This window comes from Moritella sp. PE36 (assembly GCF_000170855.1).
GTDB lineage: Bacteria > Pseudomonadota > Gammaproteobacteria > Enterobacterales > Moritellaceae > Moritella.
On the sequence record NZ_ABCQ01000026.1, the window covers coordinates 1 to 57,012 of the forward strand.

General features: G+C 41.0%; 42 protein-coding genes. 21 read left to right on the top strand and 21 right to left on the bottom strand.

Translation table 11 applies throughout. From position 1 onward, the window contains the following. From PE36_RS14300 to PE36_RS14310, 3 genes are all read left to right on the top strand, one after another. Nucleotides 1-508 (top strand): DUF2333 family protein (locus tag PE36_RS14300; RefSeq protein WP_006032748.1); only part of this gene is annotated, 508 nt, incomplete at its 5' end. 143 nt (nt 509-651) lie between these two features. Beyond that, on the top strand, nt 652-1,476 hold the full coding sequence (locus PE36_RS14305) for an SDR family oxidoreductase (protein ID WP_006032749.1): 825 nt from the start codon (nt 652-654) through the stop codon (nt 1,474-1,476). A gap of 36 nt (nt 1,477-1,512) precedes the next feature. After that, entirely contained in the window at nt 1,513-3,003 is a 1,491-nt protein-coding gene (locus tag PE36_RS14310) for a carboxypeptidase M32 (RefSeq protein WP_006032750.1), read from the top strand. 155 nt (nt 3,004-3,158) lie between these two features. Here the strand turns inward: PE36_RS14310 and PE36_RS24900 are convergent, their stop codons facing one another. The 3 genes from PE36_RS24900 to norV all read right to left on the bottom strand — a co-directional run bounded on the left by PE36_RS24900 (nt 3,159) and on the right by norV (nt 7,152). Then, nucleotides 3,159-4,349, bottom strand: a complete 1,191-nt coding sequence (locus PE36_RS24900) for a methyl-accepting chemotaxis protein (protein WP_043994556.1) — start codon at nt 4,347-4,349, stop codon at nt 3,159-3,161. Between the two features lie 122 nt (nt 4,350-4,471). Beyond that, nucleotides 4,472-5,635, bottom strand: coding sequence for an NADH:flavorubredoxin reductase NorW (gene norW / locus PE36_RS14320; protein WP_006032752.1), 1,164 nt, complete (start codon nt 5,633-5,635; stop codon nt 4,472-4,474). Then, entirely contained in the window at nt 5,632-7,152 is a 1,521-nt protein-coding gene (norV, locus tag PE36_RS14325; RefSeq protein ID WP_006032753.1) for an anaerobic nitric oxide reductase flavorubredoxin, read from the bottom strand. The genes norW and norV overlap by 4 nt, the downstream gene beginning before the upstream one ends. Nucleotides 7,153-7,333: 181 nt before the next feature. Here norV and norR point away from each other — a divergent pair, with 181 nt between their 5' ends. After that, nucleotides 7,334-8,875: a nitric oxide reductase transcriptional regulator NorR gene (norR, locus tag PE36_RS14330; RefSeq protein WP_006032754.1), complete on the top strand. Its 1,542-nt coding sequence runs from the start codon at nt 7,334-7,336 to the stop codon at nt 8,873-8,875. 72 nt (nt 8,876-8,947) lie between these two features. Here the strand turns inward: norR and PE36_RS14335 are convergent, their stop codons facing one another. From PE36_RS14335 to PE36_RS14345, 3 genes are all read right to left on the bottom strand, one after another. Beyond that, nucleotides 8,948-12,031: an Ig-like domain-containing protein gene (locus PE36_RS14335; RefSeq protein WP_006032755.1), complete on the bottom strand. Its 3,084-nt coding sequence runs from the start codon at nt 12,029-12,031 to the stop codon at nt 8,948-8,950. A gap of 9 nt (nt 12,032-12,040) precedes the next feature. After that, nucleotides 12,041-13,345 carry an OmpP1/FadL family transporter gene (locus PE36_RS14340; protein WP_043994557.1) on the bottom strand — a complete coding sequence of 435 codons (1,305 nt, stop codon included), beginning with the start codon at nt 13,343-13,345 and terminating at the stop codon, nt 12,041-12,043. A 301-nt stretch (nt 13,346-13,646) separates the two neighbouring features. Next, nucleotides 13,647-14,732 carry an MBL fold metallo-hydrolase gene (locus tag PE36_RS14345; RefSeq protein WP_006032757.1) on the bottom strand — a complete coding sequence of 362 codons (1,086 nt, stop codon included), beginning with the start codon at nt 14,730-14,732 and terminating at the stop codon, nt 13,647-13,649. A 349-nt stretch (nt 14,733-15,081) separates the two neighbouring features. Between PE36_RS14345 and PE36_RS14350 the strand changes: the two genes are divergently transcribed. Next, nucleotides 15,082-15,846 (top strand): OmpA family protein, encoded by a 765-nt coding sequence (locus PE36_RS14350; protein ID WP_006032758.1) that lies wholly within the window; start codon nt 15,082-15,084, stop codon nt 15,844-15,846. Between the two features lie 261 nt (nt 15,847-16,107). Further along, nucleotides 16,108-16,539 carry a universal stress protein gene (locus PE36_RS14355; RefSeq protein WP_006032759.1) on the top strand — a complete coding sequence of 144 codons (432 nt, stop codon included), beginning with the start codon at nt 16,108-16,110 and terminating at the stop codon, nt 16,537-16,539. 123 nt (nt 16,540-16,662) lie between these two features. On the opposite strand, the gene PE36_RS14360 is transcribed toward PE36_RS14355, so the two are convergent. Continuing rightward, nucleotides 16,663-18,114: a cytochrome P450 gene (locus PE36_RS14360; RefSeq protein ID WP_006032760.1), complete on the bottom strand. Its 1,452-nt coding sequence runs from the start codon at nt 18,112-18,114 to the stop codon at nt 16,663-16,665. Between the two features lie 80 nt (nt 18,115-18,194). After that, nucleotides 18,195-19,190: a hydrolase gene (locus tag PE36_RS14365; protein WP_006032761.1), complete on the bottom strand. Its 996-nt coding sequence runs from the start codon at nt 19,188-19,190 to the stop codon at nt 18,195-18,197. Nucleotides 19,191-19,385: 195 nt separating this feature from the next. Here PE36_RS14365 and PE36_RS14370 point away from each other — a divergent pair, with 195 nt between their 5' ends. The 5 genes from PE36_RS14370 (at nt 19,386) to PE36_RS14390 (ending at nt 22,750) form a co-directional block, all read left to right on the top strand. After that, nucleotides 19,386-19,880, top strand: coding sequence for a DUF2947 domain-containing protein (locus PE36_RS14370; RefSeq protein WP_006032762.1), 495 nt, complete (start codon nt 19,386-19,388; stop codon nt 19,878-19,880). Nucleotides 19,881-19,889: 9 nt separating this feature from the next. Beyond that, nucleotides 19,890-20,357: a YchJ family protein gene (locus PE36_RS14375; RefSeq protein ID WP_006032763.1), complete on the top strand. Its 468-nt coding sequence runs from the start codon at nt 19,890-19,892 to the stop codon at nt 20,355-20,357. Between the two features lie 100 nt (nt 20,358-20,457). Next, a complete protein-coding gene (gene purU / locus PE36_RS14380) occupies nt 20,458-21,291 on the top strand; it encodes a formyltetrahydrofolate deformylase (RefSeq protein ID WP_006032764.1) in 834 nt (277 codons plus the stop codon). 136 nt (nt 21,292-21,427) lie between these two features. Continuing rightward, nucleotides 21,428-21,868, top strand: a complete 441-nt coding sequence (locus PE36_RS14385) for a hypothetical protein (protein ID WP_006032765.1) — start codon at nt 21,428-21,430, stop codon at nt 21,866-21,868. A 165-nt stretch (nt 21,869-22,033) separates the two neighbouring features. Beyond that, nucleotides 22,034-22,750: a DUF3581 family protein gene (locus tag PE36_RS14390; RefSeq protein WP_006032766.1), complete on the top strand. Its 717-nt coding sequence runs from the start codon at nt 22,034-22,036 to the stop codon at nt 22,748-22,750. A 39-nt stretch (nt 22,751-22,789) separates the two neighbouring features. Here the strand turns inward: PE36_RS14390 and PE36_RS14395 are convergent, their stop codons facing one another. Next, nucleotides 22,790-23,263, bottom strand: coding sequence for an Lrp/AsnC family transcriptional regulator (locus PE36_RS14395; RefSeq protein WP_043994560.1), 474 nt, complete (start codon nt 23,261-23,263; stop codon nt 22,790-22,792). 578 nt (nt 23,264-23,841) lie between these two features. Here PE36_RS14395 and PE36_RS14400 point away from each other — a divergent pair. Then, nucleotides 23,842-24,942 (top strand): ketoacyl-ACP synthase III, encoded by a 1,101-nt coding sequence (locus tag PE36_RS14400; protein ID WP_006032768.1) that lies wholly within the window; start codon nt 23,842-23,844, stop codon nt 24,940-24,942. A gap of 104 nt (nt 24,943-25,046) precedes the next feature. On the opposite strand, the gene PE36_RS14405 is transcribed toward PE36_RS14400, so the two are convergent. From PE36_RS14405 to PE36_RS14420, 4 genes are all read right to left on the bottom strand, one after another. Then, nucleotides 25,047-25,313, bottom strand: a complete 267-nt coding sequence (locus PE36_RS14405) for a lipoprotein (protein WP_006032769.1) — start codon at nt 25,311-25,313, stop codon at nt 25,047-25,049. 123 nt (nt 25,314-25,436) lie between these two features. Beyond that, entirely contained in the window at nt 25,437-26,909 is a 1,473-nt protein-coding gene (cls, locus tag PE36_RS14410) for a cardiolipin synthase (protein WP_006032770.1), read from the bottom strand. Next, nucleotides 26,902-29,250, bottom strand: a complete 2,349-nt coding sequence (arcB, locus tag PE36_RS14415; protein ID WP_006032771.1) for an aerobic respiration two-component sensor histidine kinase ArcB — start codon at nt 29,248-29,250, stop codon at nt 26,902-26,904. Before arcB ends, cls begins: the two co-directional genes overlap by 8 nt. A gap of 90 nt (nt 29,251-29,340) precedes the next feature. Next, a complete protein-coding gene (locus PE36_RS14420) occupies nt 29,341-31,203 on the bottom strand; it encodes a diguanylate cyclase domain-containing protein (RefSeq protein WP_006032772.1) in 1,863 nt (620 codons plus the stop codon). Between the two features lie 522 nt (nt 31,204-31,725). Here PE36_RS14420 and gltB point away from each other — a divergent pair. The 7 genes from gltB (at nt 31,726) to PE36_RS14455 (ending at nt 43,332) form a co-directional block, all read left to right on the top strand. Continuing rightward, nucleotides 31,726-36,189 carry a glutamate synthase large subunit gene (gene gltB, locus PE36_RS14425; protein WP_006032773.1) on the top strand — a complete coding sequence of 1,488 codons (4,464 nt, stop codon included), beginning with the start codon at nt 31,726-31,728 and terminating at the stop codon, nt 36,187-36,189. Nucleotides 36,190-36,197: 8 nt separating this feature from the next. Next, the gene (locus PE36_RS14430; RefSeq protein WP_006032774.1) at nt 36,198-37,610 is read left to right on the top strand and encodes an FAD-dependent oxidoreductase; all 1,413 of its coding nucleotides are present in this window, start codon (nt 36,198-36,200) and stop codon (nt 37,608-37,610) included. A gap of 208 nt (nt 37,611-37,818) precedes the next feature. Beyond that, entirely contained in the window at nt 37,819-39,054 is a 1,236-nt protein-coding gene (locus PE36_RS14435; RefSeq protein ID WP_006032775.1) for a DUF481 domain-containing protein, read from the top strand. Nucleotides 39,055-39,128: 74 nt separating this feature from the next. Continuing rightward, nucleotides 39,129-39,824 carry a 5'-methylthioadenosine/S-adenosylhomocysteine nucleosidase gene (mtnN, locus tag PE36_RS14440; RefSeq protein ID WP_006032776.1) on the top strand — a complete coding sequence of 232 codons (696 nt, stop codon included), beginning with the start codon at nt 39,129-39,131 and terminating at the stop codon, nt 39,822-39,824. Nucleotides 39,825-39,852: 28 nt separating this feature from the next. Further along, a complete protein-coding gene (locus PE36_RS14445) occupies nt 39,853-40,764 on the top strand; it encodes a cobalamin biosynthesis protein (RefSeq protein ID WP_232286591.1) in 912 nt (303 codons plus the stop codon). A gap of 10 nt (nt 40,765-40,774) precedes the next feature. Beyond that, nucleotides 40,775-41,659: a cobalamin-binding protein gene (locus PE36_RS14450; RefSeq protein WP_006032778.1), complete on the top strand. Its 885-nt coding sequence runs from the start codon at nt 40,775-40,777 to the stop codon at nt 41,657-41,659. A 233-nt stretch (nt 41,660-41,892) separates the two neighbouring features. Beyond that, the gene (locus PE36_RS14455) at nt 41,893-43,332 is read left to right on the top strand and encodes a hypothetical protein (protein WP_006032779.1); all 1,440 of its coding nucleotides are present in this window, start codon (nt 41,893-41,895) and stop codon (nt 43,330-43,332) included. On the opposite strand, the gene PE36_RS14460 is transcribed toward PE36_RS14455, so the two are convergent. The 7 genes from PE36_RS14460 to PE36_RS14490 form a co-directional block, all read right to left on the bottom strand. Further along, a complete protein-coding gene (locus PE36_RS14460; protein ID WP_006032780.1) occupies nt 43,269-44,258 on the bottom strand; it encodes a hypothetical protein in 990 nt (329 codons plus the stop codon). The genes PE36_RS14455 and PE36_RS14460 overlap by 64 nt on opposite strands. 570 nt (nt 44,259-44,828) lie before the next feature. Continuing rightward, nucleotides 44,829-46,274, bottom strand: coding sequence for a methyl-accepting chemotaxis protein (locus tag PE36_RS14465; protein ID WP_006032781.1), 1,446 nt, complete (start codon nt 46,272-46,274; stop codon nt 44,829-44,831). A 110-nt stretch (nt 46,275-46,384) separates the two neighbouring features. Next, on the bottom strand, nt 46,385-48,013 hold the full coding sequence (locus PE36_RS14470) for an ABC transporter ATP-binding protein (RefSeq protein ID WP_006032782.1): 1,629 nt from the start codon (nt 48,011-48,013) through the stop codon (nt 46,385-46,387). After that, a complete protein-coding gene (locus PE36_RS14475) occupies nt 48,013-49,035 on the bottom strand; it encodes an ABC transporter permease (RefSeq protein ID WP_043994561.1) in 1,023 nt (340 codons plus the stop codon). The genes PE36_RS14470 and PE36_RS14475 overlap by 1 nt, the downstream gene beginning before the upstream one ends. 26 nt (nt 49,036-49,061) lie before the next feature. Further along, nucleotides 49,062-50,153, bottom strand: coding sequence for a microcin C ABC transporter permease YejB (locus tag PE36_RS14480; protein ID WP_006032784.1), 1,092 nt, complete (start codon nt 50,151-50,153; stop codon nt 49,062-49,064). A gap of 4 nt (nt 50,154-50,157) precedes the next feature. Then, nucleotides 50,158-51,978, bottom strand: a complete 1,821-nt coding sequence (locus tag PE36_RS14485) for an extracellular solute-binding protein (protein WP_006032785.1) — start codon at nt 51,976-51,978, stop codon at nt 50,158-50,160. 168 nt (nt 51,979-52,146) lie between these two features. Beyond that, a complete protein-coding gene (locus tag PE36_RS14490; RefSeq protein WP_043994563.1) occupies nt 52,147-54,009 on the bottom strand; it encodes a bifunctional diguanylate cyclase/phosphodiesterase in 1,863 nt (620 codons plus the stop codon). Between the two features lie 232 nt (nt 54,010-54,241). Here PE36_RS14490 and hpf point away from each other — a divergent pair, with 232 nt between their 5' ends. Further along, nucleotides 54,242-54,628: a ribosome hibernation-promoting factor, HPF/YfiA family gene (gene hpf / locus PE36_RS14495; RefSeq protein WP_006032787.1), complete on the top strand. Its 387-nt coding sequence runs from the start codon at nt 54,242-54,244 to the stop codon at nt 54,626-54,628. A 228-nt stretch (nt 54,629-54,856) separates the two neighbouring features. Further along, entirely contained in the window at nt 54,857-56,023 is a 1,167-nt protein-coding gene (locus PE36_RS14500) for a chorismate mutase (RefSeq protein WP_006032788.1), read from the top strand. Nucleotides 56,024-56,155: 132 nt separating this feature from the next. Here PE36_RS14500 and tyrA read toward each other — a convergent pair. After that, nucleotides 56,156-57,012, bottom strand: an 857-nt coding sequence (gene tyrA, locus PE36_RS14505; protein WP_006032789.1) for a bifunctional chorismate mutase/prephenate dehydrogenase, incomplete at its 5' end; no start/stop codon positions are given.

The following is a 57,012-nucleotide window of genomic DNA, read 5'->3' on the forward strand; positions in this document are numbered from 1 at the left end:
ATTAAACGACCCTCAATTACAAGGCGCACAATTTTATGCCCGTGCCGATAACCTTGCAGAATGGTTCAAACAAGTTGAAAAACGTCTTGGTTCATTATCTCAACGTTTAAGTGCTTCTGTAGGTCAATACCGTATCAACACTGATTTATCGGGTGATCAGGGTGCTGAGCAATCGACATTCACAGAGTCTGGTTCTATGGTTAAAACACCATGGTTAGAAATCGATAATGTATTCTGGGAAGCGCGTGGTTCTTCTTGGGCACTATACCATTACCTAAAAGCTGCACGTGTTGATTTTAAAGGTGTATTAGAGAAGAAAAATGCCCTAGCAAGTGTTGACCAAATCATCCTTGAATTAGAAGCATCACTACAGCCAGTAGGTAGCCCGATGATTCTTAACGGTGCTGGTTTTGGCTTTTTTGCTAACCATTCTCTCGTCATGGCAAACTACTTGTCGCGCGCAAACGCGGCTGTTATTGACCTACGTAGATTACTAGAACAAGGTTAATCACCACATACGATAGCCTGTAAGGCTATCACTAAGCCCGTAACTCCGCTTTTAATTAAGCTGTAAAAATAGTGACGGGCTTTTTTGTGTCTGAAATTCATGACAAACTGGTTAATTAAAATAGTGAGCAAGGAAACTACCGAATGGATACTGTATTAATAACGGGGGCATCAACCGGGATCGGTTATCACGCAGCCGTTACCCTGAAAGCGGCAGGTTACCGTGTATTTGCTACCGCAAGAAAGATGCAGGACGTGACAAGATTAATTGAACACGGTTTTGAAAGTGTACAACTCGATTTAAGCTCAACAGCCTCTATCACAGCCGCTGTCACGCATATCATCCAGCTTACCGATGGCAAGATAGATGTATTATTTAATAACGGCGCTTATGGTCAGCCCGGGGCTGTCGAAGATCTTCCGACAGACGTATTACGCGCCCAATTTGAAGCCAATGTCTTTGGTTGGCACGAGCTGACCACTCAAATTATCCCGCTGATGCGCGCTAATGGCCGTGGTCGCATAATCCAAAACAGTTCGGTACTTGGCCTGGTGACAATGAAATATCGCGGCGCCTACAATGCCAGTAAATTCGCGCTAGAAGGATTAACAGATACGCTAAGACTGGAGTTACTCGATTCTCCAATCAAGGTATCGCTCATTGAACCGGGTCCGATAGTGAGCCAGTTTCGCGCCAACGCATTGTCAGCATTTCAAGCCAACATTGACATAGAGAATAGTATCCACAGTGACGATTACCAACAACAAATTAGTCGCTTAGATAAGAAGGACGTCAGTAATCGGTTTACCCTTGGCCCTGAAGCTGTAACCAAAGCACTCATCCATGCGATAGAAAGTAAAAATCCGAAAGTGCGTTATTACGTCACCTTTCCAACCCATTTATTTGCCTTGTTAAAACGTATTTTACCCTTTAGAGTATTGGATAAAATTTTAGCCAAATCAGGTTAATATTAGCCCTTATCTCATTCCCGTTTCGGAGTTAACATGACGACTAATTCAGCTTATGAACAGTTATCTAAGCATTTTAAAAAGATCCATAATTTACACCACCTTTCTTCAATTTGTGGTTGGGACCAAGCGGCAATGATGCCTGCAGGCGGTAATGAAGCACGCTCTGAAGCCATGGCCGAACTCGCTGTCATGATCCACCAGCAAAGTACCGCACCACAACTTGCTGGTTTAATTAACCAAGCGCAAGCTGAAAACCTATCGACTGAGCAACAAGCAAGCTTAGCCGAGATCGATCGTAGCTGGCAGCAAGCCAATGTGGTACCAGAAGATCTCGTTTCAGCTCAATCGTTAGCAGGTTCTAAATGTGAACATGCTTGGCGTACCCAGCGTAAAGAAAACGATTGGGCAGGCTTTGCTAAAAATTTAAAAACAGTGGTTGAGCTATCACGTGAAGAAGCCAGTATTCGCGGCCAAGCAAACAACTGCAGTAATTATGATGCTTTGATGGACTTGTACGAACCAGGCATGAGCAGCGCCCAACTGGACCCTATTTTTGATGACGTTAAATCATGGTTACCGGAATTGACGCTTGCCGCACAAGAAAAACAACGCAGTGACAATGTCATCATGCCGACGGGCCATTTCCCAATTGCTGCACAACAGCAACTGGGTTTAAAGACCATGCAGATCTTAGGTTTTGATTTTAACCATGGTCGCCTTGACGTATCGACTCATCCATTCTGTGGTGGTGTTGCTTCAGATGTGCGCATTACAACAAGATACGAAGAAGATGATTTCACTCAAAGTTTAATGGGTGTAGTGCATGAAACCGGCCACGCACGTTATGAACAAGGTCTACCAAAAGCATTGAACCACCTACCAGTAGGTCAAGCGCGTTCTATGGGTATTCATGAAAGCCAAAGCCTGTTATTTGAAATGCAATTAGGCCGTAGTAAAGAGTTCTTAACTCTGCTAACACCAGAGATACAGCAAGCATTTTTAGGCACAGATAAAGCAATTTATAACCCGCTGAATTTAAGCCAGTGTTATACCCGTGTAAAACCTGATTTCATCCGGGTTGATGCCGATGAAGTGACGTATCCTGCCCATGTAATGTTACGTTATGAAATCGAACAAGCATTAATGAATGGTGATATCGAAGTGAATGATATTCCGGAATTGTGGGCAGTTAAAATGCAGCAATACCTTGGTGTAGACACTAAAGGTAATTACCGTAATGGTTGTATGCAAGATGTGCATTGGACTGATGGTAGCTTTGGTTACTTCCCGTCTTATACACTAGGTGCTATGTATGCCGCGCAGTTTATGACGACAATCAAGCAAGAAATGGATGTACCAGCAATCATTACTAGCGGTGATTTATCGCCGATCTTTACTTGGCTTAAAACCAATATTTGGCAAAATGCGTCATTACTGAGTACCAATGACTTAGTCAAACAAGCAACTGGGGAAACATTAAACCCAGCGCACTTTAAAGCCCATTTACAGGCGCGTTATTTGTAATATCGATTGCCGATTGTTTATTATTTATTTGCTCTGTTCCATAACATGGTGATACCAGTACATAGCCCTAACGATTGGCGCGCAACAGCGCCTCTCTAAGGGTTATTATTACGCTATGGCTGTCGCATTTTCAAGTTGAGCTCGTTACCTGCAATTCACGATTTATCTTTTTGGGTCTTAAACGCTGCCAGTTGATTCACAATATTATCAGATACTTCATTAAGGCGCTTACCTTGATTTTGAAGCTCGCTACAATCATCAGCATTTGAATTAGACAACATTTTTAATGCTTGTATTTCATGAGAAACATCAACAACAAGTTTGTGGATATAACGAATATCAACATTATCTGAGACCTGACCTTGCTTCTCTTTTTGTCCAATTAAATTCAATATACCGTCAATATTATCACATGCTGTATTGATCTCTGTTTGACTGTTTTTTGAATGTGATGAAAGATCACTCAGATTTTTTGACTGTAACTCTATCTGCTCGCCAGCTTGATGCACTGCTGTAGAAATACCGTCAATAATCTGATTGATTTGATTTAAGCTGTTTTGAGTTGACATAGCAAGCTGCCTGACTTCATCTGCAACGACCGCAAACCCTCTACCGTGCTCTCCAGCTCGAGCCGCTTCAATAGCAGCATTTAATGCCAGTAAATTTGTCTGATCTGCCAGATTGTTTATCACTGATACAACACCACCAATAGAGTTCACTTGCTCTGATAGTAATTCAAACTTATTGCTCAGATTTTCACTGCTGCTGACATATGTTTCTATCATATAGGCCATATTACTCATCGCTTCATTTGACAGCTGCAATCCATCTCTGGTATTCCTAACCTGTTCTTGAGTTTGTTCAGCTTTGATTTGTAATGCTAAAGAATGTTCATCTAATATTTTAAACTGCAGGGCAATATTATCAACTCGTTGATCTTGAGTTTGAATACGCTGAGCAATATCGTTTGTTTTTGAAGTCAGCGTATTTGCAATTTCATCTGATGCAATTGCTTGAATTTGAATATCAATTAATGCTCCTTTAACATTTAGTCTAAATGAATTAATAACACTTAATACTTTGCTCATCTCACTGTTGTAGTCACTATTGACCTGACATTCAACCGAAAGATCTTTTTGTTCAAATGTACGCATGTAATCAGTAATTTTATTTAGGGAATCTACCCCCCAAAACTTTTCATCAAGATCATGGATAATCAGCAAAAGAATAACAATATATTGTAATATCTGTGAATGAAACTGCTCAGTAAAAAATAAAGCATTAAAAAATAGTGAAATAGCACTTAGCCAATGGATAAGTCTCATTCGTAGAAAAAGTGAATGCATAATAAATTCCGTTATAAGTTCTTTGCAGGGTACAGTGGTAATAATTGAACCGAATAATGACAACAACAGGCTCGTTCAATTAACCTGTTGTTGCCAATTTTAAATTATTTTAGCTACTAGTATTAAGCTACTTTAAGTACTGTCGATACATTAGGTAACAGGCGTAGCAACTTAAAAGCTTCTGGCATATTGGCTTGCGTCACCACAAAACCAATTAATTGCGCATCACTATCATAGGCCTTCGCCGTCATTCCCGAATCGGTGATATCCACCTGCCAATTAGCATCACTCGCGGTGGTATTTCCGCTTAATTGGATCGGATATAATGGCGTTTTCACTTTGACCAACATCGCCGGAAAAGTCACATCAGTCGCAGTATTCGTCAACGTTTTCGCGAGTGCATTCGCACTGAGTATGATCGGTTGTAAAAAAGCCAAATGTTTACCGTCAATCTCAGCACAATCGCCAATGGCAAAAATATGCGGATCCTGAGTTCTTAATTGCTTATCAACCACAATACCGCGGTTCACCGCTAAACCAACCTCGCTCGCTAACGCAGTATTGGGTTTCAACCCCGCCGCGCACAGCACACTATCAACATGGGTTGTATAACCGTTATTAAAGCTGACATCGATACCTGTAGCCGTTTTTGTCATCTTGCTGAGTTCATTACCCAGTTGCAGCTCAATCCCCTGCCTTCTCATTGTTTGATAAAGCTGAGATGAAATAAACTCGGGTAATAAACTCGGCAGTAATGCATCTGCTCGGTCGGTTAAGATGACATCATAGTTAGCGATGGCTAAATCCATTGCAATTTCAGACCCCACTAACCCCGCGCCAACCACCAACACCGATTTCGCATTAACCAATTGCGCCTGTGACCGCTGGTATTCATCTAAACTATTCAACGTAATAATGTCTTTAGCTGCATCGCCATCAACAAATGGCACAAACGATTGCGCCCCTGTTGCCAGCACCAAATTATCGTAGGCTATCTCGATACCCTGACAACTCACTGTTTTTTCGATGCGGTTAATCTCATCAACATGCGTATTCGTCATCAGGGTAATATTGTGTTCACTCGCAAAGTCAGCCCCACTTTGTTTAACCATGTCTTGCGCGGTTAGTTTTTTGCTAAATACATGGCTCAATTCTGGTTTGACATAATCATCACCACTGCCAGCGGTGATGACGATGATCGCTTGTTCCTGACTGGCACGACGAATTGACTTAACTAATTGATACGCAGCAAAACCACTGCCTATAATGACAACAGGTGAACTCATGCTACCTCCTTATTTTTAATCTCTTCAAACACATCTTTACCTAACCCACATTCAGGGCAGAGGAAATAATCCGGTACCTCAGACCATGCGGTACCCGATGCGACATCTTGATTTGGTTCACCTTGGGCAGGATCGTAAACCCACTGACAGACAGTACATAACATCGAACTATCCGCACTAAACTGCGTCACAGCACTTTTCTGCGTCGGTTTTGCTACTTCAACGACTGGCGGTACTTTTTCTACTACTTGTTCCGCTACTGCTTGCTCTGATACAGTTTGGTTTGCAGCGGGGGCTGCTACATCGGCAAGCGTATTACTTGTTAGCGCCCACTCTTTCGCTAACGTGCGACCATATTCACGACACGCTAATATCGCTTTACCATCTGGTTTCCATTTTGTTTTCAGACTTGGATAAGGTGCAAATCCCGCTTCCTCTAGTCTAGTTTCAATGCGATCAATCGCGCCACCAGTCCAACCATAACTACCAAATGCTGCGGCTTTTTTGTTTTTAAAACGCAGACCCGTGATCTCTTCCAGCATGGCGGCAACTTTAGGCATCATCACATTATTCATCGTTGATGAACCCACTAAGATACCCTTGGAAATAAAGGCATTGGATAAAATTTCATTTTTATCATGACGTGCCACATTGAATACTTTCACCGCAACTTGGCTATCAACCTCATGGATACCCTGGGCAATCGCATCCGCCATCGTGCGGGTATTATTCGACATCGAGTCATAAAAAATAGTAATGCGATCTTCTTGATATTTATCTGCCCACGTCAGATATTGTTCAATGATCTGAATTGGATTATCACGCCACACCACACCGTGCGCGGTAGCTATCATATCGACGGGTAAATTAAAGCTTAATATTTCATTAATTTTAGCGGTAACGAGCGGGCTAAATGGAGTTAGAATATTGGCATAATAACGCAAGCACTGATCCATTAACTCTTTGGTATCAACCTCATCATTGAATAAACGTTCATCACAATAATGCTGACCGAATGCATCATTACTAAACAGCACTGCATCTCCCGTCATGTACGTCATCATACTGTCAGGCCAATGCAACATAGGCGTTTCAATGAAGACCAACTGCTTACCGTTCCCCAAATCTAAAGTATCGCCCGTCTTAACCACATTAAAATTCCACTCTGGGTGGTGGTGATGCCCAGTAATTGAATCAATTGCATTTTCGGTACAATAAATCGGTGTATTGGGTATTTTATTTAATAACGCTGCTAATGCACCAGCATGATCTTCTTCAGCATGGTTAATCACTATGTAATCAATTTTGTTAAGATCAATTTCTAATTCTAATTGCTGAATAAATTCGTAGCAGAACTTGTGATCAACCGTGTCGATCAGTACCGTTTTTTCTTCTTGGATAAGATAGCTATTATAACTCGTGCCTTTTTCAGTTTTAAATTCAGTACCGTGAAAATCACGCACTTCCCAATCACGTTGTCCAACCCAAGAGATATTATTTTTTACATGAATAGCCATATTATATTCCAATTAATTAGTTAACGATTTTATATCCTTTCTAATTGCAGGTACCGTGCCAAAAGTTAACATGTTGATTTATATGAAAACAACACACACACACTGTCATAATGACTACCTTTACTTATTGTCATTATGACTATACACTGTCGATAAGACAGTGTTTTATACGGCTAACATTATGCAGACTGATACTAAAGACCTTATCCATATCGCCTTGGATCTCACCACCAATATTTCCAATCAAGATCGTTTCGAACGTCTACTCACCACCATGCGCAGATTATTTAGCTGTGATGCATCCGCACTATTAGAATTTAAGGGCCAGCATTTCAAACCCTTAGCAATTAATGGCCTGAATGCTGACGTCTTGGGCAGACAATTTAATATCAGTGAACACCCAAGATTAGAAGCCATTGCCAGAGCGGGTGATGTAGTCAGGTTCCCTGCAGACAGCTCGCTGCCCGATCCCTATGACGCCCTTATTACCTCACACGAAGGTAATTTGCATGTACATGCCTGTGTTGGTTTACCCTTGATGGCAAATCAACGCCTGATTGGTGCACTGACGCTCGATAGCTTTGATCCCCACCAGTTTGATAACTTCAGCAATGATGAACTACGTACAGTGAGTGCACTTGCAGCCGCGACGCTTAACATTGCGCTATTGATGGATAAACTGGAAAAAGCAGCTGGCGATGTGACAGAGACAGATCCCGCCAAACATCAACCACAAAGTAACACTGAAATTATTGGTCAGTCCGCACAGATCCAAGCCTTAAAAAAAGAGATCAGCGTCGTTGCCAGTACCGATATGACCGCATTAATCTTGGGGGAAACGGGGGTTGGGAAGGAATTAGTCGCCACTGCAATCCACCAGCAATCTTCCCGCGCCGACAAACCACTGATATACCTTAACTGCGCAGCATTACCAGAATCTATTGCAGAAAGTGAACTATTTGGACATGTGAAAGGCGCATTTACCGGGGCGATCAGTAACCGCAGTGGTAAATTTGAATTAGCAGATAAAGGCACCCTGTTTCTTGATGAAATTGGCGAGTTAACCCTGACTTTACAATCGAAATTATTGCGGGTATTGCAATATGGTGACTTGCAACGTATTGGTGATGATCGCAACTTAAAAGTCGATACGCGCATTATCGCGGCAACCAATAAAGATTTAAAAGAAGAAGTACTTGCAGGTCGCTTTAGGGCTGACCTTTATCATCGCCTTAGCGTATTTCCCATCACAGTGTCACCGCTGCGCGAGCGTGGCGAAGACATTCTATTATTGGCTGGTTTTTTTATCGAGCGTTGTCGCAGTAAACTACAATTAAGCCACCTGAGTTTAAGTTCCACTTGCCAAGCTATACTGATGAATTATCCATGGCCAGGTAATATTAGAGAATTGGAGCACAGTATTAATCGCGCCGCGATCCTTGCCAGAGCAGAAGCTAAAGATGAATACGTGAGACTTCAGCCCTCGCATTTTAAGCTTGAGAATTTTTCAGTTGAAGTGACCGATGTGATTGAGGAAACAACGATGTCCGTCACCAACATACCCGTGGACAATTTACGTGACGCCACCGAACAATTTCAACGACAGTTAATCAGTAAAGCGCTTAAAGAAAATGATAATAACTGGGCCGCAACAGCACGCCAGCTTTCAGTCGATGTGGGTAATTTGCATAGATTAGCCAAACGGATTGAATTGAAAAGATAAACGTTGGAAAATAACAAAGGCCGCGAATGCGACCTTTGTTTTGTTAACTGTAATAAATAACTATGCAGTCAATTATTTCATCGGTAACGATATCTGTCTTAGTGACACCCCGCCAGGTACTATTTCCAATGTCATTCCTGCAGCGCCTCCTTCACCGTCACCGTTACCGTCTGCAATAAGAACATCAATCTCAATGCTGTTTTTATTTTTTAAACTAATTTGCATACGACCATCATCTAAGAATTCAATCGGCCCTTGAAGATCCATAGTGATTGGATAACTGTGTAAATTATGTGATAAATTTAAGGTTACATGCATATTTGGTGAATCCATGTATACATCAAGCTCGATAATAAAATTAAGCTGCTGGGTTTCCTCATTCCAAATGATATAACCCGTTGGTACAACTGTTTTACCATCTACAACAGGGTAACGCGGGCGCATGATCATAGTTCCCGTAGGCACATCACTATCACCTAGTAAGAACAAATTGGCCTGAACATAGACTTCAGAGGAAATCATCTGCTGAGCATGAATTTTTACCGGAATACGATTATTAACCGCATCATACTCACCTATCTCAGTTGGCATAAATGCACTAATGAAAGTCTTTGAATATTCATCAGCACAGCTGGTGTCAATCGCACAACCTGTTTGCGCATCTTGCATCAAGCCATTAAAGCTGCCGTCTTTAACTCTTAATAACGCATAGTTACTGGTCAGGGTTTCCTGTCCTTCATTCCAACGATAATCACGATTACTATCCGTCGTTGGCATCATCAGTGGATTAAATACAAACTTATCAGCTGGTGCCGCCCGGAATGGCATTTTAATATCCGGACCACCTTGATCTTCAGCGTAACTATCTTTCAACAATGTCGTTTGTAATGGATAGCCAGCTTTACTACAGATAGCTGAGCCATTAGTGCAATCAACTTGTCCTTTCGTCGCACCTTCCTGTGAGATCAACGAGTATTGATAAACATTCGCGCCTTGGTCTTGCCAGTTTTCGGTTGGCGAGAAAGTTAAGATCTTATTATCATATTGCATCACACCAGGAACGATTGACTGACAAACACCCGCACTATTGACAACTTCAACGCGGAATGAACCACTATTACAAGCATCACCCAGTACTAAACTTGCTTTGTCAATTGGCTGACTAAAGGCAATAAAGATATCCCTATCTGCCTGTAAACTAAAGATGTTGAACTTATCATCCTCGACTAAATTGTTACTGCCATCAGAACCGCCAGCACAACGACCGGCAATATCATTAGCATAATCTGACTCGACCAGTGCACAAGTGTAACCAGGAACCGTACCTTCAACCATAGGCGAGGTTTTTCTTAATTCCTGCGCTTTATAAAGTGTTGTAAATGTTTGGTCTAAATATGTAGGATTACCGGATAAATCTTTAATGTTTCCGGTGATCGTATAGTTAGTTGCTGAAGCTAAACTAACAACCGGATCAATAATAATAGAAGAACCGTCCTGCGAAATAAATGTTTCTTTAGCAACACCATTCGCATCTTTAAGAACAAGGTTCTGTAGCGATGCTAATTCTAACGGTTCATTGTAAGTAATCGTGACATTATCACCCAAGCTGAAGTGAGTAATATTTTCGCCTGGATAAGCAGATTGGAATACGGGTGACTTAACATCAACAGCAAGTTCTGGTGTTTCGTCTGCGGTATACGCTTCCATATGGAATGATATTTGCGCATGGGCATTATCCACGCCCAAGATCTTCAAATCAATCTCACTCACCGCGTCGATGATCATTGTAGGACCATCGGTCCTAACCGTGCCAATCAACTCAAGATGCATAATATTCTGACTTAAACCACCATTGGCTTTACCATTCAGTTTGCCGTCTTCTTCGTAACCATCCGTGGTCATCGCCACATCCATAAACAGATGCAATTGCTTCGGTGCATACTTATGATCAGAGTTAGTGTTATTAATTAAATAACCTGTCGCATCAGAAATGTTGGTCATACGAATATTACCGGTATTGAAACCCGTTGGGAATTCACCACCTACTTTCACTGTTAAGCTCGAGCTATTTAAAATAGAACCTTTACGGATCACCATTGGCGCCGCACTTTTAAATTTACCGAGATTGGCTAATTCAGTGATCAGGTCTGAATCAACATAAGTGGTATCATTCGCGCCAATAAGCACAGATTTAATGGTCACTGCATTCATTAATTCACCTGAGTAAGGTGATTCCTGACTGCCATTATTCAAGGTTATGTTCATTGGCTTAAATGCGCGTTCACCCGGATCTAATACCGTAAATACTTTTTCTAAACCCGCAAAACTATTCCCCTGGTTATCCTTCACGCCATTACTGACGATAAGTTCATAACTTGCATCAACATCAAGATCGACCGCTGGATCAAAGGTGATGTAACGACCTTTAGCAATTAAATCACCTGCTACTTGCTCTGTAGTACCGACTTTTTGGAATTTAAATGTGTCACCGGCAACTAATGTTCTTGTATCAACTTCATTGGTCAAGCGTAAACGTAATGTCGTGAACGTGGTAAATGGCAGGTCATCAGTCGGAAAAAAACCATTGTTATCCAGTGTAAAACTTTCTACATCGTTGGCTAAACGCGTGGTAAATGTCATTGGGTCTTGCGCGGTTCTGGTCACCGTTAACTCTTTATTCCCATCGGCTTCATTAATCAAACCGATTGCATAAGTCACCGTATATTGTTCACCCGCTTTAAGTGGTGATGCAGGCTTAAATGCCAAACCATTAGCTTGTGGATTGTTCGGATCAGTTGCAAAGCTATCTTCCGTCACTTCCGTCGCTGTTCCTTCGACCACATTGCCGTCACTGTCGGTTAAGGTAAGCGCTTGCGTCGAAAAACTATCTAGCGGATGCGAGAATGACAACAATACCGAGGTATTCACCGCTACATCAGCTTGGCCATCAAATGGAAACGCATAAAACGTGTGGGCAGCAAACAAGCTTTGTGCTCGACGCTCAGCTAATGCCGCACGATTTTCTTCTGCGGTTAACAGCGGCGCGTCCACTTTTTCATTATCTTGTAGTTCAACGCCACAACCAGCAAGCGCAACTGCCGAAGCAACCAGGCTGTACTTAAAGAAAGAATTAAAACGAGAATTAATTGTCTTCATAAGACCTCCTTAAAACTTAGTCGTGAACGAAAGTGAAATAGTTGATACCGTGCCTTCTAGTTCAACTGAGGAGTTATTCGCGCTGTCTTGATGAGAAATAATGTGGTCAGTTGGATCAAGTACTTGTAACTGATACGCTAAATCAATCTGCCAAGGATATGCCGATAAGCCAGTGCCTTTATGGAAATAGGAGAAACCAGCACCGACAACTAATTTATCAGCACTTAAATAATTCACATCCAGCGTCGCTTTATCTGGGTCTAATGGTGATACTTCATAGCTAGCACCCGCCATTAATTTAATGGTATCGTTAAAATTAAGCTCGATACCGGCACGTGGAATAATGATATCTTCGAAACCGACACTGGCTTGATCTTTCACTGTGTCGTTTAACATTAAGTCATTTAAATCTGACCATCTTTGTTGCTCTGCACTGATCGCAAAACTCACCATTCCGGCTTTAATACGAATACCCGCAGAGATAATATCTGGTTGGTATGCATCATACGTTAACAAGTTAATGGGTAAGTCGGATACCGTTTGAGTGATCGTTGCTCCCGCCTTAATGTTGGCTTGACCATAACTTTCACCACGGAAAGCCGCAGCAAAGGTAATACCATTACCCGCACAACTCTTATCATTGCCGCATAACATACGGCCAAAGTCCAAAGTAATACCCGCAATAGGGGTGATCACAGGCTCAGCAGCAACACCAACACTTTCATTACCTGACGCAGTGCCATCCAATTCACTTTCTAAACTCATCGTCGCATCAGCATGCAACGATACTTGCGCACCGCCACCGATAGTAAAGCCCGGTATAATTTGAATTGAACCCGATGCAGCAACAAATAATGGCTTCTCACCATAATTAGCTAATTGACCAGTCTCTGATGTTGACGAACTAAACGCCATCATTTCGGTACCGTAATTTTCGATACCCGCAATCAGACCAAAATAAATTGGGTACGAAAAGTTAAACAGATTGGTCACATTAACGTTCATGCCTGCAAGTATTGGCTGCGTTGCTTCGTCAAACGTTTGCTCACCAGCGGTAATATCAGGAGTAGCAGACAATAAACCCACATACATCTCGCCTTGATCCGCCGTGGCTAGTGCAGATGGATTATAATAAGCGGCAGAGGATTGCGAATTAAATAAAGAAAAAGACTGCGCAGAAGCGATATCAACTGGGGATAAACCGAATGTGGTGCCGAGATTACCTAAACTTGCTTGCGCGGTACCCGCGGTCAGCGCTAATGCCACAGATGCAGAAAGTAGAGATATATTGTTAGATAGTGTCTTCTTAGTCATTGTTGCTAACTCCATTTAGCGAAACTAAAATAAGTATTCTCTAGTGGCTCCAGCCACAACAACGGAATACCGTCAAATTGTTGAACATCCCCTGAGTGGACATGTTGTCATTTTTCTAACGGCGAATATACCTTGATTGATATACTCAGTGTCGTGCCTATATCGAGTTATTTCCTCATTCAGAAACTAATGAGCTAGAAGCATTAGACTCTAGCTCATTAGTTGTTTTAATTGCACTGACGCCGACTTAGTTATCTCAATGTTGTTAGTGTTATTACTCTGATTGCGCTAACACCCATAATTAGTATGCCTGTATCCATGAAAAAGGAGCTGGTAACACGGTCGTCGCATCATCCGTTTTTACCACTTCAACCCGCTGGATAAAATCATCGATATTGGTCATCCGTACACCTTTAACTGGTTTGTTTTGATTATCGACACTGTTGTTGTCAAAACTATTATTATCAAAAAAGTCCTCCCAGTGCCCTAACACAATTGTTCTCGGCTGCGTCTGTTGCAAGATAGCCTCGGGGTAATCATCAACCTGATGAAATGCCGCAACACATAAAATGGCCATATCGACCGCCTTACTATTCACCTTACTATCCGCCATCACTGGCATTAACCCGTCTGGAGAGTTACTTGCTGCATCTTGATAATGAATACGGTAAATAGGTTGCTGCTGGATATCTAAAAAGTCGATAACATACGCATATGTTTGTCCTTCTTTCCAACCATATGCTGTACTTGGCAGCTCGGTTAATGCATCTTCATATTTTCCTGACATCACTTTAATCCCCATAAAGTGCGGTGCATGATCGGATTTAATCGGCATAAAACGAATGGTGTTATTACGATTATATATCCACCTGCCCGGCTGTTGGCCATCAGCCGCATGCTCCGTTATATCAAGTAAACGTGCGTCATCAATAACCGCAGTGACAATATTGGTCATGGTCGTTGAGCCCACAGCCGTTGCTTCTGGCATGTGTTGCTGCATGATATAAGGCACATCCATCAAGTGATCATAATGTGCATGACCAACTAAAATGAATTCTGCCTGCTTGGCATGGGCCGGTAATAATTTATCAACCAAATCAGTATCCGGTTCAATTGACAGTGGCAAGGTAACATTGATCAAGCCCGGGTTAGTAAACGAGGGCGCGGTCATAATACTGTCTTCACCATATTGAAATAAGTAACCACCAACACCGAGATATTGAATATTTAACTTTTTGTCTCCGCTAAGCAACGACTGTTCATTCACTTGTTGCGCTACAAGATCGGCATGATAGTTTATCGCTAAATTATCCACAGACGTAGCACAGCCCGCTAATAGCCCAGCAATAACGCTGCAACAAAACACGTTTAATCTAACTCTTTTCATTAACTTCCCCCAAAAAAGTGGTAAACACTACCCTCTGATACAAGCTAATTAAAATAACAAAAAACACGTTATCGACACTCGCTAATGCGCGTTTCATCTCACACAGATATAAAAATAGTACTTTGTATTGACGTCGATTTAATGCATTTCGCCACATGTATACCTAAACGACTTCAAGATGCACAATCAGCATCATGGCTTAACTTGGGTGTAGCCCTTTTTGAACCCTGTCATTTTTCGTCATTATTGATACTTAACTTGTCATTTTGTTGGCCGCAAAAAGCCTTTATTGGTTGCTTTAATAGAGTCATAGCTTGTTAAGCAGTCTTAATCCATAAGGAAACTGACCATGAAAAAATCTATCTTCGCAAAAACATTACTGATTACGTCAATAGCATGCACTAGCCTCTCTGCCAATGCAGCAGAGCAAGAACCGCTAACAACATGGGAGAAAGCCGGGGTATTTTCATCAACGATTATCGTCGGTACCATTGCGGGTGGTCCGATTGGTCTTGTTCTCGGTATTGCTGCCGGAGATTGGATCAATAATACTTGGGATAAATCCATTGAGTCTGAGCAGTTAACAGCAGAGAACCAGCAGGCAACAGAAAATTTACTGGCGAGTGAATTACAAAATAATCAGTTGCTACACGACGTATTAATTTTGGACCAACAGCTACAACAAGTATCAGAAACGGAAGAACTTAACCAACAACTGATCCTTGACTCCTTACAACTGGATCTACTGTTTGCCGTTAATCAAAGTGCAATTGATACAAAAAATCAAGCACGATTAACACAGCTATCAGATTACTTAATAGATAATCCAACCATGAACATCGTATTATCCGGTCACGCGGACCCGAGTGGACAAGAAGAGCTAAACATGAATTTAGCACAGCAAAGAGCGGTAGCAGTACAAGATCAACTTATTGCGTTAGGTGTTAACGAAAATAATATCCAAGTACAATCTTTTGGTGCTGAATACGCAAGCTCAGCGTTGGGGGAGCTTGTTCAATACCCAAGAGATCGTAAAGTAACTATCGAATTTATCGATGACCAAGACCACAATATGGAAGATAGCACCGCAGATGAAATAGCGATGCAATTCTAATTGCATGACGATTAAGGCTAACGATAATTCGTTAGCCTTTTTAATGTCTCATATTTACCTACAGAACCTTGATTATCTAGCCTATAACTCTTTTCAAAACATAAATATATCTGTTCTATACTGAAGTGATAACGAAAAAATATTAAAATTATATTTTATGATCTAAGTAACAGTTTACTGACCCTAAGTGAGTATATTTAATAGTGTAAGTACATTATTTCACGACTAACGATTAGTCTTATCTTGAACAGGAGTTCCATCATGACCATTAACAACATCCTTTGCCCAACCGACTTTTCAGATATGGCGAATAGAGCGATAAGCTATGCAGCAGAAATGGCGTTGAAATATGATGCAACATTACATTTAGTAAGTGTAATTAATGAGATACATGGCTTTGATAGTTTCCAGGTACTTGCTATCACCCCACGTGATATTCACGAACATATGTTAAAGATCACACAAGAAAAACTGGACGAATTAACCTCAGATATTAGACCGAGTATTCCATTACATACCGCGGTACTAGAGGGACATCCATCAACAGAGATCACGCGTGCGGCGGCAGAATTTGATTGCGATATGATCGTCATCGCAAGTCATGGCCGTACTGGGTTGGAGCATATCCTCATTGGCAGTGTCGCCGAATCAGTGACTCGCCATTCACACTGCCCTGTCTTGATTGTGAAGTAATATTTAATGCAATTGGTATAAACCAATAATGCCCCCATTAATTAATTGATTTAATGGGCTTCATTATGACTTCAGATAAATATTATTGATTTGAGTAAAATGCCATTAGTCTAATGGCAAATATCATTTACGTGGCGTTAATGTCAGCGCTAAATTGGTAGGCCTCATAGTAAACGCAAACTCTTCGCCAACTTCAGGAGCCTGTTCTGGCTGACTAATCACGTAATACCAACATAAACGGGCAATCACAGCCTTGCCCTCCATCATTGCTAAACGCTCACCTGGACAATGCCTTGCCCCCGCACCAAACGGAATATGGCTACTTTGTAGATGCGGACAAACCGGCTTTTCTGGGGTCGATAACCAACGCTCCGGATTAAACTTTTCAGGGCACGCCACCACCTTTTCATCTAACCCTCCGGGGCGAGTTAATATAAAAATAGCCGTACCTTTTGGCAATTTAATACCATTACTCAATACTGTATCTTCTGTTGGCTCTGCGGAAATAAGTGGTGCAGTGCCTTTAAGCCGCAAACCTTCACGCAAGATCGCGTCAATAAATTCAAACTGCTCTAACGCCGTCAGATCTACGTTTTCAATATCACCATCGCAAACACGTGAGACTTCATCAATCACTTGCTGCTGTAAACTGGGATTTTGGGCTAAATAAAACAAAGTCCACGCCAACATATTAGAAGTAGTGTCTTCACCGGCCAGTAACAAGGTTAAAATGTTGGCAACTAATTCATCATCCGTTAATTTGTTCTCTTCGCTGTCACTGGCAACAATCATGGCTTGTAAAATCGTTTCAGGCTCTTCGGCTAACGCACTATTTTCGGCTAAAACCACCTTGGCTTTAGTGATCATACTGACGGCTAATTGATAGACTTCTTCGCGGGCTTTATCAATTCTGCGCGTTTCAGGGGTACGAATATAACGCCACCACGGAAAAGGGTATTTACTGCGTTTATTTAATGCGCGGAATAAGCGGTCTATATTGTCTCTTAAATGGGTATCGCTACTGCCTGATAACATATTTGTTTGATAACCAAAAACCAAACTAGTGGTGATATCAATGGTAAAATGTTGCAATAACTTATGTACATTAAACGCTTCTCCTGTGGCTATTTTTTTATCTATAGCCACCTGCAGATTAATGGATAATGATTTTAGCTGGGGAACAAAATTAGCCAATGTATTGTAAGAAAATGCAGGCATGATGAGTCGTCGCTGCCGCTTCCATTTATCGCCATTGCTGGAAAATACCCCGTGAATGCCTAAGTCTTCAAATAACCACTCTAAGCGTTCGGTACGATTAAACAGTTTCGGTCTTTGTTTGATAATTTCTAAGCCGATTTTAGGATCAGAGATCACCAGATACGGCTTATTCAATAATCTCATTTGATAAGCAGAACCGTACTCTTTCGCCCATTGCTCTAAGTGTGTATGAAATGATTCTGCCGAAATCTGCGTGAAATTGCCGAGGATAGCTTGTTGTTTTGGACCTGGTAGTTCATCGAAAGAAATTGTTGGTAATACTGGCGAGTTAACACCCTTAACCATTTTAGCATTCATTTAACTTTCCCTGTTCAATATGAAATAGTGCGATATTAAAATCGTTACCATTAACCATAGAACAGTTTTTTAAGATGGCATTACCGTTTTTTATCTTTAGTAAATTCATTAAACCAAGTTGGGATCCGCTCTTCTAACCAATATTTTGGCTTTAAAATAGAGCCATACACAAAACCAACATGACCGCCATAACGACTTAATTCAAATAAAATATTTGCCGACATATCTTTAGCGTTTGGGATCACTTTTTTAGTTAAAAAAGGATCATCTTCGGCATGAATAAATAATGTTGGCGTTTCGATCTTATGCAAAAATTGCAAACTACTGCATTGATGATAATAATCTAGCGCATTTTTAAAACCATGTAACGGTGCGGTGACACGATCATCAAACTCAACAAAAGTATTTAACTTTTTCACTTGTTTGGTCGTTAAATTCAACGCATTACGCATATCTAAATGCTCAAATTTACGCACCACACTGGCTTGCAGACGTTTAATCAACCGGCGTTGATACGCTTTAGAAAAGCCTTTTTTGATCCGCTCGGCACTTTCTGCTAATAATAATGGCGCAGAGACCACAGAGGCAGCTAACAATTGTGATTGCTTGCCGGTTTGTGCCAGATAATGCGTTAATACACTACCACCCAACGAATAACCCACCGCAAATAAAGGCGCGTTAGGGTAACGCTTAGCAATCAAACCAATCACATAACTTGCATCACTGGTATCACCAGAATGATAAGCCCGTAATAAGCGGTTTGGCTCTTCACTACAACCACGAAAATGCATCACTAAACCAATCCAACCCGCAACATTGACCGCACGCATAATACCTTTTACATAAGGCGACTCGACAGAGCCTTCAAGCCCATGGAAAATAATAACAATCGGTTTAATATTTTCGGCCGTTGGCAGCGCAGTCCAAGCGAGATCCAGAAAATCACCATCTTCGAGTTCTAATCTTTCACTAATTGTCGGGAACGTCAGATTTCGGCGGCTGATCGTCGGCAGCATTGTTTGTAAATGCGCATTACGTATCCACCACTGCGGCTGAAATTGACTCGGTTGAAACATCTTTGAATACCTTAAGTTAACCAACTGGCCATTAAACAACGCCTTACATTTTATTGGATATTCCATAATAACACCACTACGATATTTTATAATAACACTACCACTCGTTAAATGACGGTCAGCGGAGTAATTAATACCGCCAACGTAAAGAATGCTGTAAACTGAAAATAATTTTACTTATAACCAGTGCCATTAATGAATTATATCGAACTTGAATCTTATTCTCGAAAGTGGATCTTCAACCATAAATCACTGCCAATTAACGCTGAAGATTTAGCGAATATCAAACCCTTTAGCAAAGAAAGAGCCGGTCAATTATGGAGCCAACTTATTAGCTCGCAATGTAACTTTACCGATCAATTCAGTAAAGGCGACTGGCCACATGACCAAAAGACTTGGTTGCTAGAAGCTGACTGGCAGCGCGCTTGGGACAATGATGATAGCCATGAATTACCTGAAGAAGTGCTTGCACATTTAACTTGGGATGATAACAGTAAAGTTTATTTTTGCTATGAACGCTTCAATATGATTGAAACGAATTGGGGCACATTTAAACGTAACTGGAAAAACTTTTTGTTCTATGATGACGGTGCATTATTAATCTCTGCGAAACGTAAAGAAACCCTTTCATTTAAAGAGAACGGGTCCGTATTAATTGGTACGCGCGCACCTATCCAGCCAGCTAAATAAAGAGCCATTATGCATACTTCTTGTAGCTGTGGTTTAGCAATGCCCTTTAAAGATTGCTGTGGTAAATACATTTATGGCACAGCAACGCCGATAACTGCAGAACAATTAATGCGTTCGCGTTACAGTGCTTATGTAAACAATGTACCCGTTTATTTAATGGCAACACATCACCCCGATTTTGTTGCTGACTTAAATGAAGACTTGATTACTGAAACCGCAGAAAATACCCAGTGGTTACGATTAGAAATAATCGTCAGCCAAGGTGATGAAGAAAGCGCAACTGGCATCGTGGAATTTAAAGCATGGTTCCAAGACGGCGAGCAAGAAGCGTGTTTACATGAACGCTCCAACTTCGTATTTCAAGACCAACAATGGTTTTATACCAATGGCGAACTTAATCCTGCGCCACTAAAACAAAGCCGTAACGATCCTTGCTTATGCGGCAGTGGTAAAAAATATAAGAAGTGCTGTGGCTAGCCATCATTGCTAAACACAGTAAATATGGCTAATGGCATACTAGAAATAAGTATTTCATTTAGCCATATCATATTAAACATCAAATAAAGTAGTAGATATTATGGAAAAGAAAATATTACTGGCCGATTGTCCAGATCAAAAAGGACTTATCTCGAAGATCACCAACATTTGTTACAAGCATCAACTCAATATTATCAATAACACCGAGTTTGTCGATAACACCCACAATCGATTTTTTATGCGTACCGAACTCGAAGGCATATTCAACGATGAAACCTTACTTGCCGACCTCGATAGCGCGCTACCAACAGGCTCACACCGTAAACTGGTTTCTGCGGGTCGTAAACGCATCGTCATCTTAGTCACCAAAGAAGCGCATTGCCTTGGTGATATCTTAATGAAAAATTACTACGGTGGTTTGGATGTTGAGATAGCCGCCATTGTGGGTAATTATGATAGCCTGGCCGAATTAGCCGGAAAATTTGATGTACCTTATCATACTGTTTCCCACGTCGGTATTAGCCGCGAAGAACACGAAGAAAAAATCATTGAAACAGTAGAAAAATACCAACCTGATTATGTTATTTTAGCAAAATACATGCGTATTCTAACGCCCAATTTTGTCGCTGTATTTGAAAATAAAATCATCAATATCCATCATTCTTTCTTGCCTGCTTTTATTGGTGCACAACCTTATAAGCAAGCATTTGAACGTGGTGTTAAAATTATTGGTGCAACCGCCCATTACGTCACCAATAATCTTGATGAAGGGCCGATTATTTTGCAAGATGTCATCCACGTAGATCATAAATACAACGCCGAAGATATGGCACGTTCAGGCAAAGATGTAGAAAAATCAGTGCTCAGTAAAGCATTACGTCTGGTACTTGAAGAGCGCGTATTTATTTATGAAAACCGTACCGTCGTCTTCTAATCTGCTGTAGCGTTGATAAATAAGGGATAGAGCCATAATTCATTCAGGATCTATCCCTACTTCCCTTCAGATTTACCTTTACACAACTAACTAAATTGTTAATATTAATGACTTATTCATAATTTAATGGTTCATTATGCTAACAATTATCTTTACCGCATTACTCAGTAGCATCTTTACAGCTCTGGCGTTTCTTTATGTCTTCAATCATGTCATTAAGCCCTATTTAGCCACTCAGATCGCCTTGATAAAAATCGAAGCTGAAACCACCATTAGCCAAGCATCACCACAAATAAGTAAAGATATTGCCGATGCGATCGAAGCAAAATTTGCCGAGCTACAACCCGACTTAGAAGCGCATGTGAAGCAAGAACTCGATCAGATTATTGATGAATTCTTACCGCAACTCAGTAAAGAAGTTGAGGATGGTGTCGACAATGCCTTTAAAAAATTCATTCCAACTATGATGGGTTCGGCTGCGAGTATGCCAGCTGAAACGCTCATTAAAACCAGTTCAACCTTATTTAATACCGGCATTGGTATTTTAAGAAGTGTGACTCCAGATGTGAGAAAGTAGTTATTTCGCCATCCTTAAATAGCCCTGATCGAGTTTAAATAACAATAATATTCTCATCACGTGATCCGGTCTGCATTTTAAACAATCATACTTGCAACTGGATCGACCTGCATATAGACAAAATTAATGTAAACTGGCGTTTTCATTATCGTAGCTTAATTATATATGTTTCTAAACGAATTCTATTCTCAAAAAGACAGCTCTTTTCGCTTTACTCAACAGCAGGCTAGTCGATTTGCTAAAACGATAGCGAACGATTATAACAAGATCCATGACGTGGATAATAAACGTTTCTGTGTTCCTGGCGACTTACTTTTTGCTGTGTCTTTGGTTAAATTCGGTTTATCTGAAACAATGAAAATTGATTTTACCGGTATGGTTAAAAACGACACTGACCTCGCTTTCTCGCCACTGGTAGAAAATAAAACCGAGATAGTAAATACCGATCAAAAATCCTTTATGGAATTAGAGATTGGCGGTCAATCGTCTCACGATGAAAAAATAATCACTAAAATTATTAAAGAGTATGTTCAATTTTCAGGAAAAAACTTCCCTGACATCATGGTGCCACTGATGCGCACAGAAAACCTCATGTTCAACCCTGCTCGTGCGTTAGTGATGTATAAATCCATGCAAATAAACATGAGCCGTGTGGATGTTAATAGCATTGAACTAAAATTTGATGGCGCAGTGATTGACGTGCAAGGCAAACGTGCTACCGTGACCTTTAAATTTGATTTCTACGAAGGTAATGACAAAGTAGGAACAGGCCAAAAAGAAATGCTATTAAGCGGGCTTATCCCATACGAAGAGTCAGTAATGGCAGGTGTCATTGCCGATTATCAAGCTGCAAAAAGCAAGTACCTTGCTGCAGTGAGCTAATTCATTACGCTTCACTTATTACTCTTTATTTATTACCTATTATTTAATGTGGTCGAGCGGTAATACCGTTCGGCTTAATACATTACGTAACATAAAGCTCGATCTCACCCCTGTTACCCCTTTAATTCGCGTTAGCTTTCCTAGCAGTAACTCTTGGTAATGCTCCATATCCGGCACGATAACCTTTAACTGAAAATCGGCATCACTCCCGGTAATAATACAACATTCCATCACATCTGGGATCGCGGCGATCTCAGCTTCAAAATTATCAAATCGTTCAGGTGTATGTCGGTCCATACTAATATGGATATAAGCCGTCAGTTTTAAACCAAGTTTTGCTTGGTCAAGCAAGGTCACATGTTTATCAATTAAGCCTAATTCTTCTAAATGCTTTACCCGTCGCGAGCACGGCGACGCCGATAGACCAATTTTATCCGCTAGTTCTAAATTACTGATCCTGCCATTTTCTTGTATTAAGTTAAGAATTAATTTATCGGTTCGATCTAATTTCATATTCATAGTCTCTACTCCACTGTTTACGTCTAAATTAATACCTCAACATTAAACTTAAGAATTAAAATAGCGCACCAAAACACCATTAGGGTCAATTATTGCTAATTATTAGCTTTAATTCAAATGTAATTGCTAAATAAGAGTCAATTAATGCAAACATTGCAACCACCCTCTCCATCAACATCGCTATACTAAACCCAGTTAAAGATAACGCCAAAAGCTGATTAGCAGACACCTTAACCCAGGTCGACGCGGTGATAGAAGTACCCTTCTTGCAACCAATCAGGCACCACTCCTTACCCGGGAATTATCGTCATCACCAATGACAGGCAATATTAACGCAAAGATAGGCATCCTAAACGATGCCTTTTTTGTGTCCAATTTTCAGACCAGACATCCCATCTATTATAAATTAACTACCACTTTCAAAGACTAACCTCTATAATTGAGCAAGTAAGATTAATTACAGTAACAGGCACTCCGCTAAACAGCGTATAATAAGATCTTAATCACTTCGTATTGCGTATATTTCACGACCCGCTCTATATTATCCAGTCACAAAACACAGGTAAATTTTAATGCACTATGCAAATATCACCGGTTGGGGTAAATGCCTACCGCCTGCCACGCTAACAAATAATGATCTTAGCACTTTTCTTGATACTAATGACGAGTGGATCCAATCTCGCACTGGTATGCAAGAACGCCGTATCTCACATGTAAGTACATCAGAGTTAGCGTATGTAGCAGCGTGCCAAGCTATTGCAGCAGCGGGTATTGATGCATCAGAACTTGACGGTATTTTCTTTGCGACTTGTACTGCCGATTGCACACTGCCAAGTGCTGCATCAAAAGTTCAAGCTAAATTAGGCGCAACCAACGCAGCTGTATTTGATATGAATGCGGCTTGTACTGGTTTTGTTTATGGCCTGAGTACCGCAAGTGCATTTATCCAAAGTGGTCAAATGGACAAAATATTAGTGATTGGTGCAGAACGCATCAGTTATCTCCTTGACTGGACAGAGCGTAGCACTGCAGTATTATTCGGCGATGGTGCCGGCGCAGTAATTCTGGAATCGAGCACTGAAAAGCAAGGTGTTTTAAGTAGTAAAATTGGCTGTGATGGCGATGCAGGTCATATCCTTTCAGTACCTAACTTTGGTACTGACAGAGCACGGTTCAAAAATGTTGATGGTCTATTTGACTTTAACTTCGAAGGTAAAGAGATCTTTAAACGTGCAGTAACACGCATGGGCGAAGCCTCTGCGATTGCACTAGAAAAAGCGCAAATGACACCCGAAGACGTTGATTTTATTATTCCTCACCAAGCAAACTTACGTATCATTGATTTTTTAGCCAAACGCATGGGTGCAAGCAAAGAAAAAGTTATGGTGAACGTACATAAATATGGTAATACTTCGTCAGCAACGGTGCCAATTGCACTTTGTGAAGCGCTAGAACAAGGCCGTATTAAAGCCGGTGATAATGTATTACTGGCTGCATTTGGTGGTGGTTTGACTTGGGGCGCAGCGGTGATCAAGTGGGGCGAAAGAACAACGCCTATCGCAACATCAGATGTATCACTACCTGAATATAACGGCACTGCGTTGGATCTCATCCAGGATGCAGTCAAGGGTTGTCAAGAGGCTAAATTAGCCCGTGAATCTCAAGCGGATTAATATATTAGCTAACACGTTAATGAATTAACTTATTAACGTGTTAAAAATACCATAAAGCCAAGTAAATGAAACCGCATTCACTTGGCTTTTTTATATGCTTAAAACTACTTACACTCACCTTCAGAATAACCACGCACTGTTACATCAGAACATGCACCACATGCGTTACTGTATGTTTTCAGTTCACCTGACTCCGTAGTGCCACATACAGGGCGATAATCCATCGTACACATCTGTGGACGCTCATCTGGGCAGCTATTGCTGTAGCTTGGCAATATCGGTAATGGCTTTGCTGTTTGTTCTGTAGTTTCGGTACTACTACATGCCGCTAAAGCAAATACTGTCAATGCTAATAAAATCGTTTTTTTCATCTGAATTCCAGCCCTTCATTGATTGCTAATACTTTGTTGCTCGTGATTTGTGGTTAGTCATTAATTGTTAGATATTGCCAACTCTTTATTAACTCTTTCTTATAAACGCTTTCTTATTCATGCTTATAATAACGGATTAAATAAGTAAAATAGACTTTCTAAAAATCGTTGAACTCGACCTCGTTGTCGCCATTGAGTTAGGCATACTTGATGAGAATGGGCGATGTAAGATAACTGTAATTGATAAAGTTCATCAATAAAAGGGGATTTATCAATCAGTAATGTGACTTCAAAATTTAACCAAAAACTGCGCTTATCTAAATTGACTGTACCGACTAAACATAGCTCATTATCCACCAGAATACTTTTAGTGTGCAGTAAGCCATTTTGGTATTGATAAATTTCGACACCGCATACCAGCAACTCATCAAAAAAACCTTTGCAGGCATAATCCACCATACGTGAATCATTCTTCGCTGGTAGAATAATCTGCACTTTTACGCCGCGGGCGCTGGCGGTTTTAAGAGCCGCTTGCAAGGCTTCATCTGGCACAAAATAAGGCGTGGTTAGAATTAAAGATTTTTGTGCTGAATAAATCGCTGACACCAATACTTGATGAATATTATCATCATCAAAATAAGGTCCAGATGGGATCATTTGCACATGACTGCACTCATCGAATACCGGGCTTTCCTTGTATTTAGACTCCGTAGTATTAACTAAACTGTCCCCCGTTTCCATCTCCCAATCCCATTCCAACAGCGAGCCGGTAATAGGAATAATAGGCCCTTGCATGCGGATCATAATATCAACCCACTCACCGACCCCTGCGTTTTGTTTAAAGACCTCAGGATCAACCAAATTCATACTACCGGTATAACCCACATGGCTATCAATCGCGATAAGCTTACGGTGCATACGTAAATCTTGACGATGAAAGAATATCCGCATCGGCCCAACGGGCAGCACTTCAACAAGGTGAATACCGGCCTGCTTAAATAGTTTAGGCCAACGGCTTTTAAAAAATGACGAACTGCCGACCGAATCGAGCATGACGCGACAATCGACGCCACGTTTGGCGGCATGAATCAGCGCGCGAGCAACCTGGTCTGTTTTACCGCCCACCGCCCATATATAAAACTCGAGATACACAACTTGAGTAGCAGTATCCACATCCGCTATTATTTGCTCAAGAATACAGTGAGGGCTGGTTAATAACGTCAGTTGATTACCGGTCACGGCTGGCATTTGAAAACGCCCATAAATCAACTCACGCAATGGGGTAACTAAGCTTCTCTTATCCGCATCACAAGCGATCAGATACGGTGCTGCACATAGATTAATCCGTTGGGTAAAAGGACCGAGCATTGCTGCGGCTCTTTGCACGCGTTTTTTACCTAAGTACAGCTCACCAAAAATAAGATAAATAATGACACCAGCAAACGGTAACGCGTAAATTACAGCTAACCAAGCCAACGATATACTCGCAGGACGTCGCTTAGTGATAACCCGAAATGATACTAATATAATTATCACTGCATGCAGAAAAACCAGCAGTAAGGTAATAAAATTAGTAAACGAATCCCACTTATCCATTTTGGTTCTCGATCCAGGTCTTCAGACGCTTAACGTCATATTTATATTCAGTATTAATCTGCTCAACCCAATCATCAATATTTTCCCACCATGTAGGTTGCTCGGGTGACTGGGCTAATTGTGATACCTGCTGGATCCGTATTAATCCAACCGACCCTGCCGCGCCTTTAATTTTATGGGCTTCGTCAACAATCGCATCTTGATCTCGCGCTGTTAAATTAGTGTTCAACAACGTCAAATAATGCGGCATTGTTTGTTCAAACAAACGCACACTTTGCAGTAATAAATCTTTACCTAAGGTGTCGAGATATTGTTGTAACAAATCAATATCAAGATATTCATCCAGCATTTCTTTCTCATCAGCAACCCCATCAGGGGTATAATGCAGCTTAGGTTCATCCCCTTTTTCTACCTTGCTAAATAAGCGACTGATCACACCGGTTACGGCATTGATAGATACTGGTTTACTGATTGCATCATCCATGCCTTTCTCAATATATTCTTGACGATTATTAATGACATTAGCAGTTAGCGCGACCACTGGCGGTAACTCAAGTGTTTTATTCTCGCGTAATATTTTAATAATTTCAAACCCAGAAATATCAGGTAAATTAATATCTAAGAAAATTAAATCATAGCTATTATTCTCTGCCATTTGGATAGCGCTACGACCATCAACAGCCACTTCCACAGTATGACCGAGTTTATTTAAAATTGCGGTACACACAGTAACATTCAGTTCGATATCTTCGACCAGTAGTATAGACAGTTTAGTTTGCTCACTGTCAGTAGTACCACTCGGTAGTAAACTATCCACACCATCCACATCAAACTCGATGGTGAAACATGAACCTTTACCTAATTCACTGCTGACCCAGATATCACCACCCATTGCCGTCATTAAACTCTTGGCGACAGACAAACCAATACCCGTACCCGTCGCACGCTTACTGCCTTGTTCCTGATAATACATCGCGAATATCTTATCTTGGCCATCGGCAGAAATACCAATGCCGGTATCCTCTACTTCAAAGGTTAGACCAATTTTGTTATTCGCTTCCTCACTGGTAAATATCCGGATACTAATTTCACCTGAATCGGTAAACTTAACGGCATTAGACACCAAGTTCCACAATACTTGGCGCATTCGCGTACCATCGGCATTGATAAAATCGGGAATATCGCCAAATATATCAAATGCTAACACCAAGCCTTTTTGTTCTACTTGAAGCAGTGCTAGCGTTTCAATATCATTAAGAAAACTTCTGAATTCAATCGGTTGATTTACGATCTCAAATTTACGACGGTCAAATTTATCTAAATCAATAATATCATTAAAGATATTACCCATTGTATGCGCGCTAACATAAATAGTATTTAAGTGCTGACGTTGCTCAGCATTAAGCGAGCTATCAAGTAAGATCCGGCTTAAACCAACGACACCATTTAACGGCGTGCGTAATTCATGGCTAATGGTCGAAATAAATGTGGTTTTATCCCGGCTGGCTTTTTCTAATGCATCTTGGTATTTTTTGCGTTCGGTAATGTCACGGCCATAACCCAGTACCCCGATATATTCATTTCGTTGCCCAAAGAAAGGGACCTTTCGCAGTTCAAAGCAAGCCTTATGTCCATCCGGGTAAGTTAACCACTGTTCATAGGTTTCCGGTAATTTGGTATTAAGCACGGCTTTGTCTGTTGCCGCAAATTTAGCCGCGATTTCAGTATCAAAAGCATCAAACGGCGTCAAACCAATAAGCTCTTTTTCGATCTTACCCGTGAGCGCTTCCATGGCTAAGTTACAACCAGAAAATTGCCCCTGTTCATTACTGTAATAAACCAGATCTGGCGAGCTATCAATAAATGAACGTACTAATGCAGACCGCTCTTCAACAATAAGTTGTGCTTGCTCACGATGAAATACTTCATTCTCCAAATCTTTGAAGGCCTGGTTTCTATCTGCTTCCGCTTTTTTACGCTCTTCAAACTCAGCATTCAGTTCAATAAGGTTAACTTGTAACTCTTGTTGTAACTGTAAATCACGGGCACGGACTTCTTGTAGTTTGTAGACCATTTTACTGAGTCGTTTTCGTGAATGTTCGAGTTGCTGAACGACGATAGAGAGAAAAAACACCACCCAAGGCGTAATGATAATCGCAAATAAAATTGCCGCATATAGATCATCAAGTTTAACCTGACCACGTAGAATATAATTAATGCTAGCTTGAATAGTAATCGAAAAGAAAATAACCGTAGCGGCGGAGAGGATACTAAAACGAATAACGCCCAATTTAGTGAGCATATCAACATAGTATTGAGCCCAAGCTCTGATTTTCATCATGGTGTACCCATATTAATAAAATTATCTAGATAATTAATAATATACGATAGAATATAAGCAAACCACAGGAAAATTAAGCTTTTAATCAATCTAAGATTTTAATAAGTCGAAATTTAATTCCACCATTGCAGGCTCACGCTCCTCATCGCGATATACACAATACTGATTGCGGCCATTTTCCTTTGCGAGGTACAAAGCCTTATCCGCATTTTCAAGTAATTGTGCTTCCGAACTTTCATCTTCAGGGCACATAGTGGCAACACCAATACTGAGTGTGACATGTTTTGCCGCCTTAGAGTGAGTATGTTCAATTGCTAAGTTTTCAACCGCAGCAATGATTTTTATGGCAAGACGAATGGCCCCTTCTTCGTCGGTATTTGGTAAAATAACTGCAAATTCTTCACCTCCATAACGCGCGACTAAATCCGCACCGCGATGGACCTGCTCATCCATCACTTGGGCAATGTTAGCGAGCACGGTATCACCCATTGGGTGGCCGTAATTATCATTGTATAATTTGAAACTATCAACATCGCAGAACAACAACGACATTTCTTTAACTTCGCGATGATGGGTTGACCAATAATGCTGTAACTTACTATCAAACGTGCGTCGATTAGCTATTTTAGTCAGTTCATCGATTGAACTTAGTTCGTCAAATTTTTCTATCGCCTGTTCGAGTTCATGCTCGATACGCTTACGTTCGGTTAAGTCTCGGTAGATAATTAAAATACCACTTTCACCATTGGTACTATTCACATAGCGCTGTTTACATATTTCATACCAGCGTGGTTCTTGATCTGAAAAATGCAAAAATTCCTCATAGCGAACCGATTTCCCATCCACTAATAATTGATTTTCTTGTTCCAATAACCAAGATTTTTTATCGTGACTAAACAGGTGTTGTCTATCCATACCAATTAAATCAGCATGTTTAACACCAACAACCTCGCAATAGCCATGATTGGCACCAACATACTTACCATTACCATTCATAAAGGCAACCGGGTCTGGCGTCGCATTAATGACCGAGTTTAATAAACTATTATTACGGCTTAACTCAGCCTCAATGCGTAAGTGCTCACCGTTCTCACTCAGCAGACGTTCATTAAGTTCCATCACTTCCGTTTGGTCATTCGATACTGTTAAGATCGCGACCACTTTTTGATGCTCGTCATACAGTGGATATTTGATGGTTTGCAATAAAATATTATTGTCATCAACCGTACTCCACTCTTCATATTCTTGGATCTCACCAGTAAGTACCGACTTTTCATAAGACTTGATTTGTTCCAGCTTGGAAGCACTATAAAAATCGTGTTCAAAATAGCCACTCACTTGCTCTACCGATTGGCCAAATTGAGTCGCCCATGATGGTGAGCAATTTAAGATGAGACCATCCAATGTTTTGATATGAATAAATGCCGAGTTGGAAGAAAACAAACTGTTAATGATTTGCCCATCCATATCCCAAGGAGAAATGGTAGAAGAATTAGTATCAATATGCTCAATCTGACACAACCAAGCCCGACGACCTTGATAGTTTATTTGCACCGCACTATAACGTAACGTTTTCTTTAATTGCTTTATATGAAAAACATCATTGGTTACAGACGTTTGATCTGTTAGGTGGGATAGACGCTCAAAGCAGCACTTAGCAACAATATGACTGGTATTATTATCTTGATCAAAAATAGCGGTTATTGCCGGATTAGCATAACGTATCGTGGCTTTTTTGACATCGAGAACAAGTGTTGGGGTTGCTGAAAATGTCAGTAATCCTTTATAGGTAGCGACTTTGCGTGATAGCGTTAATATCACCAGCATACTCATTAATAAGGCTGCCACAACCAGCCAAAACGTGATCATGATAGGGGTGTTTGTAGATAACTCAGTAATACCCTGCCACCAATTTAATATTGGCTGCATAAAAGATTGATAATTAAAATCCATATTTCCGCCCAAGATCCATCTCACACTGATGGACCATAAAACACCAAAATAAGCACACTGTAAAGCAATTATGATGAAAATTACCGCCAGCGCGCATTTTTGTTTTACATACTTTAGTACTAGGTAACATAAACTAAATAAATCAATGCATTATTAGAATAAAAAATATAAATGGCATACAACAACATCAATAACAGCTTAAACATAATTAAAAAATCACACAATGTCATATATCCAAAATAAAAAACTAAATTTTGAATAATCCTCAGTTTTTTTTGTAGTTTATTGACCAATACCAAAACAAATGGCCCATTTACTTAAAAAGGTGATAAGTGACTCAGAATACATTTTTAGATTGACCTAAGTATTAATTCTGGTAAGTTTGGCAGGTTAGCCAATTTTCGGCTTTTGGAAATTTTAACGATTTATCTATTTTTGTATGTATTTTGTACCTGTGAGTAGAAGCTCAATATAGGCATATATATTTAGTATTTAGTGAATTGAATGCAAGGGAGAAGTGCAATGTCAGTCTATGACCCGTCGCTGGAAAAAGACAACTGTGGTTTTGGTTTAATCGCCCATCAAGAAGGTGAAGCTAGCCATAAGTTAGTGCGCGTCGCTATTTCATCATTAGACCGTATGCAACATAGGGGCGGTATCGCGGCAGATGGAAAAACAGGAGATGGCTGTGGTTTACTCATGCAGAAACCTGACAGTTTTTTCCGTGCTATCGCGATAGAAAATGATTGGAATCTAGGAAATAATTACGCCGTTGGTATGATTTTCTTAAATCAGGATACCGATAAGTCTGCCGCAGCAAAGCAAATCATGAAAGAAGAGCTCGAACGCGAAACACTCAAGGTTGTTGGCTGGCGTGAAGTTCCTCTTGATACCAGCGTGCTTGGCGAAATTGCAATGTCATCGCTGCCACAAATCCAGCAGGTATTTATTAATGCACCTGCGGGCTGGGCACCAAAAGATATTGAACGCCGTTTATATATAACTAAACGTCGCATCGAAAAACGCATTACCGATGACAGCGATTTTTATATTGCCAGCTTATCAAACCTAGTGACTATCTATAAAGGTTTGTGTATGGCCGGCGATCTGCCGAAGTTCTTCTTAGATCTTGCCGATCTGCGTATGCAATCTTCAATTTGCTTGTTCCATCAACGATTCTCAACAAATACCTCGCCGAAATGGCCATTAGCACAACCATTCCGCTTTATGGCGCACAATGGTGAGATTAATACCATCGAAGGTAACCGAGAATGGGCACGCGCACGTAGCTACAAATTTAGTTCTCCACTCCTCCCTGACATGCATGATGCGGCACCGTTTGTTAATACCAAAGGTTCTGACTCATCATCTATGGATAACATGCTCGAACTATTCTTAGCCGGTGGCATGGACATTTTCCGTGCTTTCCGTCTACTTGTGCCGCCAGCATGGCAAAACCACCCGAATATGGATGATGATCTACGCGCATTCTATGACTTCAATTCTATGCATATGGAACCTTGGGATGGCCCAGCGGGTATCGTCCTAACTGATGGCCGTTATGCCGCTTGTGGTCTCGATCGTAATGGTTTACGTCCAGCACGTTATGTGCGCACCACAGATGGTTTCATTACCGTCGCCTCTGAAGTAGGTATTTGGGATTATACCGCTGATGAAGTTATCGAAAAAGGCCGTGTTGGTCCGGGTGAGTTACTTGTTATCGATACTGAAACAGGTAAATTATGGACATCTTGGGACATTGACCAAGAATTGAAAGGCCGTAATCCGTACCGTGAATGGCTGTCAAACAATTCAACTAAATTGACACCATTTGAAGCATTACCAAAAGAAGCCATTGGTACCCGTACTTTTAATGACGAACAGTTAGCCACTTATCAAAAACAATTTGATTACAGTAGAGAAGAACTAGATCAAATTATTCGGGTGCTCGGTGAAAACGCGCAAGAAGCAACAGGCTCGATGGGTGATGATACCCCGATGGCTGTACTGTCAACTAAAACACGTTCGCTGTATGACTACTTCCGTCAAAAATTCGCGCAAGTAACCAACCCGCCAATCGACCCATTACGTGAAAACCATGTAATGTCATTGGCAACTTGTATCGGGCGTGAGCACAATGTATTTAATGAAACAGATGGTCATGCGCACCGCGTACTATTTGATTCACCCGTACTACTATTCTCAGACTTTAAGCAGGTAACTGAATTAAGTAACGAATACTATAAAACAGCAAAAATTAACCTTTGCTTTAACGGTCAAGATGAAACCTTAGCACGCGCGGTAGCCCGTATTACTGCCGAAGCGATTGAACTTGCAGCTTCTGGTGTTGTGCTATTAGTACTAACAGACCGTACCTTAGCGAAAAATAATTTACCCATTCCAGCAGCAATGGCTGTAGGCGCGGTACAAAAAGCATTGGTTGACGCCAACTTACGTTGTGATACTAACATTGTTATCGAAACGGCAAGTGCCCGTGACCCACATCATTTTGCGGTATTAATTGGGTTTGGTGCCACTGCGGTTTATCCGTACCTTGCTTATGAATCACTACGTAAACTGGTTGAAATAGAAACCATCCAACAAGATATTGCGAAGACATTATTAAACTACCGTAATGGTATTAATAAAGGTCTGTACAAGATCATGTCGAAAATGGGTATCTCTACCATTGCCAGTTACCGTTGTTCACAACTGTTTGAAGCCGTTGGTTTAGCCGACGAAATTATCGAATTATGCTTTAGAGGCACAAGCAGCCGTATCAAAGGTGCTGACTTTAGCGATTTCCATATCGATCAGCAAAAACTAAGTAAGTTAGCATGGACAAAACGTAAACCGACCTCACAAGGTGGTCTACTTAAATATGTTCATGGTGGTGAATACCATGCTTATAATCCAGATGTTGTCAGTACATTACAAACAGCTGTACAAAGCGGTAAATACGAAGACTACCTGCAGTATTCAACCGAAGTAAATGAGCGCCCGATTGCCACCCTGCGTGATATGTTACAGCTGAAAAAATCAGATAATCCGATTGAATTGGATGCTGTTGAACATGAAGATAACCTATTCAAGCGTTTTGATACCGCCGCAATGTCAATCGGGGCATTAAGCCCTGAAGCCCATGAAGCACTGGCGATTGCGATGAACACCTTAGGTGGTAACTCTAACTCGGGTGAAGGCGGTGAAGATCCACGTCGTTTTGGTACTTTAAAAGTATCTAAAATTAAACAAATCGCGTCTGGCCGCTTTGGTGTAACACCGCATTACTTAATGAATGCCGAAATCATTCAAATAAAAGTAGCACAAGGTGCAAAACCAGGTGAAGGTGGTCAATTACCCGGCCATAAAGTAACCACTGAAATTGCTAAATTACGTAATGCCGTACCGGGTGTAACCCTTATTTCACCACCACCGCATCACGATATTTATTCTATTGAAGATTTAGCACAGCTGATTTTTGATATTAAACAAATCAACCCGACTGTATTAGTCTCGGTGAAGTTAGTGTCTGAACCGGGTGTGGGTACCATTGCTACCGGTGTAGCAAAAGCGTACGCCGATTTAATTACCATTTCGGGTTACGACGGTGGTACAGCAGCAAGTCCGATTACCTCGGTTAAATATGCAGGTAGCCCTTGGGAGCTTGGCTTAGCAGAAACACAACAAGCACTGGTTGAAAATGGCTTACGTCATCGTATTCGTTTACAAGTTGATGGCGGCCTAAAAACCGGTCTTGATGTTATTAAAGGTGCGATCCTGGGTGCCGAGAGCTTCGGTTTTGGTACCGGTCCTATGGTGGCGTTAGGTTGTAAATTCCTGCGAATTTGTCACCTAAATAACTGTGCAACAGGTGTTGCAACACAAGACGAAAAATTACGTCAAGATCACTTCCATGGTCTGCCGGAAATGGTCATGAACTACTTCAAGTTTATTGCCCAAGAAACCCGTGAGATCATGGCATCACTTGGCGTAACTCAGTTAACTGATTTAATTGGCCGTACCGATTTACTGGTGCAATTAGACGGTTTAACTGACAAGCAACGTAAAATTGATTTATCTGGCATCATCTATAAACCACAGCCAAAAGCAGGCTTAGGTGTTTACTGTCAGGCAACCAACGAACCGTATGATAAAGCAGAACTAAACGAAGCATTAATTGCGCATTACTTAGAATCAATCACTGAGAAATCAGGGTTATCAAGTCATTACCCAATTAGAAATACTGATCGTTCTGTGGGTGCCCGCCTGTCTGGTGAAATTGCCAAACAGCACGGTAACCAAGGTATGGCATCAGACCCTATCACGGTTAACTTTACCGGTACTGCTGGACAAAGTTTCGGAGTCTGGAACGCCGGTGGCTTACACCTCATCCTTACTGGCGATGCGAACGATTACGTTGGTAAAGGCATGGCTGGCGGTAAGATCGTTATTCGTCCTGAACCTGGATCAGCGTTTAAATCAAACGAAGCGGTTATCGCAGGTAATACTTGTCTATACGGCGCATCAGGTGGCGAATTATACGCGGCAGGTTTAGCAGGCGAACGTTTCGCTGTACGTAACTCTGGTGCAAATGCCGTCATCGAAGGTATTGGTGACAACGGTTGTGAATACATGACTGGTGGTATTGTTACTGTCCTAGGTGAGACGGGTGTTAACTTTGGCGCTGGTATGACAGGTGGTTTTGCTTATATTTATGACGTAAATGGTCAATTAGCAAGTAGACTTAACAACGAACTGGTTGAACAGCATGCAGTAACGGACTACCCAATGCACGTTGAACACCTGCGCGGTATCATCATTGAACACCTTGCCCAAACATGTAGTCAGCATGCGCAAGACCTGCTTAATGAATTTGATACTGTGATAAATAAATTCTTTATTATCAAGCCTAAAACAGCTGATATTAACGCATTACTTGGCCACAAATCACGCTCTGCTGCAGAGCTACGTGTCCAGGCTCAATAGGAGGGATCATGAGTAATAATGTATTTCAATTTGTCGATGTACAACGCATTGATCCAGATAAAAAAGCGTTAAAGATCCGTAAAGTGGACTTTATCGAAATTTACAAACCGTTTACGTCGAACCAAGCGAAAATGCAATCGGGTCGTTGTTTAGAATGTGGTAACCCGTACTGTGAATGGAAATGCCCAGTACATAACTACATTCCAAACTGGCTAAAGCTGGTTGAAGAAGGTCGTATTATTGAGGCTGCAGAGCTTTGTCATGAAACCAACAGCTTGCCTGAAGTTTGTGGCCGAGTTTGCCCACAAGATCGTTTATGTGAAGGTTCTTGCACCCTCAATGATGACTTTGGTGCGGTGACTATTGGTAATGTTGAAAAATACATTACCGACGAAGCCTTTAAAATGGGCTGGCGTCCAGACATGTCAAAAGTCGTTCGTAACAATAAAAAAGTGGCTATTATTGGCGCAGGACCTGCCGGTCTTGGCGCGGCCGATATCTTAGTGCGTAATGGGGTAACACCCGTCGTCTTTGACCGAAATCCAGAAATTGGTGGTCTATTAACGTTTGGTATTCCCGCGTTCAAACTGGATAAAAGCGTGATGAGTCATCGCCGTGAAGTCTTCACGGAAATGGGCATCGAATTCCGCCTTAACACTGAGATTGGTAAAGATATTCAATTCAGTGAATTAGTTGCAGAATACGATGCAGTTTTTGTCGGTGTTGGTACCTACAAATACATCAATGGTGGTTTTGATAACGGTTCTGCACAAGGCGTTTATGATGCCCTGCCTTACCTTATTGCTAATGTTAATCATGAACTTGGCTTTGAAAAGAACGCTGATGATTACATTAACTTAAAAGGCAAAACGGTGGTCGTACTGGGTGGCGGTGATACCGCGATGGACTGTGTACGAACCGCAATACGTCAAGGCGCTAAAGACGTTTATTGTGCTTACCGTCGTGATGAAATAAGTATGCCTGGTTCTAAGCGTGAAGTTAAAAACGCCAAAGAAGAAGGGGTTAAATTCTTATGGAATTTACAACCACTTGATATCGAAGTAGCTGGCGATAAAGCAACTGGCGTTAACATGGTGAAAACTCGCCTAGGTAACCCAGATAAGAAAGGTCGTCGTCGTGCCGAACAAGTGATTGGCTCTGAACATGTGCTAAAAGCCGATGCGGTTATTCAAGCATTTGGTTTCCAGCCAAATCCTGCAGAATGGTTATTGGATGAAGGCGTTACTACAAACAGCTGGAATGGCATTATTGCCCCAGAAAAAAGTGACTTCCCATTCCAAACTGAAAATCCAAAGATCTTTGCTGGCGGTGATGCCGTTCGCGGTTCAGACCTTGTGGTAACAGCAATTGATGAAGGTCGTCGTGCTGCCGAAGCCATGTTGGACTATTTAGAGGTTTAACCGCTTATAAAAATGCAGTGTTTAACGGCGCTGTTATTTAGTCGTTAAAGCCTGATATTGCTAATTAAAAACGCTAGTATTCATTTTACTAGCGTTTTTTTATACGTTATTTTCAACTATAAAAACGATAATATATTTAATTATTGACCATTATTTTGTATTATACCCATCCAATTACAAGGAACTATGGCGCAAATACCTGATAACAATGAACTCGTTTAATATCCTCACAACAACTAAATTAACTTTAATTGTTATTAGTATCGCTTTTAGTTTTTTAAGCACCGTATTTAGCGTGCCGAGTTTTGCTGCGCAAGAAATAATTTTAGGTGACTATATTAAAACGCAAGCGCCAACCTCATCGAGCGCATCAAGCAGTGTTAGCACCAATATTGCCGACAATACCGATGCAGTGACCCTCACTGAAAACAGCCAAGAGATCATACTTGCCGACAGTTTAGGCATAGATGAAGATTGGCTCTGGTTAAAATCAGGTGAATTTTTAATTGGTAACATCGAAGACCTCTATGATGAAAAGCTCGCTTTCGATAGTGATGACCTTGGCGATTTAAAAATTAAGTGGTCTGATATCAGCCGTATTAACAGTCGTCAGTTATTTACCGTTAGAGCCATTGACGGCCGTATCATTACCGGCACCATTACGCTTGAAGACGGCATGCTTATTATTAGCAATAACCGACAACACAAAATACCCCAAGACGAGCTAATGACTCTGATCGCTGGTTTAGAGACTGGAGGTAATATTTGGCAAGGGAAAATAACCTTCGGTGCCAATCTCAGCTCGGGTAATACCAATAAACTCGAATATAATACCAATGCAGAACTTTCTCGTCACACCACTACATCGCGTATTAAAACGTCTTATAGCGCGATTATCGGGGTGACAGATAATGTTCAGACCGATGAGAACCATCGTTTTTTAATGACCTACGATGTCTATAGTGACAAAGATTTGTTTTTCAGACCGCTTGATTTAAGTCTATACCGAGACCCATTACAAAATGTAAACAGCCGGATCAATGTCGGTATGGGTATCGGTTATCAATTCATTGACGACGGCGATCAAGCGTTAGAGATGAACTTAGGACCTTCTTATTTGTATACCAAATATGAATTTAGCGAGACACAACTCAATACGAGTGATTCCAGTCTCGCGGTATCCGTCAGTCTCGATTATGAGCGTGAAATACATAATCAGATTGATCTAGAATTAAGCTATAAAATAACAGCAACAGAGTCTGAACTTGGCGGCTATTTACAAAACGCCAAGATGAATTTTGATATTGAACTGACTGACGTGCTCGATTTCGATATCACCTTCTTCTGGGATCGGGTTAATAACCCCCTGCTTAATGTAGACGGTCTGCCGCTAGAAAAAAATGACTTTCGTATTGCATTTGGCTTAGGTGTTTCTTTTAATTAATACCTTACCGAAAAATGAATACCGCAACCAAACTGTGCTAGCATGACATTTTTCGAGATAGATTAGAGACAACGATGAAAATAGGTATTATTGGTGCAATGGAGCAGGAAGTTGAGATCCTGCGTGAGCAACTTGATAACGTAACGACATTTACGCAAGCCGGTTGTGAGTATTATAGTGGCACACTTGCTGGGCATGATGTTATTTTAAGCAAATCAGGTATTGGCAAAGTTGCAGCAGCTGTAGCAACAACACTACTACTTGAACATTACAAGCCTGATTACATCATCAATACTGGCTCGGCAGGCGGTTACGATAAAGCGCTTAAAGTTGGCGATGTCGTGATCTCAAGTGAAGTACGTCACCACGATGTGGACTTAACCGTATTTGGCTACGAAATCGGTCAATGTGCTCAAAAACCTGCGGCATATATTCCTGATCCACGTCTTGTTGAAGCAGCTAAAAAAGCGATTTCAGCAGACAGCGACATTAAAACTATCGAAGGTTTAATCTGTACTGGCGATAGCTTTATGTGTGATCCGAAAAAAGTGGAAGAAGCACGTGCTAACTTCCCGACAATGGCTGCAGTAGAAATGGAAGCGGCGGCAATTGCCCAAACATGTCACCAGTTTGACGTCCCATTTGTGGTGATCCGTTCATTATCAGATATCGCGGGTAAAGAATCACCAACATCATTTGAAGAATACCTAGTTGTGGCAGCGAAAAACTCATCCGCAATGGTAGTAAACATGTTACACGAGTTAAAATAACATGAATTTGGCCATGGATTGGACCAGTATGCAGTCAGTATTTATCTTACTGACTGCAATCATCATTGCACGTTTACCACTATGCCCACCGCACTTTCACCCGACACAACTGTTAAACTACCTTTTTAGCGCCATTGCAGATAAAGTAAATAACGCACAACGCAGCCCGCAGCAACAGTACATCGCCGGCCACCTAGCCATGATCACTATGCTCGGTTTCATTTTAATTATCGCTGCCGTTATTCAATTTATTGTGATTGAAGCCATCATATTTGAGCTGGTATTATTATTGTGTTTATTACAATGGGAAAAAGTCAGCTTACCCGAAATTGACTTAGGTGACCTGGAAAAGCAAACCATCATCAGCCAAATACAACCTCGGACATTGCGGGATTTAGACCAACTATCCTTACTCGGTTTACATAAAGCCAGTATCGAAAATATGTGCTTACGCAATAGTTATCAGTGGTTTGCTGTTATATTTTGGTATGTCAGCTTGGGTATCTGGCCAGCGATAATTTATCGTACCATTCAATTAATGGCGCATAACTGGAATAGCAAACTACCGATTAATCATCAATTTGGTCGTCCTGCAGCGTCCTTACTACAGCTATTAGCGTCACCAGCTCATCTTATACTTGCATGCACATTACGCGGCTTACAGCGCGCTACAAGCCCATTATCGAATTTAACCAAACAAGCCAAACAATGGCATCACTTTAGCAGTGGTTTTTTATTATCAAGCTTTGCTTATAGCCTTGCGATCCAATTAGGCGGCCCACGCAAATATCAAGGCACGATGCAGCGCTTTAGCCAACTTGGTCATACCGAAGCCGCACAACGTGGTGATATCAAACGTGCACAACAAAAACTAACCTTGGCGTTATTAGTCTGGTTATGTTTTATTACCGCCATCTATCTGCTTATCGCAATTAAATAAATGAGTTTTTATGTCTTTTTACGCGCTACTAGTTTCTCTACTCATCGCCCCATTAATCGCACTATCATTGCCAGCACAAGCACAATACCCACAGCGTATCGTATCGCTATCGCCGCATACCACAGAACTGGTTTTCGCCGCTGGCGCGGGTGATAGACTGATCGGGGTAAGTGCTTACTCTGATTACCCAGAAGAGGCCAAAGCATTACCGGTTGTCGCTAGCTCACAACAAATAAACATCGAAACGATCCTCGCACTTGAACCCGATCTGGTCATTTACTGGCAGCAAGGTAACTCCGCGGCAGATATCAATCAACTTAAAAAATTTGGCATTCCGGTTTATGCTTCAAAGACCGGTGGATTAGATGATATTGCCACCCAAATACAGCGACTTGGAAAAATGTTAGGGACCCAATCTATTGCCGACCCGGTGAGTGACAAATACCGTCAAGCCTTAGCTGCATTGCGTGCTAAGTATGCGCACAATCCGAAGCAAGACCTCTTCTATCAAGTCTGGCCAACCCCGTTAATGACAGTGGCTAACGATCCTTGGTTACAAGAACAATTTGAGTTATGTGGCTTTAATAATGTATTTAATGACAGCCCTGTGCCCTACCCCGTTATCAATGTAGAACAAGTGCTAGTGAAGCAACCCGCAGTGATAGTGGCAGGCACAGTGAATGACGCCGAGTTAGCACAATGGCAAACCTGGCAGAGCATTCCTGCAGTGAGAAATAGCAATATATTTAGAATTAATCCCGATGTATCACACCGTTTTTCACCTCGCGTAATACAAGGTATAACAACCCTCTGCGAGATTGCCTTACAAGCTCAACAGAACCTAAAACCAACCAGTAAATGTTGCTCTCAGAATAATACCAATTGCATTAAATAAGTGAGCAATTATTTCGCAGGAAAAATTGACAATAACAAGGCGTTAATTGCCGTAACTAGCTATTCTAATTACAACTTTTATTAAACAACAAGTACAACGTAGTTAGTGTCAGTTTTAACCAGAAAGAATGATCATCTATTTATTGTGATTGGTATAAATATTGCCATAGTTCAGACCGCTAGCTACCTTTAATAAAGGTTCCTTATGACGAGTGACATTTATGGCAATGACTTATGGCCTTATGGGTTAAGCTTTATCAGCTTTATGCTATTTTTTGGCGGAAACGCTTTTATTTACTGATCCCAATTATTACGATGCCAGTCATTGGTTATTTTGTTGGCCGCAGTATTCCTGAAAGTTACCATTCACATACCAGTATATTATTGCAAGAAAGCGCACTGTTAAATCCATTTTTGTCAGAACTATCACAGCCATTCAATATCCAATCTCGCTTTAAAGCGATCGACATTCTTGTTAAGCGCAAACAAGTATTGCTCGAGGTGGCTCAACAAGTCGGTTTAATTATGCCCAATGATTCAGCTTGGCAACAACAACAAGTTGTTAATAAAATAAGACAATCTTTAAAGTTGTCATTAACGGGGGCTGAACTAATCAAAATTGAAATGATATGGCCAGACCCGCGACAATTAAGCGTGATCTTAGATGTGGTCAGTGAGCGATTCATTTTACGCTTAACTAAACCCAACCAAGAACAGGCATTAACTAGTCAAGCCTTTCTTGCCAAGCAGCTCAATCAACAATATAAAGTATTACGCCAAGCAGAGCAGAACCTTTTTGATTATCAACTAAAAAATGCCAGTATAATTCCTGAGTTATATGAAGCCAGGGAGTCAGCGCTTGTTGATATCAATCGCAGTCTAGAAAATAAAGCACAGGAATTAGCATTATTTCAATCTAAATTAACGCTATTAACAAAAAGATTAATTCTAACCAATCCTGCTGCACAGTTAATTGATAACAAAATCACCCAACTCGAAACATTAAAAGTCCAGCAATTAATGCACTACACCGAACAACACTCACAAGTTAAATCAACAAATCTAAAAATAGCTCGCTTACAAGAACAAAGACAAAGACTCCAGTCCAGCATACAGAGTCAACAGGGGCTAGATTTACTGCTAAACCGTATAACACGGCTGACACAACAAGCCTTAACAACGCAGGTAACGCCATTATTACTCGCTCAGCTCGATGGTTATGAACGCTATAGAAACAGTATTAAAAAAATAACATTAGAATTAAAAACACTGGAAAAACAGCAGCAATACTTCCAACAAAACCAAGCTAAATATGTAAAAATTGAGCTAGAGTTACAACGATTAAAGCGTGAGCACGATGCAAAAAACACCGTGTATTTAGATTTATTAACACGCCATGAAATGGTGTCAATTAGTAATGCGCTTGGCGAGTTTGAATCAGCGACTAACATTAAGATCATTACGCGACCTTTCATTCCCGAACAAACTATTAATTTACCTATTATCAGCTATATTTTACTGGGGCTGTTATTAGGCATAATCCAAGGGACAGCCATCAGTGTTGCACTGTCAAAAACACAAGATACACTATGGGATGAAAGTAAGATTGCTCACGAAATGGGTCTAAAAATCATTGCGCGCGTCCCGTTAATCTCATTAGCATCGGGGCGATAAATGATCTGTAATATTGTTTTTCCTTTGCCGAGCGGATCCGCTGAAATAACCAGGTGTGGTATTGCCATATACTCTGGGCTATAACCGTCAAATGGCTGTTTATCTTCTACCAACACCACAAAATGACCAAACTTGATACGTTCATAATTAGGGTATAAAGATTGGTAAAAATCAAGTACCGAGGCGGCACTTGCGTCAACACTATAACTTGCTAACGGTAAACTGGCGATACGATTAAGATGTAGCCCTTCAGGGATAAAATTTTGCAATTCTGCACCGCTATAGATAGGGAGAAAATGATGCGGTAACGGAACTTGACCACCTAATTTGTCCAGTTTACTAAGCCAATGTGGTTCATCCGCCACGATTTTATGCGCATCACTACTGACTACAGAACCCTTATCCACATTCGGTCCAAGATCCTGCTGCTGTTCAATATCTAACTGATATAGATTTAACAATGCTGGTTGAAATTGCTGCTTAATAACATCCAGCATAATTGATTGGGGATCCTGAACGATAATTGCATCCATCTCAGTCGCAATGCGCTTCACCATCGTTGAATTCACAAACTGGCGATAACGCCCGAGATCATTACATTGGCGACAAAAATTAGTCAATAAATCTGCCGTGGTAATTGTAATAACATCGTGCTGCATATATTCAGGAAAGATAAGTAGGGAATCAAAACTGAGGCCATTATCTGAGAATAACTCCAAATAATAGGGTTCTGTGTTATTGGTAATGTCACTGCCATTAAGGCATAACTGATTGTTAACGACGGGCTGTGATAATATTTCATCAAGGTAAATCATTTTATTTTGCAAATAAGCTGACTCTAGTTTTACCACGCTAGTGCAATTATTGGCGTTCGCTAATGGCGGAAATAATATCGCAATCATGACGATTATTTTAACTAACTGCATTTGATATCCTTATCTAGCAATTATTTCGATGTAATCAAATTAGTGCAAAGGCTCCGCCCGAGACTAGTGTGAGGTAAGGCTTAATTTAACAGTAATTTACATGTACCGTAACGATCAACGTCACTAAGTTAACAATCATCAAAAATAAACCAGTAAAAATACGATATCAACAGTTGCATATTAAAAGTAATGCGCTATATTTAAGTCAGAAACCGAAACAGCCGACCACTTTATTAGTCAAACAGATGTAATGACATCGTATTTGAGTTTTTAATGCCGGCGTGCTTGGTTATCTAATCCTAACTTCGGGTTAGCGCTTTCGAACAACATTGCATTCAGAATTAAAAAAAAGCTCACTATTATTAGTGAGCTTTTTTTTGTCTGTAAAACAGTGCGATAACTATCGTGTTATACCAATTGCATTAAATAAGTGATCAATTATTTCGCCGGAAAAATTGACAATAACAAGACGTTAATTGCCGTAACTAGTTATTCTAATTACAAAATTAACAACGCAGTTAGTGGCAGTTTTAACCAGAAAGAGTGATCATCTATTTATTGTGATTGGTATCAATGACGATTGACCATCGTCACCAGCCGTGTCGACATATCATTAAGTTCATCACTGACTTGTAATAGCTCACCAATACTTTTAGTCATCGCCTGCGCATTCAATGCATTACTCTTCGTTACAGATGTCACCTGTTCACTTGCAGACAGTACACCGCTAATATTTTTATCTGTGTTAACAACATTACTGGTGACACAACTTATTTGGCTGCTCATATTGGTTACTGCATCAATAATTTCGGCAAATGTTTCGGCATTGGTCTCAACAGCGTCATAACCATTGCTCACATCTGATGAACTTTTTTCGATGAGTAACTTAATTTCATTGGCTGATTCTGAACTGCGCTTCGAAAGGTTACGCACTTCGTCTGCCACTACCGCAAAACCACGACCCAGTTCGCCAGCTCTTGCCGCTTCAATCGCCGCGTTAAGCGCCAATAGATTAGTTTGATTCGCAATATCCGTGATCACCATAATGGCTTTTTCAATCGCATCATTACTGGCTTTAATATCCGACATTGAGGTAATAGTCGCCGTCATTGCGATAGAACTGTTATCGGCCTGCTCTTCAGCGCGTTGAGAGTCATTACTTACCGCTTGAATAATATCGCTGGATTGGCCAACTAACACAGCAGTATCTTGCAGTAATTCATTGATATGACTGGTAGCAGAAACCTGCTCTCCGACACCGTCATCGATGTCTTTAGCATATTGCGACATAACCGTTAAATGGCTAGTCAGCTCTTTGGAGGTTTGCATCAACTGCGTGACCGTAGCACCAACTTGATTAAACAGTTGTTGTAGCTCTTCACGGCTTTGTTCTGCCGCTTGTGACGAAGACTCTGCAGCTAATAGCGCCGCCTGATTACTGGCAATCGCTTTGTTACGTAAGGCGTTGTTGTAATGATTTGAGAACCAAATGGCAAGGGGTGGTAATAGCAGCGCTGAATAATGTTCAACTTGGGCATCTTTTGCCGATAATACCAATTGCGGTAATTCATAACCGCTATAGTCCATAACGATCATAGCAACATAAATCAACACCATCACCACAGACCAAAAAAATCCAGACCGCGCATTCATTAATAAGTAAGCAAATACCGTCATCGCCGCAATCCACATAATCGAATGTGAACTCGCACCGCCAGTCTGAAACATTAAATTAGTCAGATGTATCATGCCGCCAAGTTGCATCACATTACCGGCAATAATCGGATTAACCGCCGCTTTAATCAACCCTAAGCTACAGATAAAACCGATTAACATAACCAGTGAGCTATTCACTAATACTGGCACATCTAGATTATTCCACTTCAACGCACTATAACCACCGACAATAATACCAACGAGTGCAAAGGTAATGATGCCTCGACCCTTAATTTTATCGTCGTCACTTTTTTGTTCGGCTAAGAGATACTGGTAAAAATGATTTCCAAATGATGACATCCATGATCCTTTATTTGAATAAAATAGAATAAATTTTGTTATGGCAATCTAGCATGCTTAAAGTATTAACACTATACAACTATCACTAAAGTATTAACTCGAGTGGTACTTTAATTAAAACACATTGCGGCCGACAGTAATGCTTGGGTATAAGCTTGCTGCGGTTGGTTAAACACCGCTTCAGTTTCCCCCTCTTCAACAATTTTACCGTCTTTAAGCACTAAAATACGGTGACTTACCGCGCGTACCACACTTAAATCATGAGTAATAAAAATATAGCTGAGTTGGTGCTGTTGCTGCAACTGACACAACAAATCTAAGATCTGTTTTTGCACTGTACGATCGAGTGCTGATGTGGGCTCATCTAAAATAAGGATCTGAGGTTTTAATACTAACGCTCGCGCGATAGCAATACGCTGACGCTGTCCACCAGAAAACTGATGTGGGTAACGCTCTAAAGACTCTGTAGGCAAAGCAACATCAATCAAGACTTGTTGGATAGCGATTTCAATTTCAGCATCACTGTGTTTACCTTGCACCTCTAAACCTTCACTGATAATTTGTCGTACCGACATGCGCGGACTGAGGCTACCAAACGGATCTTGAAACACGATTTGTATCGATTGACGATAAGCGCGCATCGCGGTCAAATTTAGTCCTTGCAGATTAGTACCGTTAAAATAAATATCACCTTCACTTTCAATCAGTCTCAATAGGCCGCGTACCAAGGTACTTTTACCAGAGCCACTTTCCCCGACAATACCGAGGGTTTCTCCTTGATATAATTGCAGTGATACACCGTCAACGGCTTTGACGTGATCATAAGTGCGCTGCCAGAGCCCTTTCTTTAACGGAAACCATACCTTGAAATCGTTTACCTGTAATAATGGCTGTGTGCGTATCAACGTAGGTATATCGCGTTGTGGTTCCGCATCTAATAGGATTTTAGTATACGCATGCTGAGGATCTGAAAAAATCCGCTCAACAGCGCCCATTTCCACAATTTCACCCGCTTTCATCACGGCTACATCATCGGCCAAATGTTTGACGATATTAAGATCATGAGTGATCATCAATATTGCCATTCCCAGCTTAGCCTGTAATGATTTTAACAATTCCAAAATTTGTAATTGCACGGTGACATCCAGTGCAGTGGTCGGTTCATCAGCGATCAATAAATCTGGCTCATTGGCCAACGCCATCGCGATCATCACTCGCTGGCGTTGACCTCCCGATAATTCATGTGGATAAGAACCTAAGCGATTTTTCGGTTCCGGAATTGCGACTAACTCTAACAATTCGAGACAACGGCGCTGTGCCTCTTTTTTATTTAACCCCTGATGTAAAAACAGTATTTCAGATATCTGTTTTTCAATGGTATGTAGCGGATTCAAAGACGTCATCGGTTCTTGAAAGATCATGCTGGCACAGTTACCCCGTAACGCTTGCATCACCGCGTGGTTTTTCCCTATCACTTCTTTGCCCATTAGCTTAATACTGCCTGTCGGATAGTGTGCCGCAGGAAAAGGCAATAACTGTAAAATAGATAACGCGGTCACTGATTTACCAGAGCCACTTTCACCAACAAGCGCAAAGGTTTTACCTTTTTCAATCGTAAAAGAAACATGCTCAACAACCCGCTGCTCACCAAAACTAACCGATAAATCGTTTACCTCCAGTACCAGTTGTTTCGGCTCAGAGGCAGATATAACTTTTAGTTTCAGTTTCGTTTTACTCATTACGCTCCCTTACGAGGATCAAACGCATCACGTGCCGCTTCACCAATAAAGACTAATAACACCAAGATCGTTGCCATCGACACAAACGCGGTAATGCCTAACCAAGGTGCTTGCAGGTTATTTTTACCCTGCTTGATTAATTCACCTAACGACGGCGATCCCACTTCTAAACCAAAGCCGAGGAAATCCAACGAGGTTAATGTGGTGAGTGCACCAGTAAAAATAAACGGCATAAACGTCATCGTCGCCACCATCGCATTAGGCAAAATATGCTTAAACATAATAGCGCGGTGAGATTGCCCCAAGGCTTTCGCGGCAATGACATACTCGAGATGACGGCCACGCAAGAACTCGGCGCGTACCACGTCTACCAGCGCCATCCAGCTAAATAGCAGCATGATGCCCAGTAACCACCAAAAATCAGGTTGGACTAAACTGGCTAAAATAATCAATAAAAACAGCATAGGTAAACCCGACCAGATCTCGATAAAACGCTGACCATACAGATCAATACGACCGCCGAAATAACCTTGTGTTGCCCCCACAGCAACACCAATTATCGAGCTAAATATGGTCAAGGTAATTGCAAATAATACCGAGATACGAAAACCATAAATAAGCCGCGCGAGGACATCACGACTCTGATCGTCCGTGCCTAATAAATTGTTACTATCTGGCGCAGAAGGTGCAGGCACCGTTAAATCATAATTGAAGGTATCATAACTAAATGGGATCAAGGGCCACCACATATCGCCCTGTGCTAAAATCAACTCTTGAATATATTCATCACGATAATCGGCAAGAATATCCAGCTCACCACCAAACTCCAATTCGTTATAATCATATAACACGGGTAAGTAATAACTGTCGTTGTAACGCACCACTAACGGCTTATCATTCGCAATGAACTCTGCAAATAAACTCAATAAAAATAATCCGCTAAATAACCATAACGACCAATAACCGCGTTTATTAAGCTTAAAGGTTTGCCAGCGATTGAGGTTCATCGGATTTTGTTTGATCCGCTGCCACGTTGCGATCCAGCCCATTATGATTGCGCCTCAAAATTAATGCGTGGGTCGATCATCATATAGGTAACATCACTGATTAACTTAATAACCAGCCCCATCAAGGTAAAGATATATAAGGTGCCAAACACCACCGGATAATCACGATTTATTACCGACTCAAAGCCTAATAAACCCAGCCCGTCTAACGAGAAGATAATTTCTATCATCAATGAACCCGTAAAGAAAATACTGATCAACGCGGCCGGTAATCCGGCAATCACTAATAACATCGCATTGCGAAATACATGACCGTATAACACCTGGTTTTCGGTAAGACCTTTGGCTCTTGCGGTGATCACATATTGTTTATTAATTTCATCTAAAAAGGTATTTTTAGTCAGCAAGGTTAACGTGGCAAAGCTACTGATCACCGAAGCCAACACCGGTAATGCCAGATGCCAGAAGTAATCTTTGACTTTCCCAAACGTGGATAACTCATCGAAGTTAGCAGACGTTAAACCCCGTAATGGAAACCAATCAAAATAACTGCCACCAGCGAAAAGCACGATCAGTAATAACGCAAACAGGAAGTTAGGAATAGCGAAACCAATCACGATCGCGCTTGAACTCCAAACATCGAAAGAAGAACCGTGAGTAACGGCTTTTTTTATCCCCAGCGGTATCGAAATAAGATACACCAAGATCGTCGTCCACAGTCCTAATGAAATCGAGACTGGTAACTTATCTAATATCAGATCAATCACCGAACTATCACGAAAAAAACTATCACCGAAATCGAATTTCAAATAGCTTTTAAGCAACAACCAATAGCGTTCGTATAAAGGTTTATCAAAACCATATAACCGTTCTAATTCCTTAATATATTCAGGATCAATACCTTGTGCACCTCGGTATTGTGACTGAGTACCATTGCTTAGATTCACTTTCACTTCGCCCTGACTACTGCCATCAACACGACTGGTTGCAGAGGACTCAATGCCTTGTAATTTAGCCAACGACTGTTCAACAGGGCCGCCTGGGGCCGCTTGAATAATAATAAAATTAAGGGTGATGATACCTAACAAAGTGGGGATCATTAACAAACAACGGCGTAGTATATAACTCCACATTTAGCTAGTTTCCTTTATTGCTAGCGGTGTCTTTATACCACCAACTATCGATAGCTAAACCGTACTTAGGTAGCTTTTCGGGACGGTGTATTTGCTGCCAGTACGCGACACGATAACTGCTAATATGCCATTGTGGGATCACCAAGTTTTTCCACAGTAAAACGCGGTCTAAAGCTTTCGTTGCGGTAACTAAGTTTTTACGATCAGTGGCATTAATCACCTTAGCCACCAACGCGTCGACAACCGGATCTTGTAAGCCTATACGATTACGCGTCCCCGGCATATTGGCAAACTCACTGCCCCACATACTCAACTGTTCATTACCTGGCGAGAGGCTTTGCGCTTGTATCAAGGTATAGATATCAAAATCAAAATTATTTAACCTGTTTATATACTGCGATACATCGACAATGCGGATCTCAGAGGCGACACCGATACGTTGTAAATTTTTACGAAATGGCTGAATAACCCGTTCAAACGACGGACTATAAACCAAGAACTCCACACTAAATTGTTTGCCATTAGCATCAAGCATTTTACCTGACTTCAATGTCCAACCCGCTTGCTTGAATAACTTAATTGCTTGGCGCTGCTGTTTGCGCACGCGGCCATCGCCTTTGGTTTTATCTAATGTATAAACTTGGGTGAACAGTTCGGGCGGTAACTGCGCTTGAAAAGGCGCAAGCAAGGCTAACTCGTCCCCTTGGGGGATACCGGTTGCTGCCAACTCTGAATTACTAAAAAAACTGTCAGAACGCTTGTACGCCCCATAAAACAGTGTCTTGTTTGTCCATTCGAAATCAAACATTAAACCGAGTGCTTTACGTACATTGGCATCTTTAAATTTGTCTCTACGTAAATTAAACCAAAATGCCTGCATACCTTGTGGATTCTGATGTTGGATCTCTTCTTTGATGATCTTACCGGAAGTAAATTGTTTGCCCTGATAACCCGTCGCCCATTGTTTCGAAATATTTTCAGCTCTGAAATCCACGTCGCCAGCTTTGAACGCTTCAAAAGCAATGCTGCCATCTTTGTAATAATCAAAAATAATATGTTTAAAATTATAACGACCACGGTTAACCGGTAAGTCTTTTGCCCAATAGTCATCATTGCGCTGATAATCAATACTGCGTCCGGCATCAAAGGATTTGATGGTATATGGCCCAGAACCCAGCGGTATATTTAAGTTTGCCTTCGCAAAGTCTTTACCTTGCCAGTCTTTCTCCGAGAACACCGGAAGTTGTGCCAATATCAAGGCTAGCTCTTTATTTTTGTTATCTTTAAAACTAAATTTAATGACTGATTTACTTTCTACTTCAACCCTCGTTACCTCTTTATACTGCGCGCGTAACTGCGGTACACCTTTTTCGATCAAGACATTAAAAGTAAACTCAACATCACTCGCCGTTAGCTCACTACCATCAGAAAAGCGGGCATTGGGATTTAAGTGAAAACGTACCCAGCTGCGATCGTCCGGCACTTCAATGAACTCAGCGACTAAGCTATATAAGGTGAATGCTTCATCCCCGCTTTGCTGCATTAAGGTATCAAACAAATAGCCAGTACCATCAGCAGTGACACCTTTGACGATATAAGCGTTAAAATTATCAAAACTGCCCATCGCTGAACGGCGTAAAGACCCGGTACGAGGCGCGTTTAAATTAACATAATCGAAATGGGTAAAGCTGTTACCGTAGGCTGGTTCTCCATGCATCGCAATAGCATGACGTAGCGGTTCACTCGCATTCGACGTTGCCAAGACAGATAGCGTGAAGAGCAGTGAACTGAGAGATAGTAATGCAGTACGAAGCAGTTTATTCATGGCTAGGTCCCTTTGCCAGATAAAAGTAGTCATTCAATTTACTTACTAAAATAATAGCATTTAACTGTAATTAACAAGGATATAGATGCGAAAGATACAAAAATGTTCACCTTATATCCATATTTATTACATTAGGGTTATAACCTACACGTTGTAAATGACACCAAGCTATCCTTGCAGGCGTCTAACATAAAGCGCGAGGTTTTCGCCAGTGAGTGGCTTACTGGCATAAAAACCTTGGTAAAAACTGCATTGCTGGCGTTGTAAAAATTCCAACTGCTGGCGGCTTTCAACCCCTTCAGCGGTAACATTAAAACCCATGTGTTTTGCCATCGCCAATACCGCTTCCACAATCGCCATATCAGAGACGTTATAAGGTATGCCTTGAATAAATGAGCGATCAATTTTCAGTTCATTGGCAGGCAAGCGTTTTAAGTAACTTAACGACGAATAACCCACACCGAAATCATCGACAGCAAAACTGACACCGATATTTTTCAGATCGGTCATTTTACGGATAGCGTCTTCGGCATGCTCAATCACCACAGACTCGGTGATCTCTAAGTTTAATTGCATCGGGTCCATGCCGGTCTCATCCAATACCATCAATACCGAATCAACAAAGTTATTATCATGAAATTGTCGGGTGCTCACGTTCACCGATAATTGCGGTACATTAACGCCTTGTAATTGCCATTCAACAAATTGACGACACGCGGCCTGCAGAACCCATATACCGATATCAATAATCAGATCGGTCTCTTCAGCAATCGGAATAAATTCGGCAGGCGAGATTTGTTGTTTCCCGCCTAAATGCCAACGTACTAAGGCTTCAACACCAATAATATCGCCATTTTGCACCATATGCTGAGGTTGGTAATGTAAAAACAGTTCATTTTTAGCGATCGCACTTTTCAGGCAATTATAAATATGTAACCGTTTATCCGCTTTACGCTGCATTTTTACATCAAAGAAATACACTTTCTTACGGCCATTCGATTTCGCTTGATACATAGCCGTATCAGCTTGTTTTAATAAATCATCGGCATGTTGATCTTTGCTTGGAAATAAGGTGACACCAATACTCGCACCAATATACAAGGCTTGTCCTTTGTATAAATACGGCTGAGAAATACGCTCAATTAACTGCTCTGCCAGTAAATTCGCGTGTTGTTCGGCATGCATTGGGTTTTCCGATAAATCAGGTAACAAAATGACAAATTCGTCACCACCGAGGCGAGCAATAAAATCTTCTGGTCGGGGTATTTCTTTTAATCGCTCTGCAACCTCAACCAATATGCCGTCACCCACAGCATGTCCCAATGAATCATTAATGGCTTTAAAAAAATCCAGATCAATAAATAAAAGCGCCCCTACCACCTGATTAGTTTTGGCTAACTGGTACTGTGTTTCTATGGTTTGATTTAATAATCGTCGATTAGCAAGACCGGTTAACGAATCAAAAAATGCCAAACGATGAAACTCTTCTTGCGATTGACTCGCGGTGAGCATAGATAATCCATAGCATAATTCATTATCCATCAAGCGGAAATTACGTTGTATTAGCGATCCGATAGCATGACAAAAAGACAAGGTTACGCTCGACGGAACATCACTCTCGATGACGCCATTAAAGTTAATCACACCAATACAGTCATTATGATTAAATAATGGGATAGTTAAATTGGTCGTTTTTAAACAATCGTCCTTGGCAATAATTTGAACAACCTCGCCGCGTGCGTGCAACTGCGATAGTTCGGTCATATTAAAGACGTGATTGGGATTAACACGACTAAGGTACTGTGGCAATAACGGGATAAGATTATCGAACGTGTCGGTAAACAACTGAATATTTACATCAACAAGGCTTAATGATTGTTTAGTTTCGTTGACTATATCATCGACAAAACCAACAAATTCATCACTGCCACACCAATCTATGACGGTTAATTGTAATAACACATGGTTTAGCTGTGCAGGCCTAGCAACAAATTCGTCATGTGAGGGAGTTATATTACATTTATCAGGCATATTATACGGTTCAATAATCATTTGATTTTATCAGCTATGGACTAGGCATAATGCCTAAGCAGGCGGTAGAAGACAATAAATATAACGAAAACACCTATAAATGATTAGCTCGTCACACTTTTTATGCATTTAAAAAACTAAATTAACAAACGTGATACGGATCACTTTTTTAAAAGCTGAAAGTCGTATTCTGAAGTTGAACCAAATAATGTAATTACCCAAGGAGATGTCTATGACATTTGAAATAACCAGTAAAGAAATTAAAGTTACGGCTCCTATGCACGAAAAACTTGCGATGAAATATGCGAAGCTAGAACGCTTCAATATTCCAATGATTAATCCGCACGTAACGATCAGTAAAGACAAGAATAACGTTAAAAAACTTGAGGCTAGCATTCATCTTCCACAAGGCCAACTACTCGCAGTTTCTGAAGGAGAAGATCTTTACGCTGCAATTACGATTTTAGGCCAAAAGCTAGAGCGTCAATTAAATAAATACAGCGAAAAACACTCCGCGCATAAAAGCGGTAAAGAGCAGTGTCGCGCAGGTGTTATTAGTGGTGAAGAACTCCCTGCCGAAAAGATTTCTGACGACGAGTTAGAGCTCGCAGAATACTAATAAAAAGTACTAACAAAGAGTACTAACATTTTCTGTTTCCCACGTTAATACGGGAACAACAATAAGCGCAGCATAGGACTGCGCTTTTTTATTTCCGCAGTTTGCCCCCAGACACCTTGACTTTGCCTCGCTAGATAAATAAATTAAACCATCAATTAAAAATAAATGTGCACTATTAGGCATATATATCCACATAACTTTATAGAATACGCACAAGGATCCTATTTCATGGCAGACCTCAACGATATTAGAACTCGCATTACCACGCTGGATAATAATTTATTAAGACTATTATCCGAACGCAGAGAATTAGCCATCGAAGTGGCAAAAAGCAAGCAATCGACGAGTAAACCAGTACGCGATCAAGATCGTGAACAGCAACTACTAGTGCGTTTAATTAACCAAGGTCGTGAACTTGGCCTTGATAGCAACTACATCATGAACATTTACCATACAGTTCTTGAAGATTCAGTATTATTACAGCAAGCCTTTTTACAAGAAATTAAAAATCCAAATGCCGCGGTACCAGTCGCACGCGTTGCTTTTCTAGGTGACAAAGGCTCTTATTCAAACCTCGCGTGTAAAAAGTACTTTGCACGTCAAGATGACCGCTTAGTCGAATTAGGCTTCCCGACATTCCAACAAATCATCACGGCGGTAGAAAAAGGTCAAGCTGACTACGGCATGCTACCCATTGAAAATACCTCTTCAGGTAGCATTAATGATGTTTACGATCTATTGCAACACACCACGTTATCGATTGTTGGTGAACTAACACAACCAATTGAACACAGTTTGATCACTACCTGTGATACAGACTTATCAAAAATTAAAACGATCTATGCGCATCCACAACCGTTTGCCCAATGTTCATTGTTTTTAAGTGCCCATCCACACATTAAAATTGAGTTTGTGGACAGTTCGTCAGCTGCGATGGTGAAAGTAAAAGAGCTTAACAGCGAAGAAGCTGCTGCAATTGGTAGCATCACCGGTGGCGAACTGTATGGTTTGAAACCAATTCGTACCGGTCTTGCAAATCAAACCGAAAACTACAGCCGCTTTATTGTGGTAGCACGTAAACCCGTTGATGTTGCAGTACAAATCCCAGCAAAAACCACCTTCACAATGTCAACAGGCCAACAAGCGGGTTGCTTAGTTGAAGCATTGTTAGTATTACGCGAAGAAGGCGTAACGATGACGAAATTAGAATCGCGTCCAATTCAAGGTAACCCTTGGGAAGAAATGTTCTATATTGATGTCGCGGCTAATTTACAATCAGAAAAAATGAAAAATGTAATTAAACAACTCACCCGTATTACCCATCAAATAAAGATATTGGGTTGTTATCCAAGTGAAGATGTAGCAGCAACTGATGTACCTGAAGATTTACTGTAAGTTATTGATGCTATTTAACCGTTACAATTAACAGATAAATAGCGGATTAAAACAAACGCATAAAAAAAGAGCATCATCAAGATGCTCTTTTTATTTGTCTGTTATTAGCGATGCTATTAATTAACTCACGAACTAATTATCAACATTAACAAACTGACGGTTATCATTTGCTTGTAACAACAGGTTACGGCTTTCTCGCAAGAACTGGGTTGAATAATCACCAAACCAATCAGAGACCATTTCAAACGAGCGAATAAAGCCATCTTTATCATTACGCTCTAACATTTCAGCGGCTTGCATAAAGCGTTCGGCATAACGACGGATCATCGCGACGTTATTATCTGACGCTAAAATAATGTCTGCATATAACGTTGGGTCTTGGGCAAACAGACGCCCTACCATGGCTAATTCTAAGCGATAAATAGGTGAACTCAGATCCAGTAATTGCTGTATATCTGGATTCTCTTCCGCTAAATGCGCACCGTATACAAACGTAGTAAAGTGACGTAAGGCTTGGATCAAAGTCATCGCTTCATCATGTTGCTTGGCATCAACATCATAAATACGCGCGCCCCAGATCTGCATTTGCTCTAACAGCCACTGGTATTGCTCTTTACCACGGCCATCACAACACACAATCACTTGTTTCGCCAGATTACCAACATCAGGGCCAAACATCGGATGTAAACCGACCACAGGGCCTTGGTGAGCATTAAGCATTGCTTGTAAGGGTTTACTTTTAATACTGGTAATATCAGCCAATACGCAATCTTTTGGTAAACAGCCTAATTTAGCAATAATGGTTTCGGTTAGGTTAATTGGCACTGATACCACCACCAGCCCGGCATTGGCAAATAACGCATCCGCATTATCCCAATCACCTTGCTCGAGAATATCAACCTGATAACCAGACAGACGGAACATGCGTACAAACAGCATACCCAATTTACCCGCACCACCAATCACCACGATACGGCCAAGGTCTGGCT

Bases quoted from the DNA above. Each gene is read 5' to 3' on its own strand.
- PE36_RS14395 (WP_043994560.1), bottom strand. From the start codon at position 23,263: ATGAAATTAGATCGAACCGATAAATTAATTCTTAACTTAATACAAGAA.
- norW (WP_006032752.1), bottom strand. From the start codon at position 5,635: ATGAGTTCACCTGTTGTCATTATAGGCAGTGGTTTTGCTGCGTATCAA.
- PE36_RS14445 (WP_232286591.1), top strand. From the start codon at position 39,853: ATGCAGTCAGTATTTATCTTACTGACTGCAATCATCATTGCACGTTTA.
- PE36_RS14340 (WP_043994557.1), bottom strand. From the start codon at position 13,345: ATGACTAAGAAGACACTATCTAACAATATATCTCTACTTTCTGCATCT.
- PE36_RS14435 (WP_006032775.1), top strand. From the start codon at position 37,819: ATGAACTCGTTTAATATCCTCACAACAACTAAATTAACTTTAATTGTT.
- PE36_RS14420 (WP_006032772.1), bottom strand. From the start codon at position 31,203: ATGGATTTTAATTATCAATCTTTTATGCAGCCAATATTAAATTGGTGG.
- PE36_RS14400 (WP_006032768.1), top strand. From the start codon at position 23,842: ATGCACTATGCAAATATCACCGGTTGGGGTAAATGCCTACCGCCTGCC.
- PE36_RS14460 (WP_006032780.1), bottom strand. From the start codon at position 44,258: ATGCAGTTAGTTAAAATAATCGTCATGATTGCGATATTATTTCCGCCA.
- PE36_RS14350 (WP_006032758.1), top strand. From the start codon at position 15,082: ATGAAAAAATCTATCTTCGCAAAAACATTACTGATTACGTCAATAGCA.
- norR (WP_006032754.1), top strand. From the start codon at position 7,334: ATGCAGACTGATACTAAAGACCTTATCCATATCGCCTTGGATCTCACC.
- PE36_RS14310 (WP_006032750.1), top strand. From the start codon at position 1,513: ATGACGACTAATTCAGCTTATGAACAGTTATCTAAGCATTTTAAAAAG.
- norV (WP_006032753.1), bottom strand. From the start codon at position 7,152: ATGGCTATTCATGTAAAAAATAATATCTCTTGGGTTGGACAACGTGAT.
- PE36_RS14405 (WP_006032769.1), bottom strand. From the start codon at position 25,313: ATGAAAAAAACGATTTTATTAGCATTGACAGTATTTGCTTTAGCGGCA.
- PE36_RS14465 (WP_006032781.1), bottom strand. From the start codon at position 46,274: ATGTCATCATTTGGAAATCATTTTTACCAGTATCTCTTAGCCGAACAA.
- PE36_RS14365 (WP_006032761.1), bottom strand. From the start codon at position 19,190: ATGTTTCAACCGAGTCAATTTCAGCCGCAGTGGTGGATACGTAATGCG.
- PE36_RS14490 (WP_043994563.1), bottom strand. From the start codon at position 54,009: ATGCCTGATAAATGTAATATAACTCCCTCACATGACGAATTTGTTGCT.
- PE36_RS14385 (WP_006032765.1), top strand. From the start codon at position 21,428: ATGCTAACAATTATCTTTACCGCATTACTCAGTAGCATCTTTACAGCT.
- mtnN (WP_006032776.1), top strand. From the start codon at position 39,129: ATGAAAATAGGTATTATTGGTGCAATGGAGCAGGAAGTTGAGATCCTG.
- PE36_RS14485 (WP_006032785.1), bottom strand. From the start codon at position 51,978: ATGAATAAACTGCTTCGTACTGCATTACTATCTCTCAGTTCACTGCTC.
- hpf (WP_006032787.1), top strand. From the start codon at position 54,242: ATGACATTTGAAATAACCAGTAAAGAAATTAAAGTTACGGCTCCTATG.
- PE36_RS14480 (WP_006032784.1), bottom strand. From the start codon at position 50,153: ATGTGGAGTTATATACTACGCCGTTGTTTGTTAATGATCCCCACTTTG.
- PE36_RS14355 (WP_006032759.1), top strand. From the start codon at position 16,108: ATGACCATTAACAACATCCTTTGCCCAACCGACTTTTCAGATATGGCG.
- purU (WP_006032764.1), top strand. From the start codon at position 20,458: ATGGAAAAGAAAATATTACTGGCCGATTGTCCAGATCAAAAAGGACTT.
- gltB (WP_006032773.1), top strand. From the start codon at position 31,726: ATGTCAGTCTATGACCCGTCGCTGGAAAAAGACAACTGTGGTTTTGGT.
- PE36_RS14375 (WP_006032763.1), top strand. From the start codon at position 19,890: ATGCATACTTCTTGTAGCTGTGGTTTAGCAATGCCCTTTAAAGATTGC.
- PE36_RS14470 (WP_006032782.1), bottom strand. From the start codon at position 48,013: ATGAGTAAAACGAAACTGAAACTAAAAGTTATATCTGCCTCTGAGCCG.
- arcB (WP_006032771.1), bottom strand. From the start codon at position 29,250: ATGATGAAAATCAGAGCTTGGGCTCAATACTATGTTGATATGCTCACT.
- PE36_RS14430 (WP_006032774.1), top strand. From the start codon at position 36,198: ATGAGTAATAATGTATTTCAATTTGTCGATGTACAACGCATTGATCCA.
- PE36_RS14335 (WP_006032755.1), bottom strand. From the start codon at position 12,031: ATGAAGACAATTAATTCTCGTTTTAATTCTTTCTTTAAGTACAGCCTG.
- PE36_RS14305 (WP_006032749.1), top strand. From the start codon at position 652: ATGGATACTGTATTAATAACGGGGGCATCAACCGGGATCGGTTATCAC.
- PE36_RS14500 (WP_006032788.1), top strand. From the start codon at position 54,857: ATGGCAGACCTCAACGATATTAGAACTCGCATTACCACGCTGGATAAT.
- PE36_RS24900 (WP_043994556.1), bottom strand. From the start codon at position 4,349: ATGCATTCACTTTTTCTACGAATGAGACTTATCCATTGGCTAAGTGCT.
- PE36_RS14390 (WP_006032766.1), top strand. From the start codon at position 22,034: ATGTTTCTAAACGAATTCTATTCTCAAAAAGACAGCTCTTTTCGCTTT.
- PE36_RS14370 (WP_006032762.1), top strand. From the start codon at position 19,386: ATGAATTATATCGAACTTGAATCTTATTCTCGAAAGTGGATCTTCAAC.
- PE36_RS14450 (WP_006032778.1), top strand. From the start codon at position 40,775: ATGTCTTTTTACGCGCTACTAGTTTCTCTACTCATCGCCCCATTAATC.
- PE36_RS14360 (WP_006032760.1), bottom strand. From the start codon at position 18,114: ATGAATGCTAAAATGGTTAAGGGTGTTAACTCGCCAGTATTACCAACA.
- cls (WP_006032770.1), bottom strand. From the start codon at position 26,909: ATGGATAAGTGGGATTCGTTTACTAATTTTATTACCTTACTGCTGGTT.
- PE36_RS14455 (WP_006032779.1), top strand. From the start codon at position 41,893: ATGGCCTTATGGGTTAAGCTTTATCAGCTTTATGCTATTTTTTGGCGG.
- PE36_RS14345 (WP_006032757.1), bottom strand. From the start codon at position 14,732: ATGAAAAGAGTTAGATTAAACGTGTTTTGTTGCAGCGTTATTGCTGGG.